Origin of the sequence: Oceanobacillus iheyensis HTE831, assembly GCF_000011245.1 — a bacterium.
Classification (GTDB): domain Bacteria; phylum Bacillota; class Bacilli; order Bacillales; family Amphibacillaceae; genus Oceanobacillus; species Oceanobacillus iheyensis.
Window position 1 is genome coordinate 736,886 of the sequence record NC_004193.1, and the last position, 57,671, is coordinate 794,556.

The following is a 57,671-nucleotide window of genomic DNA, read 5'->3' on the forward strand; positions in this document are numbered from 1 at the left end:
TTTATGTCACAATATGCTGCAACATTGAGTATTCCAGTGAATGCAACATTCGGGTTATTAGGTTTGGTCGCTGTATTTTCCATTGCTTATAGCTTGGCCCAGAGTTATAAAATGGATGGATTGTCTGCAGGTGTACTTGCTATATCGGCATTTTTTGTAGCTACACCATTAACGGAAGATGGGAATATACCATTGAATTTAATGGGCAGTGAAGGTCTATTTATTGCGATTGTTTTAGCTATTTTCACGGTAGAAGTATTTCGGTTTTTCGATCGAAGGAAATTAGTAATAAGAATGCCTGATACCGTCCCTCCATCTGTATGGAGAGCATTTACTGCATTAATACCTGGTGCAGTTATTATTTCTATTGTATTTGGCATAGATGTATTACTAGCGCATTGGTGGGAGCTATCTTTGCATGATATTGTTGCGACGGTTTTAAGGCAACCATTAGAAATGCTTGGTGCTAGTTTTTGGGGTGCAATGGTAGCCATTATATTAATTCATTTATTATGGGCATTTGGAATTCATGGTATATCGGTTGTTGCAAGTGTTATGGCCCCGATTTGGTATAGTCTAACTGAACAAAATGTAGCTGCTCATCAAGCAGGTGAAGAATTGCCTCATATTATTGGCCAACCTTTTATGGCTATTTGGTGGGCGGTCGGTGGATCTGGGATGGTTTTAGCCTTAACACTACTATTTTTGTTATTCTCAAAATCAAGACACTTGAAAAATGTAGGGAAAGGATCAATTGGTGCAAGCCTTTTTAATATTAGTGAACCGACGATATTTGGAGCTCCTGTGGTAATGAATCCGATATTAATGGTTCCTTTTATTCTCGCTCCTTTGACAGTTGGAATTATTACTTACGTTTCAATGGCTATAGGACTGGTAGGCAAACCATATGTAATCGTACCATGGACCACTCCAGCACCATTTTCTGGTCTACTTACGACAGGGGAATTCAGTGGACTTATTTTAATGATTGTAAATATAATCGTAGCAATGTTAATCTATTATCCTTTCTTTAAGATGTATGATCGACAGTTATTAAAAGAAGAAGTAAAAGGTGAATGAGTAGGAACATGTATTTTATGATTTATGATATTGACGATAATATATCGCACCGCTATAATTAACTTCATAATAGGAAGTGCGGAAGGAGAATTAATAAAGATGAATTCAATTAGATTACGTTCCCCAAAGAATTTGAACAAGTAACTGAATATGTTCAAGCTCTACCTGTGTTTTTTAGGAGAGTAAATGGGAGTAGTCTGTCTTTTACAAAATGTATTCATCTTATAATAGATTCTCAATTATTGAGGAGACAGCTGATTATTAAGCTGTCTTTTTATCTATCGTTATTTATTCTCCTATACACAAAAACACAGGTAGAGTACCTGTGTTTTTGTGTATAGGAGGATAAATATGTATATGTTATTATTCTTTTGATCATTACGAGCTTGTCTTAATTAACCATTTAATCAAGCTCGTATCGATGAACTAGCTATCGATACGAAGTAAATTTATTTCGGAGGTAGCTATCAATGGAAAGAATTAGTTTTGAATTAGAAAATATTGAATTAACTTATTTAGATAAAGAAATTTTAAAAATTGACCGTTTAGCCATCCATCAATTTGATCGTATTGGTATTGTCGGAAAGAATGGATCGGGAAAAAGCAGCTTATTAAAGTTACTTGCTGGAAAAATCAAACCAAATAAAGGCATTGTGCACCAACACGCAAGTTATGCCTATTTCGAACAAATGGAAGCCCCTGATTTACATTTAACCGGAAATGAAGATCCTGCTTTGCTAGGAAAATTGCATGTTCCCTCTCAATTAGATTCCATAAGTGGAGGGGAGCAAACTCGTTTGAAATTAACACAACTTTTATCAGAGTATCGTGAAGCTTTATTTATTGATGAGCCAACGACGCATCTAGATCAAGACGGAGTGGCATTTATACAATCTGAACTGGAATATTATTATGGTGCACTAGTATTAGTAAGTCATGATCGTACTTTACTAGATCAATTAGTATCGACCATTTGGGAAATTCATGATGGCAGTGTTTTTGTTTATGCAGGTAATTATACGGAATACGAAAAACAGAAACAGCTTGAGTTCGAGCAACAACAAGAAGCTCATTATCAATATGTAAAGGAAAAGTCTCGTTTAGAAAAAGCTGCTGATCAAAAGCGTTCAAAGGCAACTAAAATGATGAAAGGTGATAAAGCAAATGTTCGGGCAAAAGAAGGGGTTAATCGGATGTTTGCAACAAAGTCAAAAGATGCTACGCAAAAAGCGATGCAAAAAAGTGCTAAAGCTATTGAAAAACGAATAGATCAATTAGAGGAAGTTAGAGCTCCTGAATCAAGCAACCCAATAAACTTCTATAAGTCAAAAGCACTGGACTTGCACAATAAATTTCCGATTATAGGTGACCAATTAACGTTACAAGCAGGAGATAAAGTCTTATTGGAAGAAGCAAGATTTCAATTTCCGCTTGGTGAAAATATAGCAATTACCGGTGGGAATGGAGTAGGAAAAAGTTCATTACTTCAGCACATTGTACAACGCGGGCATGCTTTGGACATTTCGCCTAAAGTTACATTTGGCTATTTTCAACAGCTAGGTTATCAGAGAGAGATTAATGAGACTGTGCTGGAATTTTTGCAAAAACGAACAGAATATGAGGAAGGATTTTTAAGAAGTGTACTTCATTCTATGTATTTCTCTGGAAATGACTTAAGAAAAAAGTTGAATCAACTAAGTGGAGGAGAATCAATACGACTCCAATTAAGCTATTTATTTCTAGGGAAATTTCATATTTTAATACTGGATGAACCAACAAATTTCTTAGATATTCCTACCATCCAGGCTCTTGAGAATTTCTTTCATGCATACCCTGGGACGATTGTATTTGTTTCGCATGACCAAACATTTATTAATCAGGTTGCAACTAAGCAATTTGTGATTCAAAACAAGAAGTTATATGAAGTATAATAGAAACTAAAATGCGATAGGTTGAAATTTATGAAAATTATACTCCAAAATAATTTTTCAACCAAGACAGAGCTTTATATGATGAAAATAGTTAACCGATTGTTGTTCAACAAGTGTGAATCGCTTAAACGTATCATTTATGAAATTGAACAAGATATAGAAGCAACAAATAACCGAAAAGTTTAAACGTACCCCACAAAGAGGCTGCGACATAACAAAAAATTTGGTCAAAAGACGGATGAAAGCCAGAATATGGCGTAAGAAATATACGGAGATTCTTTTGAAATTGTATATTTCTAAAAGCGAGTTTCAAAAGCAAATCATCCAGATTTATCTTTTGCATGAATAATTATGTTCCGGTCTCTTTGTGCTTTTGGTAATGGCTAGATTTAAGCTTTAAGGAGATAAAGGAAAACTGTCCTTCTCTGGGGAGGGCTACTCCTATGAGCTGAAAATGCCGTATGGAAGAGGAACAATAGAATGGGAATGGGATACGACATAAAAGAGAAAGCATAAGCGAATTTTTTGGATAAGTTAGCGCTGGGGGGTCGATTTAGTAAAGCAGTTTAAAGTAGAAAAACATTCTATTTAGTATCCACTTTTTGGATAGCCATGAAATTGGAAAACACAACAAGAATTACACCATGAGGAGAGAAGCATATGAAAAAATGGATAATCGGAATTATGATAGTGTTAACTATAGGGATTGTAATGGTTAAAGTGAATACTCCTGAGGCAACGTTTGCACACGTTTTACCGGACGGATTGAATGATTCAACAGAAATAAATGAAATTACGATTTATGAGATTAAACCCTCTGGAGAGCCACGTGAAATTGTTCTATCTGATAAACAAAATATTAATAAATTACTCCAGGCATCAAAAAATATGAAATTGAAAAAGACAGATGAATTTACCCATAGCGGTTATCTACTTCTATTAAGTGATGAAGATCAAACTTATACGATTACAGTAAATGATGAAGGAATCTTGGATATGGATACACATGATAATCATTATGCAATTAAAGGGGAAAATGACTTATTAAAAATAATTAACTCCTTTGACGATAAATGGAAGCCAGTACAAGAAGAAAAATTATAAAGTAAGTCAAAACGTAAATACTAACATCAATAGAGAGATTCTCTTTCGTAATCTTATTTATAACTGTTAAACTGCAGTCTATGCTATAGTTAAAATGAAATTTGAGATGGAAGCAATAGGAGAAAAAAATGCTATTAATTATAGATAACTACGATTCTTTTACATATAACCTTGTACATTATTTGGAGAAACTTTCGATTGAGTTAATGGTAATTAAAAATGACCAAATTACTATTAAGGAAATCGCTGAGTTAGATCCTGATTATATATTATTATCACCGGGACCGCATAATCCGGATCAAGCAGGGATTACCTTAGACGTGATTACGTTTTTTCATGATAAAATACCAATTTTAGGAGTTTGTCTTGGACATCAGGCAATTGGACAAGCATTTGGTGCGAATATTATAAAAACCACCCCAATGCATGGAAAACGGTCAACTATATCTCATGATGTTAAAACGGTATTTAAGGACATACCCTCTCCTTATTTAGTAACACGGTATCACTCATTAGTGATTGAACGAACTTCATTACCCGAAGAGTTAGTGATTACATCTGTATCAGAAGACGGAGAGATAATGGGAGTTCGACATACCACATTCCCAATAGAGGGTGTGCAATTTCATCCAGAGTCTATTTGGACAGAATATGGTGAAATATTACTTCATAATTTCCTTACTCATTATGCTAATTACAAGGAGCGCAGAAACGATGCAACAAGAAGGAAAATTGATATTTGATTTTGCATTTGATGAACAGAAAAAGAAAAGATTAGTTTTTTCAGATCCCGTTGATATGATTGTCGCTAATGCGAAATCTGAAGTAATCTTTGCTATGGAAAAAATCGAAGCCTATATACATCAAGGATATTATGCAGGTGGGTATATCTCTTATGAAGCAGGAGAAGGTTTTGATGCTAATCTGAAAACATCGGATGACTTTGAGCTTCCGTTAATTATGATGGGGATCTATAAAGAACCTTTAAATATAGTAGATGAACTGGAGTACCCGCGATTATCCCAGCGATTCGATTGGGAGATGTCTACTTCTAAAGAAAAATATCTAAAACAAGTATCATCTATCAAAAACTCTATAGCACAAGGTGATACATATCAAGTTAACTATACCGTACGTTTACATTCAGGTGATGAGGTTAGTGATCATGATATATATGAAAAATTAAGTAAAGCTCAACAAGCAAATTATTGCGCTCACTTACAGCTAGGTAGATATAGTATTGTATCAGCATCTCCAGAGTTGTTTTTTCAATTAAAGAATGGAAAGTTACTAACGAAACCAATGAAAGGTACAATGAAACGTGGCAAAACTGCTGAAGAGGATATTCGGAATAAGCAATTACTAACGGAATCGGTAAAAGATCAAGCTGAAAATTTAATGATTGTAGATTTATTACGAAACGATATCTCTAAAATTGCTAAAAAAGGTACTGTAACTGTACCAAAACTATTTAATATTGAGAGTTATCCTACTGTATTTCAAATGACATCTACAGTTACTGCAGAAATTGAAGAAAACATCCGGATAATAGATATATTTAAAGCATTATTTCCATGTGGGTCGATAACAGGTGCGCCAAAGCAAAGTACAATGCAAATTATTCAAAAACTTGAAAACACCCCGAGAGAAGTTTATTGCGGAAGTATTGGATATATTACACCGAATCAAGAGGCGCTTTTTAATGTAGCGATACGTACTGCAGTGATTGATACGGAACAAAACACAATTTCTTACGGTGTTGGTGGAGGTATTACTTGGGACTCTGTTCCAGAGGCTGAATATGAAGAGGCTTGGGCGAAGGCAGAAATACTCAAATCTTTAAATGAGACAGATATTGAGTTGCTAGAGACAATGAAATATGAGAATGGGAACTTTTATTTAATAAGTAATCACTTAAATCGATTAAAAAAATCCGCTGAATATTTTAACTACTCCCTATCTATAAAAGAAATAAAACAAAAATTATATGAGTATGCGGAAGAAAACTTTAATCAACATCAAGTGTATAGAGTTCGATTATTAGTCAATAAACGCGGAGAAATTAAAATTAATTCCACACCTATTTCATTGATAAATGAAAAAACAAATTACCGATTTCAACTTGCTGTAAGTCCAATAGATAAGAATAACCCATATTACTATCATAAGACGACCTTTCGTAAGATGTATGAAAAATTTCGAGAAGAATTAGGAAATGCGTTTGATATTTTACTCTGGAATGATAAAGAAGAGTTAACGGAATTTACAATGGGAAATCTTGTTGTAAAAGTGGAAGAAGAATATTGGACTCCTCCCGTAAAGTCTGGATTACTTGCTGGCACTTTTCGTCAACAACTAATTGAACAGAAGAAAATAAAGGAAAGAATCATATCTAAGTCGGAATTAGAAAGTGTTGACGAAGTTTGGTTTATAAATAGTGTACGAGGTTGGGTGCAGATGTTTCAACAGTAAAAATTCGGGTACACTACTCATAGGTCTTGAAGGATTACCTTTAATAATGAAAGGATGAGTTAAACATGAGTAAACACATTGCAGTATTAGTTACAGATATGGTGGAAGAAATCGAATTAACTGATCCAGTTAAAGCTTATAAAGAAGCAGGCCATACGGTAGACATTATTAGTAATGAAGGAAATAAAACGATTAATGGTAAAAATGGAGATAAAATTGAAGCAGACAAAGGTATTAACGATGTAGACCCATCTGCTTATGACGCATTATTAGTACCAGGTGGATTCTCTCCAGACTTACTTCGCATTGATCCGAAAAATGGAGAATTTGCAAAAGCATTTATGAAAGACAATAAACCAGTGTTCGCGATTTGTCACGGTCCTCAATTCTTAGTGGAAACGGACTTGCTCAAAGGTAAAACATTAACTAGCTTTGTTTCTGTGAGAAAAGACCTTGAAAACGCAGGTGCCACAGTTAAAGATGAAGAAGTAGTCGTAGATGGTAATCTTGTAACAAGCAGAACACCGGATGATTTACCAGCATTCAACCGCGAATCACTAAAATTGCTTGAAAAATAAACTTCAATAACAGGAAAAGGGGCTGGTAACATCCACCCCTTTTTCTTTTTGGTCATTTATTGCCCGATTGTTACTTTATTTATTTTTTTCTTTACGATTCTGATCTCTGTCCACATCAACGATGATGGCAGAACTTGATTTAGATTGTTTTGTTTGGTTTAAATCATTTGTCGAAGCTCGCATGAACGACCAAGCTAACAGTATCATGATAAATATGACAGGAAAACCAGCAACAATACTGGCGGTTTGTAGTGTTTCAAGTCCGCCAATAAACATAAGTGTCATAGGTAAAATCATTAACGTGAATGCCCAGAACAAACGATGCCATCTTAATGGCTCACCTTTTGTTACTTGTTTTTGTGCTACAGCAGCAAGAATATAAGAGGCTGAGTCAAATGTTGTAGCTAAGAAAACAATTGCTAGAACAGTAAATATTGGGATTACTAACCAAGCTAGTGGCAATTGATCAAGGATAGCAATAATCGTTGCTGGTGCACTATATTCATTAATGTAACCAATAACGTCGAATGATCCGGAAAGCTGTAGGTATAAGCCATAATTACCAAGAATTCCAAAGAACAATACACAACCTAACGTTCCATAAATTAATGTCCCGAGAATCATCTCTTTAATGGTTCTACCACGAGAAATTCTCGCTACGAATAAACCGACAAATGGAGCGTAAACAAGCCACCAGGCCCAGTAAAAGACGGTCCAACTTTCAGGGAAATTAGTACCTTCAACTCCTGGGACATTTGCTTTTGGTTCTAGCCATGTAGCCATAGAGAAGAAGTTATTAACGATTACTCCTAAGCTTGTAAATGTCATTTCACTAAGGAAAAGCGTCGGTCCAAAAATAAACACAAAAGCGAGAATGAAAATAGCTAGCCACAAGTTTAAGTCACTTAGTCTTTTGATTCCTTTATTAATCCCTGAAAACGAACTAATTGCAAAAATAACGGTACATATAATCATGATAATTGCTTGTAAAGGAAGGGTTACAGGAATTCCCGTTAAATGATTAATTCCTTCTGCAATCATTGGCGTACCTAAGGCTAGCGTCGTTCCAGCACCGCCTAGAAGACCGAAGATAAATAAAATATCAATAATTACCCCTAGAGGGCCGTCAGCATATTTACCAATTACAGGTCTTGAAGCTTCACTAATTTTCAATACAGGTTTTTTACGAACATAATAGAAATATGCGATAGGTAAAGCGGGTAATGTGTATAATGCCCAGGCTATTGGTCCCCAGTGGAAAATACCATAGGATGCCGCCCAATTGATTGCTTCTTCTGATTCGGGAGTAATTCCAAATGGTGGGCCCTGATAATAGAATGCCCACTCAATCATTGCCCAGTAAAGAATACTAGAACCTATACCTGCAGAGAAAAGCATCGCTGCCCAGGAAAAGGTACCAAACTCTTTTTTTACGTCTCTTCCACCTAGTTTAATCCTGCCATTTCTACTGAAAGCAACGAATAAGATAAATATCAAAGCACTCAATCCTAAGATGAGATACAAGATACCAAAGTTACCTGTTACAAATCGGTTTGCAGAATTTATTACTTCTGAGCCAGCTTTCGGAAATAAAATTAACGGAATTACCACAGTGAGTAATATAAGTAATGCTCCTATAAATGTTGGCCAATCTATTAAACGTTTGTTCATCATTTACCTCGTTTCTATGGTTTCATTATTTTTCTTTTACTCGACACACATCATCCACTGATTTGTGCTTCACTAAATTACAAAACATTATTTACGATACCAAAAAGCAAATTTTTTAACAAATGGCAAAAATAAGGGTAATTACAGCTGAATCGAAAAATGTCATTATTTGTCGGAATATATATGGGTATTTCCTAATATTTCTTTTAAAAGCTTTAATTTGCTAATATTTTCAAGAAAAATTATTGATTAGGCTTACATTAGAGATTAAATAGAAGCGGATTTTTTATAGCCATTTTCTTTTTTTGTTAGTTTTGATACAAATTCCGATTTTTATGAGTCAAATTATTTTTATTTTGTATTAATATCAATGGAAGTGGAAGTATTTGGGTTCTCATAGTAAAAACGGGATACCTAGTTATAAATTAGAAAATTATCACATGTTAAAACGTTCCATATATTTTATTTTTCCGTTATGCTAGATACAGATGCTTATCTGAAGATCATAAAAATAGTAAATAGGAGGTTTGCATGATGAAAAAGGTGTTTGAATGTTTGATGGAAAAGCAAGAAATAAAACAAACATTAGAATTTATTCATCAAGATGAGAACCAAACATTAAAGGAGCAAATTCAATTAACGGAAATACCAGCACCTCCTTTTAAAGAACAAGAACGGGCTGTACAATTTCAAGAAATGTTAATTCAATATGGACTTGAACATGTACATATCGATGAAGAAGGAAATGTTTTTGGGATAAGAAAAGGGGCAGGTAATGGCCCAAAACTAGTGATTTCTGCACATTTAGATACAGTATTCCCTGAAGGTACAGATACGACTGTAAGTGAAAAAGAAGGTAAATACTTCGCTCCAGGAATCGGCGATGATACAAGAGGACTGGCTGAAGTACTTTCGCTTGTTAGAGCATTAACTCAAAGTAATGTAGATACAGTTGGAGATATTATAATTGGCGGGACAGTTGGTGAAGAAGGAGCAGGAGATTTAAGAGGAATAAAAGCATACTTTGATAAAAATAATGCAGATGGATATATTTCTATTGATGGACCGAATATGGATGTGATTACGTATCTTGGAACAGGTAGTTATCGCTACACGATTACGTATACAGGTCCCGGAGGTCATAGTTTTGCAGACTTTGGAAATCCAAGTGCGACACATGCTCTAGGTAGAGCGATTGCAGAAATATCAAATATCGAAACGACATCTGATCCGAAAACAACCTTTTCTGTAGGTCCAATCACTGGTGGTTCTTCTGTAAATGCAATATCGGAAACAGCTTCTATGCAAGTTGATTTACGTTCCAATTCTAAAATAGAACTTGATCGCTTAGACGAAAAGTTCCAAGAAGTTGTAAAAGAGGCTTGTGAAGCCGAAAATCGTCGTTGGGATAGCAATGCATTAACATTAGATATACATCGATTTGGCAATAGACCCCCTGCTAAACAAAGTGAAGATCTACCGATTGTTAGTGCCCTGCAAGAGGCAATTGCTGCTGTAGGAGAATCACCAGTCTTAGCTGGACCCAGTAGTACAGATGCTAATTATCCAATGAGTTTAGGAATTCCTTCGATTACTTCTGGTACTGGTGGACAAGCTGGTGGGGCACATACATTACAGGAATGGTATAACCCTAAAGATGGCTATTTAGCAGTACAGAAAAATTTCTTACTTATTCTTGGACTTGTAGGTATTAAAGATGAAATCCAACCCATTTTAACAATACGTTCATAAGTCAATTTAGTAACTAAGATAGTTGGTATAATATCCGAATAAATTCTTCAACTAGTTAAAATCCCCGTTTTAATCTTATTCAGATTAAAACGGGGATTTTATTATCTATTCAACTAACTTTAAGAGGGAAAAGAACTATATTTCTCTTTAAACGAATAGTACTAGATGAATTGAAGTAGGTTAAATACTAGCAAATCTAAGCGCTCTGCTCATAATAGTAGGAACGACAGAGGCATGATTTTCATCAGGTGCTATATAAAGTTTACAGTCATGATTATAATGCTGAAAGAGTTGTTGTAGATGCTTTGCATCCTCTACCATAAATCCTTCTTTTTCTCCGACATATAATTGTCTTCGTATTGTACACTCTTCTTGTTCATGTAATGCTTTTTCTATAGATTTATTCAGTTCATGGTCGTTCCACCAAATAGAAGGACTACAAGCTAAATACGTTTCAAATAGGCTTGGAGAATGAACACTTGTGTATAGCGTAAAGTATCCACCGAGCGAATGACCAAATAACGTTCGTTTTTCTGGATCTATAAAGAACTTTTTATTTATTTCGGTAAGTAATTCGTGTTCTATAAAATTCAAAAACTGGTCAGCACCGCCAAAGTGGTCTGGTATTTTTCCTTTCATTCTATCGGGAAAAACAACTTGGTCTGAAGATGCAGTGAAATCTCGAAAACGTTTATTCCTTCTATCTTCCTCTTGATGAGCGATTCCGATAACGATACTTGGTTGCACCTCTGTTTTGGTATGACGAATATGTTGTAGGCGAACAACGTCAGCCGCTAATTGAAAATGAGAGCTGCCATCCAATACAAAAATAGCGGGGAATCCATTCTCAGGAACAGGGCAGTCTGGTGTATATATTTTTATATTGTACGTATCATCTACAAATCTAGAGTATAAAGAGATTTTATTTTCCATAATGTTCGTTTCGCTCATTATTAATCTCCTTCTTAATTTGACATTCATAGCCAAAGCAAACAGGACTATTTGTTTGAGGATCTTTGAGAATCCTTGCTTCAATTTGAAAAACTTTTTGTAACACAGAAGGGTGTATGATTTCATCTGGGCTACCAATTTGAACAATTTCTCCATCCTTCATAGCGATAATATTGTCTGAAAATCTAGCTGCATGATTGATATCATGCAACACCATAACTACGGTGCACTGTTTTTCTAGGTTTAATTGTTTTACAATTTGTAGCACTTCTAGTTGGTGGGCCATATCCAAATACGTAGTTGGTTCATCAAGTAATAGTATATTTGTTTCTTGTGCTAGCGTCATTGCTAGCCATACTCGTTGGCGCTGCCCACCGGATAATTGTGCTATTTCATCATTTCGGTATTCGATCGTTTTTGTAACTTCCATGGCCCATTCGATCATTGATTGATCCTGTTTTGTTAATGTATTTTTGTTTTTACGATGTGGGTACCGTCCATAAGAAATTAATTCCTCTACCTTTATCGCTCCTGGAGCTGAAGGTGATTGAGATAGTATTGCCAACTTTTTGGCTATCTCTTTTGTAGAAAGGCTCTTCATATTTTGGTCATATAAAAGGATGTCGCCAAATTTTTGTTTTAAAACTCTACCAATTGTTTTCAAAAGTGTAGATTTCCCACAACCGTTAGGTCCAATTATCGTTGTTATCTTGCCTTCTTCGATTTCAAGTGAAAGGTCCGAAATAATCGTTTTCTTACTATACCCAGTAGTTACTTGATCAATTTGAATTGTGTTTTTTGACATAACATATCATCCTTCCTTATTCCGAATGAGAAGATAGAGGAAATAAGGTATCCCAATAATCGAAATAACAATTCCAACTGGTAATTCAGATGGAGAAAAAATTGTTTTTGCTATGAAATCAGAAAGTACGACTAGAGTAGCTCCAATCAAGGCACTTACCGGTATAACATAGCGGTGTTTAATTCCTATAAGTTGTCTGGCAATATGTGGGGCCATCAATCCAATAAATCCAATGCTTCCAGAGACCGAAACACATGCACTGATCAATCCCACACTCGAATAAAGGAGAAGTCTTTTTTCTTTTTCCGTTTGTATGCCAATACTTATCATTTGGTCTTCTTGTAACTGGAAATAATCGAGAATTGGAGCTTTTCGATAGATAACAAATCCTAATATTAATAACCAAGGAAGGGAAGACCAAATGTAAATCCAATTTGCATTATAGATACTACCTGTTGTCCATATTGCTGCCATCTCATAGTCTTCTGGTGACAGCTTTAAAGAGATATACATCGATAAAGCGCCTAAACCACTATTTAACGCAATACCAGTTAAGATTAATCGTTGCATGTCCATTTGTTGGTTTTTAGTAGCAAAGAACAGTATGAATATCGCGGTGATAATTCCTCCTACAAATCCGAATATCGGTAATAACATGATAGATACCCAGCCATTTAAAGAGAGGGAGGAAAACATTACTTGGAAAAAATACATAAATGAAATTACCCCTACACCAGCACCTGCATTTATACCAAGAATACCAGGGTCGGCTAATTCATTTTTAGTGATTCCTTGTAAAACTACACCCGCAATCCCGAGTCCTGCTCCTGTAATAATTGCTAGAACAATACGAGGCATTCGGAAATCAAAAATGACTAGTTCATGCATTTCATTTTCTCCGATACCGACAAGTACTCGAATTAAATCCATAATCTTCATATCGAATTCCCCATTTGTTAGATGAAGATAAGAAGATATTAAAATAAATAGTAATAATACAAGTTGAATAATAATAAATCTAGTTGTTTGTTTAGGCACTTTTCACACTCCCTTTACTCCAAATTAAGTAGAGGAAAAATGGTACTCCAATAATCGCGGTGACTACTCCAATTGGAGTTTCATATGGGAAGTTAATTAATCTGCTAATTACATCACATAAAGCTAAAAAGCATCCTCCAATAATCGCGGCACAAGGTATGATATAGCGATAGTCGACACCAACTAAAAAGCGGGTAATGTGAGGAATGATTAATCCTACAAAACCGATTCTACCTACCAGAGCAACGGATACACCAGTTAAGATGACAACGGTAAGCATTGAAGCAATTTTCATCAAAAGTGTCTTCTGTCCTAACCCTATGGCAACTTCTTCACCTAGAGAACTGATGGTAATTCCTTTCGCTAGTGAATAGGCTAGAATAATTCCTATAATGCCTATTGGTGCTGATAGTAGAAGTAATGTTGGATCAACTAAGTGAATTTTGGAGTTATACCATAATGTAATTGTTTGTGATACTTGAAAGTGCATTGCAATGGATGTTGCGACGCTACCTAAGAATGTTCCAATTATTGTTCCGATAATCGCTAGTCTTACAGGTGATAAACCATCACGAATAATCGATCCAAATCCAAAAACAAGCCCAGCACCAATGGCTGAACCAATCATCGATATTATAATTAACGAAGCATTAGATATATTTGGTAAGAAGATAATCGCTAATGTAACTAAAAATGCAGACCCGTCATTTACACCCATGATAGAAGGGGATGCCAAGTAATTTCTGGTTATACCTTGCATAATAGCACCAGCAACTGCTAGAAATGCTCCCACAAGTAATGCTGCGACAAACCGAGGGATACGAGAAGTCCAGATAATTTGATGGTCTACATTACTTTCATTGAAATGAAATATAGCCTGATAGATTTCTTCTATTGTAATATCTTTTGTTCCAATGATAACAGAACTAACCATAACTATTACGATAAAAAAAGGAGAGGATGCTAGTATGAATACCGGCATCCATGTGTTTTTTTTCCTCATCATTTATTACTCCGCATATAATTCGTTTAATGCTTCAAGAAAATGTACTTTAGACCAAGCAGTACCACCTTGAGCAAGTGGTTCAACTGTATTCACGTGAATGTTATCATCTTTTGCAGCCGTAGTGCTTTGGAAGATTGGATCTTCGATTAACTCATCTAATGCTTCAGGTGATTCTGCGTTTTCTGAAGTATCGAATTGTAAAAATACCGTGTCTGGATCGATCTCTGCTAAAGTCTCCATGGACAATTCAGCTTGAGCTTCTGTATTTTTAATCACCTCAGGAACTTCTATTCCTAAGTCTTTATATAGTACTGGGTTTAAATAAACATCTTCCGGGTAAACAAACATAGAGCCACTTCTTACACGGATAATAAGAACATCTTTATCAGCCATTTCACCAGAAATTTGAGAAGAAAGACCTTCTGCATCTTGTTTATAATTGTCAATAATTGTTTGTGCTTCCGCTTCTTTATTGGTTAATTGTCCCATTAATAATAGGTTATCTTCCCAATCTGAAGAAATATGAGAATATGGTAATGTAGTTTGAATCTTACTTAGTTTTTCTGCAACCGGTTCTTGAAATTTAGATGAACCTAAAATCACATCAGGTTCTAACGTAGCAATTACTTCATGATTCGGTTCTCTTTTATCTCCGATTAAAGTAGGATCTTCAAAATCTTCCGCTAAATAACTTGGTACTTCATTAGCTATCGCTAATACACCAGTTGGTTGTACACCTAGCATAGCAGCATCTTCCATGGACTCTAAGCTAGCGGTTACAATGGAATCTACTTCGGATGGTATTTCATACTCTTTATCTAAATATGTAACAGACTGACTATCAGAAGTTTCTTCTTCATTTGTATCAGTATTATCGGTTGCATCAGCATTTTCGTCTTGCCCGCATCCGTATAGTATTCCTATTAGTAAAGCGAGTAATAATAATGAATATAACTTTTTCAATTTGAATTCCCCTCTCTGTTAATTATTTACATTATAATTGATAATGATTCTCAATTTCAATATGTTTTATTAAAATTTTATATTTTTATTATTTTAGTAGAGGCTGACTAATTTATTTAATAATGGTAGAATTTGGTTAAAGTTGTAGGAGATGAAATAGTAGATGAATTTTAATGAATATATATCCCATGATGCTATCGGGTTAGCGAAATTAATCAAGAACAAACAAGTACATGCCAATGAGTTAATTAATTTGGCGTTTAATAGATTAAATGAAGTAAATGACGAATTGAATATTATTACGCATAGCCGTGAAGAACGAGTGAAAAAAGAAGCTCTAAATGAAATAACAATTCCGAATGGCATGTTTCAAGGGGTTCCGATTTTGATGAAGAATATTTCACAAGCTATTGAAGGGGAGCCAATGTCATCAGGGTCTAAACTTTTAAAAGATGTTACATATAAACACGATAACTATTTTGTTAAGAAATTTAGAGAAGCTGGTTTTTTATTTATGGGGCATACAAATACGCCAGAATTTGGTTTAAAAAATATAACAGAGCCACAGTTATATGGAGCAACACATAATCCTTGGAATACATTACATTCGCCTGGTGGTTCAAGTGGAGGTGCGGCTGCAGCTATTGCTTCTGGTGTAGTGCCTTTAGCAGGTGCAAGTGATGGTGGAGGATCCATCCGTATTCCTGCATCATTTACAGGACTTTTTGGAATAAAACCAACTCGTGGACGAACTCCAGTTGGCCCTGGGGTGGGTAGGCAGTGGCAGGGAGCTTCCATTAACTTTGTTTTAAGTCGTTCCGTTCGTGATAGTGCAGCTATGTTAGATCAATTGCAAGTGGTAGAGCCTCATGCTGCCTTTCAGACACCATTATTTGCAGGCGGATATTTAAACGATATTGAAAAGTCACCGGAAAAGTCGTTGAGAATAGCATATTCTACTGAATCACCGGTAGGTACTCCCGTATCTGAAGACGCAAAAGAAGCAGTAAATAACTTAGTACAGTTATTAAGTAATGAAGGACATGATCTTGAAGAAGTGCAAGCTCCTATTGATGGAAGGCAATTGATGAATGATTACTACATAATGAATAGTGGAGAGATGAATGCAACTATTTTAGGTATAGAAAATATGCTTAACCGAAAATTAACTGATGATGACATGGAAATAGAGTCTTGGTTATTACATCGAGCAGGAGAATCGGTAAGTGCAGCAGCTTATTCACAAAGTTTGTCTTCATGGGATTTAGCAGCCGAGAAAATGGCTTATTTTCACCAAACATATGATTTCTACATCACACCTTCAACTGCTTATTCAGCACCTAGAGTTGGGGAATTAACAATGACTAAAGAGAAGCAAGAGGATTATAAAGAATGCATAGAGAAGGCATCTGCTAGAGAAAAGCAATCCATTATTTATGATATGTTTTTACCGAGTTTAACGTACACGCCTTTTACACAACTTGCCAATTTAACTGGACAGCCTGCTATGTCATTACCACTTTATTTAACTGAACAAGGACTTCCTTTAGGAGTTCAGGTTATGGCAAATAAAGGAGAAGAACACCGATTACTACGATTTGCTCGTTATCTGGAACAATCTAATTTATGGGTAAAAGTGAACGAGAATCCTTATTTTAATATATCAAATTAACATAAAATAGTAGCATTTTTCGACAATCTTATGAAAAATGCTACTATTTTTACTTTTAGGTAATAGGTTTCATTATTATCTGTTCGAATGTATAATGAAAAACGTGTCTAAATTTAGACTGTATTGTCAGAATATTATCGATTTTACTAACAAGGAAGGGGCAACATTATGGCAAAAGAAAGAAAAGGGTTATTTCAACGCTTTCTCGATATGATTGAGTTTGTTGGGAATAAATTACCTCACCCTGTTACATTATTTGCAATATTAGCTTTACTAGTTCTTCTTCTATCTGCTGCATTGCAGCCACTAGACATAAGTGTGGAACATCCAGGGCAAGAAGGAGAAGTTGTTGAAATAAACAATTTACTTAATGCTGAAGGAATTAAATATATTTTTGAAAGCATGACAGATAATTTTATCGGGTTTGCTCCACTTGGAGTTGTTCTCGTTACAATGCTAGGTATCGGAGTAGCTGAACGAGCTGGTTTAATCAGTGCAATGCTTCGTGGATTCGTATTAGCTATACCAGGTCGATTTGTAACATTAGGTCTCGTTTTTGCGGGTATTATGTCCAGCGTAGCATCTGATGCAGGTTATGTTGTATTACCACCACTTGGTGCATTGATCTTCGCGGCACTTGGGCGACATCCATTAGCTGGTTTAGCAGCCGCCTTCGCTGGTGTGTCTGGTGGATTCAGTGCAAACTTTGCACTATCAGGAACCGATGCAATGTTAGGTGAATTAACAATTGCTGGTGCATCCATAATAGATCCTGCTTATGCAGAGCAAATGAACATTGCCATGAACTGGTGGTTTATTGCAGCTTCTGTTATTGTACTAACCTTTATAGGTGCTTGGGTAACGGAAAAAATCGTGGAACCTCGTCTTGGTTCATATAAAGGTGAGCAAAAAGAAGATTTAGAAGGTATTACTAGCGTAGAGAAGAAAGGTCTTATCTGGGCGGGAATCTCATTTGTAGTTTCTGGCATACTTGCACTATTATTAGTACTTCCAGAAAATGCTCCACTGCGCGGAGACGGACCTGGAATGGATGCAATCATTCAATCTCCATTCATGAGTTCATTAGTTCCAATTATCGCATTATTATTCTTAATTCCTGGTTTGACTTATGGAATTGTTACAAAGTCAATCCGTAACGATAAAGATGTCGCTAGTCAAATGACGGACACAATGTCATCTATGGGAATGTTTATTGTACTTGCCTTTACTGCAGGTCAGTTTGTAGCTTATTTCAATCAATCGAATATGGGATTAATTCTTGGTGTGTATGGTGCTGAATTCCTAGATAGTATTAATTTAGATGGATTCGCTCTAATCTTGATGTTTATCTTGATTACAGCATTTATCAACCTATTTGTCGGAAGTGCTTCTGCTAAGTGGGCTATGATGGCACCGGTATTTGTACCAATCATGATGCAATTGGGTTATTCTCCAGAATTAACTCAGATGGCTTATCGTATTGCTGATTCATCAACGAATATTATATCGCCATTAATGACGTATTTTGCAATAATCATTGCATTTGCTCAGAAGTATGATAAGAAGATGGGTATAGGTACATTGATTTCTACAATGCTACCATATTCCATATTCTTCCTTGTTGGTTGGTCAATCATGTTAATAATTTGGATGTTATTTGGTTTACCATTAGGTCCAAACGGTCCATTAACGTATTAAATAGTAAAAGCGTAATGCAGAATTCTGCATTACGCTTTTTTTAGTGAAATTATCGTTTATAGACTGCACACCTCTAGTACCTTTGACCAGAAACCAGCGCCACCGGATAACCGGAGTATATTTTTGAAGCAGCGTATAAAACCTATTCATTTGAGTTTGTCCCATCCCTTTTTAAAATTCAAGAGTACTATTGCTATTTTAACCAATTCCTAGTGAATTCGTTCTAGTAAAATAACGAGATAAGTTAGTATAGAAGAAAGGAATACTGTTAACACTAGATTTTAAATTATCTAACTATTGCGTTTGATTTCGTATACTTTTCTAGTATAGTTATAGTAGGATAATGGTAAGAGAGGCAAAGGGGGATATAAATGATTCAACAAACAAAGATTTATAATGAAAAAATAGAACGTGTTATTGAAAATATAAATAAAGTTATTATCGGAAAAGAAGAGGTAGCTAGTTTAAGTCTAGTAGCTCTTTTAACAGACGGACATGTATTGCTAGAGGATGTTCCCGGTGTTGGGAAAACAATGTTAGTACGGACTTTAGCAAAATCCGTTAACTGTGACTTTACGCGTATCCAATTTACTCCAGATTTATTACCTTCTGATGTGACTGGAGTATCGATATATAATCCAAAAGAATTACAATTTGAATTCAGAAGTGGTCCGATATTCGGGAATATCATCTTAGCAGATGAAATTAATCGAACATCACCGAAAACACAATCTGCTTTGTTAGAAGCTATGGAAGAAAAAAGTGTTACAGTGGACGGAACTACCAAGCAGCTACAGAATCCATTTTTCGTAATGGCAACACAAAACCCTATTGAATATGAAGGTACATATCCACTACCGGAAGCGCAGTTGGATCGTTTTCTATTAAAATTGAAGATGGGATATCCAACCTTTGGCGAAGAATTAGAAATGCTACATCGTACTTCTTCTACGCATCCAATCGATGCAATTGAATCCGTAATGTCCCAAGCAGAAGTATTACAGGCGCAAGAAGAAGTAAAGCAAGTTTATATCGATCATTCTGTGAAACAATATATTATTAATCTTGTAACAAGAACAAGAGAAAATAGTTCCATATATTTAGGAGTAAGTCCTCGTGGTTCGATTGCTTTGATGAAGGCTGCTATGGCTTATGCATATATTTCCGATCGTGACTATGTTATTCCTGATGATGTTAAGTATCTTGCTCCATTCGTATTATCTCATCGCATTATACTTACATCTGAGGCAAGGTACGAGGGGATTACTAGTGAAGATGCCATTGCATCTATTATCAAATCCACGCATGTCCCAATAAGGAAGGATACAGCAGAATGAAGGGGAAGATAAAAGCTACTTGGAATATCTTATGGCTAGTTTTATTAATGGTTATATTATTTAGCTATGCGATGTTTCAAGGTGGATTTGTAAGTTGGTTTTTATTCTATAGCTTTCTTCCACTTTTTCTCTACCAATTACTTTTATCGTTTTATCCATTTAAAAAATGGGAGATAACTCGAGAAATTCCTCGATCAGTGGTTCAAGCTGGTGATGAGATTTATGTCACGATTCATATGAAACGAAATTCAGTATTTCCTTTATTCTATTGTTCTATAAAAGAACAACTACCTGATTCTCTAATGATCAGAGATGTCAAAAAGGAAAAATATCGTTCTTTTTCCAATCCTGAACGATTACAAGGGAATCGGACCTTAAACCGAATTGTATTTCCGTTATTTAGAAAGAAGATATCATTTACTTATGCAATCCAGCAAGTTCCTAGAGGTGAGCATCAGTTACAAGCAGTTACGTTACGTACAGGTGATATTTTTGGTTTGATAAAAAAACAAGTAACGATACCTGTGGAGAATAAGCTCGTTGTATTCCCATATATCCATGACTTAAAAATAAAAGATCGAATAACGAGTTATGACCAAGGAGCAGTTGCCTCTACTGTAGTGAATCAATCCAACACAAATATTGCCACTGGTGTTCGAGAGTATGCTCCTGGAGATCGTGTGTCCTGGATTGATTGGAAACAGACTGCACGAAAACAAGAAGTAATGACAAAGGAATTTGAACAAGAAAAAAGTACGGAAATGCTAGTGGTACTTGATACGTGTAATAGAACTCAACTGAATCGTTTAGCGTATGAAGCATCTATTGAAATTAGCTCCTCCATATTAATGGAATTCCAAAAAAAGGATCATCAGGCCAATTTCCTTTCAATCGGAAAAGAGTCACACTTTTTTTCATCTCAATACGGAAGAAGTAATCATTCTCCTGTGAATCGCTATTTCATACATGCTCAACCTAGTGGTACACAACCATTTTCTATTCGCCTGAAGGAAGAATTAAAACGAAATAAAAAATCGGAAATTATTTTTATCATTGTCACCCATTTAGATGATTTTTTAATGCAAGTACTGTTAGAAGGAAAGCTTGGGAGAAAATATCTGGCGGTAATATTTATTCAGGCAGAGTCACTTATTACTGAAGAAGAACATCGGATTATTCAGCAAATGAAACTTGCGAATATTCATGTACAATTGCTATCTGACCAGCACCTGCTTGAAAGCCCCATCGAGGTGAACTTTAGATGAAGCTTAAAGGAGAACAATCAAACCAAATAACAACGATATTGCTGTATATCTGTGGATTCTTCTTATTTTTAGAGTGGCTATACCCGCTTGGGGATATTACGGATACAACAGTTGGTGTATTTGTAATGTTTGCGACATATTGTTTTTTCCTGTCACTATTTGAGATCAAATGGTGGTTAAGTCTCCTATTAAAAGGTTTTGCATTACTATTCATTTTAAATGGATTATATTTTGATGTTAGCCTGGTTGAATTACAGTGGATAACAAGTGCATTAGAGGAACTATTTTATAATATAAATGTACTCTTCTCTCAAGAATGGTATTTTTTAACACCGATGTTCCGTAGTTTACTATTTTTAATCTTAATATGGTTAATGAGTTACTTATTGCATTATTGGTTTGTACAAATGAAGCATATTTTTTTATTTGTCCTGTTAACATTTTTCTACGTAACCATTATTGATACATTTACTGTGTATGATGGTGCGTTCTCAGTGGTTCGTACATTTATTATTTCTTTTGTTGCTTTAGGAATTGCTAATCTAGGAAAGGAAATCGATAAAGGATCTGTTCGAATTACTATAAAAAACGGTGTAGTTTATTGGCTTACGCCATTAATTGGGCTCGTTTTATTTTCTGCGATGATTGGATATGCAGCACCTAAATTAGATCCACAATGGCCAGACCCCGTACCATTCATTCAAAGCGCTGCAGAAAATGCAGGATATGGAAGTGGCCCGGTTCAAAAGGTTGGTTATGGAGAAGATGATTCACGACTTGGTGGATCCTTTGTTCAGGATGATACACCAGTATTTGAGGCAACTGCGGAAGAAGATCATTATTGGCGTATAGAGACAAAGGATGTTTATACCGGAAAAGGTTGGGAAACTTCCGATGATCGTACAGAGATGGAACTACCTGAGGGTTTAATCCCAATTACTACTTTTTCAACTAATGTCGAGGCCGAAGAATTGGAAGCAGAAATCGAATTCGTTGATGGAGAATCCCTCCCGAAACTTGTATATCCTTATGGTGCAAATCAAGTATCTACAGAGAGTGATTATGATATTTTTCATGATATCAGTATGGAATCTGTATTCATGAAAGAAAATGGAGAAGATGTAGAACCTAATCAATATCAAATTCAATATAATCATCCTTCTTATGACTTAGATGTATTGAATGAGGATGACGGCGATGATAGTGATGCAATTCAAGAAAGGTACACACAACTTCCGGATCAACTACCTGAACGAGTGGGAGAGTTAGCTGAAGAAATTACAAATAATCAAGAAACACGCTATGACAAGGCAAAAGCGGTCGAGAGATATTTTAGCTCCAATGACTATCAATATCAAACAACTGATATACCCGTCCCAGGAGATGGAGAAGATTATGTAGATCAATTTTTGTTTGATACAAAGGTTGGCTACTGTGATAATTTTTCTACTTCTATGGTAGTCTTGTTGCGATCCGTTGATATCCCAGCTCGGTGGGTTAAAGGTTTTACTGGTGGGGAAGTCATTGACACGTTAGATGATGATCGGAGAATCTACGAAGTAAAGAATTCTAATGCCCATTCATGGGTGGAAGTATATTTTCCAGAAACAGGATGGGTTCCATTCGAACCTACACAAGGTTTTACAAATTTATCTGATTTTTATGTCGAGTCAGAAGAGAATAACGAAAATGAGGAAGATTATTTAGAAGCTCCAGAAAATGATCAACAGGAGCCACCAGAGGCAGAAGTAGAGGAACCTGAAGAGGAAGAGGAGACACAAGCTACTGGAGGTTCTACAAATGATGATGGATTTACCATTAATTCTTGGTATATTTGGATAAGTATAGCAGTATTCGCTCTTATCATTGCGATTGTTCTATTTAAAAAACGTCATCATGTAAAAGTGAAAATAATTCAATCTAAATTAGAAAAGCAACAGGATACGGCTTCCTTCCAAGATGCATATTTGTATTTAATTACATTACTTAAAAAGCAAGGGTGCCAAAGACATCCAGATCAAACACTAAGAGAATTTGCAAAGGAAGTAGACTTTAATTTATCTTCTCAAGATATGGGAGAACTTACCAGACATTATGAACGAACAATCTATAGTGGAAACAATTCGTTACGAATCCAAGAACTAACTCAATTATGGAAAAATTTAATCAACCGGATAATGGGTTGACCAGTACGAGCCTGCTTAGTAGAATAAGAACATGTGAAAATATAAGTGATAAAAGTCGATTTCTATTATAATTTGAATCAATTTTTATCCAATGCCTTTCGTATATCCTCGATAATATGGTTCGAAAGTATCTACCGGGTCACCGTAAATGATCTGACTATGAAGGCAGAAGCAGGTTCGGTTAAGGTACCTGGATTTCTGTCTTTTTAGATAGCTATGTCTATATAGCTAGTGAAGGGCAGTTTTCCAGGTTTTTTCATAGGTAAATGTTTTTCGTATTATACATTTATTTTCGAATGGATATAGTCATATACTTTCCAAGGTATACGGTATGCCTACGAAACACAAACTAATAATATCAAAGACAAGCCTATAGTAAGTATAGATAGGAGAGCGATTATGGAAAATAATGAGTTAGTACTTGTACTTGATTTTGGAAGTCAATACAATCAGTTAATTACACGTCGAATTAGAGAATTTGGCGTTTATAGTGAACTTCATTCTCATAAATTAACTGCTGAAGAAATCAAAGAAATGAATCCAAAAGGAATTATTCTTTCTGGTGGACCGCATAGTGTTTATGATGAAAATAGTTTTCGCTGTGATGAAGGTATTTTTGAATTAGGAATTCCTGTATTAGGAATTTGTTATGGAATGCAGTTAATGTCACTTCATTATGACGGTAAGGTTGAACGCTCTAAAAACCGTGAGTATGGTAAAGCATTGATCGAACTAGATGGAGAGCCTGTACTATTTAAAGACACTCCAAAAGGACAGACGGTTTGGATGAGTCATGGAGATAAAGTCACTGCAGCACCACCATCTTTCAACATTGATGCAACAAGCCCTTCTACACCAATTGCAGCAATTAGTAATGTAGAAAAGAACTTGTATGGTGTTCAATTCCATCCAGAAGTTCGCCACACGGAATACGGAAATGATTTATTAAATCGCTTTGTATTCGATGTATGCGGATGTACTGGAGATTGGTCAATTGAGAACTTCATTGATATGGAAGTGGAGAAAATTCAAGAAACCGTTGGCGATCGTAAAGTATTATGTGCGCTAAGTGGTGGAGTAGACTCCTCTGTAGTTGCTGCTTTGATTCATAAAGCGATTGGTGATCAACTAACTTGTATTTTCGTAGATCACGGTCTTCTTCGTAAAAATGAAGGAGATGATGTCATGAAAGTATTTGCAGAAGACTTTCAGATGAATATTATCAAAGTCGATGCAAAAGATCGTTTCCTATTTAAATTAGAGGGTGTATCTGACCCAGAATTAAAACGTAAAATTATTGGTAATGAATTTATCTATGTATTTGATGATGAAGCATCAAAACTGAAAGATATCGACTTCCTGGCACAAGGTACTCTATATACGGATGTTATTGAAAGTGGTACGGATACAGCGCAAACCATTAAATCTCATCACAACGTAGGTGGATTACCAGAAGATATGCAGTTTACGCTAATCGAGCCTTTAAATACGTTATTTAAAGATGAAGTTCGTGAACTAGGATCTCAATTAGGCGTACCTGACCGTATTGTCTGGCGCCAACCATTCCCAGGACCTGGATTAGCTATCCGTATCCTTGGTGAAGTAACCGAAGAACATTTAGAAATCGTTCGTGAATCGGATGCAATCCTACGTGAAGAAATTGCAAAAGCGGGTCTAGATCGTGATATTTGGCAATACTTCACCGTCCTACCGAACATTAAAAGTGTTGGAGTAATGGGGGATGCACGTACGTATGCTCATACAATCGGTATCCGTGCGGTAACTTCGATTGATGGAATGACTTCCGATTGGGCACGTATCCCATGGGACGTATTAGAAAGAATTTCTACACGTCTTGTGAATGATGTAGATAATATTAACCGCGTTGTGTATGACGTAACGAGTAAGCCGCCTGCTACGATTGAGTGGGAGTAGAAGAGTGGGAATAGAATTATATAGGAAAATAGGTAAATCATTGGATTGAAGGTTATCTGTGTAGATAGGATAACTGTTCACCTGCAACAGTTGTATTTCAAATTGAGGCTCTCTCTTCTTCACAATTATTTGTGAAAAATGGAGGGTCTTTTTTTGAGCTCTAAATCAAGTAAATCGAAAGAAAGAAACCTGTTTATATTGATATATGTTTTCGTGCCTTACTCAAAGGGTTATATGTAATCAGAATTGTCGATTGAGCATCTCTATATGCAAATCATATTAAAAAGATATTCAACATCACCAAAACGATCAAACACCGTTACAACACAGAAATAACTTAAATTACTTAATTTAAAGAAAGTTCGGTATTTTTTACAAACCCAACACAAAAATATATTTTATGTAATATTATTCCAAATTTGCTGAAGAAGGAGAATGGGACTTACCTAAAGTTGGTGCAAGAGCACATGATATGATAGGTAAAAAAATCGGCATCTTTAATATCATGACCCATATCGAAAAGAAGATGTGGAGAAAGAAATTGGAATTAATTATGTAGATTTCGATACATTAATTCAAACTTCCGATGTCATAATTGTTCAAACTCCACTAACGAAAGATACGAAGAATAAGTTTGATAAAAATGTAATCAGCCAAATGAAAGATGATGCAGTTCTAGTTAATTGTGCCAGAGGTGGCATCGTTGAAAAAGAAGCACTAGCGGAAGCTGTGAAAGACGGTAAAATTCGTTATGGTGGGGATGTATGGTATCCACAGCCTGCGCCAAAAGATCATCCATGGCGTGCAATAGAACAAACTGGACTTACGGTTCACTATTCTGGTATGACTGTAGAAGCGCAAGAAAGAATTCAAACAGGAGTACAGGAAATTCTCACTAGTTATATGAATAATAACCCAATTAACGATTCGTATTTAATCGTAGATAATCATAAAATTGCAAACCAAAGTTATCAAACACAAAGCTAATTGTTGTACTCACATTATGAACCAAAAAAAGCCTTTGCTTCAGTTTCTAGAAGCAAAGGCTTTAAAGTTATCTATTTTTAAAAAGACTCTCTTTAGCTAGATGTGTTCCCATGTCTACCTTGTCCCCATAATCCTGTGAATTTATAGATGACGATAATAGCTGCTGCACCAAGCAGGAGAACTACTGGAATAGCCCATGTAAATCCGAGTGCAAATAGAATTGGTGCAAACGTTACGATGATAATATCAATCGGTGCAACACCTACATAAGCCAAGGCATAGTCTTCTGGTGTTCGACTTTTAAGTTCAGGGTCAACAATTCGTAATAGTGCTAGGCCCATAGCGACGGTTCCTGTACTCCAGCCCCAACCAAAAATAGATTTCTCTAACCAGAATTCTTTGAATATGTTAGGACCGACGAAACGGAATAATAGATATGCCCACAATGTTCCAAAAGCAAACAATAGAATCAGTGGTAGAGCGTAATCCATAACCACTGTAATGTTTATAGAAGCAATACCAAAAGCAACAAGAAAATCGGTTGCAGTACCTCCAATTCGCTCCATCACACGACCATCAACATATTCATCTGATTTTATTCTGCGACTGATTGCTTGAAATAATAAACCTAATATAAATGCCACACTAAATAATGGAATAGATACTGCAGGGATTAAATCTGAAAGTATATTGGTTACCCAGTAAGATATACCAATTATAAAAGTAATAATTGCTAGATGTAATACCAGCGGATCAATGGAACTTGAGGATACGGTTTCTTGTCCCATATTGAACCGTTTTGACTTTGGCATTAATCCGGATTTTAATTCAGAAGGAAGATCTTTAAAACTAGTAATGAATTGTGTATGTCCGTTTTCAGTACTTTGTTTAATAAGAAATAATCCACCTAAAACAGCAATTAGTAATCCGACTGTTGCTGATGTCATTCCAAGATCCATCGCTTCTTCCCATCCAGCATGCATTAAACCTTCTCCAAGAGCGGCAGCTGTACCATGTCCACCTAAGAAACCTGCTCCTAAAATTAATCCAAACCCATTTGGCAAATCATTAAAGAGGGGATTAAGAATGAGCATCGCAAATAGAACTCCTATTCCCCACATGGATAATGTAAGAATCAATGAGTATGAAAACATATTACGTACTCGATGAAACACTTCAGATAAACGTACCTTTGCAGCCCCAATAGGTATTGCTGCAAAAATAACGGCAATTAGTAAGCTCGGGTAAACGCTGAATTGTTCAGAGAAAGGTAAAATCCCTACTCCACTGGGACCCAAAGCAAGTCCTAAAAATCCTGCGATCATACTAGCTGGTAAGAATAAGGACTGTATCCATCTCACTTTTGCACGTAAAATAGTTCCAACTAATAGTAATCCAGAAATAATACTAATATCTATCATTAATGACCAAATTGTAAAATTCTCCATTTCGATAAAATTCCTCCTTCATTTATTTTAAAACGATTCTTTAGAATTAAGGTGTGAGTGTGTGTAGAAAGTGATAGCTTTTCACTATAGGGGGTGTAGGGAAACATAGGCTATCTATTATACCATATCTTAAGAGTTTTGATAGTTTATTAACAAAGAAGCAACATAGAGCCATTATAAGAGCTCTATGTTGCTTCAATGATGTATATTTAAAACTTGTTTTAGGGAGACGGAGACTTCCATTATTACTTGTTTGGTGCAATTCCTTTAATCAGCATTTCTGTCCATTCTTCTGTATATGGAACAATTTTTTCATATACTTGTGGACTGGAAATTCCTTCTACAAGCGCCTGGAAATAAATTAATAGGAATTCATCGGAATATTTTAAGTCGATTTTTCCTTCCTTACGTCCACGGTGGAATAGATCTAATAACATACCAAAGCTTTCTTGGGTATATTGCTGCATCATGACTGATAATCCATCATCATCTTTTTTTGTAAGATATTCCATCATATATAAATAAAAATCCTGGTTGATCTCATTGAAAAAACGAATCTTATTTTGGCTCATTGCACTTAAAGTCTCTTCAAAAGTTTTATTTTCATCCATGATTTGCTTTGCGGATGTCGCAATTTGTTTTAAAAAGTGCTTGAAAACTTCATGCATAAGATTTTCTTTACTGCCAAAATATTTGAAAACAGTTGTTTTACCAACATTGGAGTATTTTGCAATGTCTTCCATGGTTACATTCTTTTTTGTATCACTATTCATCAATGTAAAAGCAGCTTCTAATATCTGTCTTTTCTTCTCTTCGGTTCGCTTTTCAAAACCATTCACTGTTTAAGCCTACTTTCTATATAACATTAATATTTACTTAACCGTTTATACTTTCTCTATATTATATAGAAAAATATATGAACTATCAAACTGTATATAGTATTTATTTCATTGACTATACCACCTAAAAGTAATAATATTGAACTTATAAATGAACTTTAGTTTAAAAAGAGGTTTTTTATTCGTATAAATTGAACTTTTTTATTTATTACAGTTTATAATTAGAACTTCTTCTTAAACCGGAAAGCACGTTATAACTTGATATTAATTTTTATGAAGGAGTGTCAGTGTTATGACCGAGATTGTGAAATTACAAGGAGTGCAAAAGAAATTTGGTAAGTTTCAAGCGTTAAAAGATGTGACATTTGCAGTGAATTCTGGAGAGGTAGTGGGTTTTATTGGACCTAATGGTGCAGGTAAATCAACAACAATACGCGCTTTATTAGGTATTATCAAACGAGATGCTGGAAAGGCTGAAATTTTTGGGAAAGATGTTTGGAAAGATAGCCTAGAAATTCATAAGCGTATTTCCTACGTTCCTGGTGATGTTGCACTTTGGGGAAGTTTAACAGGTGGAGAAATCATTGATTTATTTATTAAATTACATGGTGGAGGAGATAAACAAAAAAGGGACAATTTAATTGAGCGTTTTGAATTGGATCCAAAGAAAAAAGCAAAAGGATATTCGAAAGGAAACCGCCAAAAAGTAGGTTTGATTGCAGCGCTTTCAGTTGAGTCAGATTTATATATATTTGATGAACCGACTTCAGGTTTGGACCCCTTGATGGAATCAGTCTTTCAAGAAGAAGTGGAAAAAATCAAACGTGCAGGTAAGTCGATTTTACTTTCATCACATATCTTAAGTGAAGTAGAACGGTTGGCAGATAGGGTAGTTATTATTCGTCAAGGTGAAATTGTCGAGACAGGTACATTAGAGGAATTGCGTCACTTAACCCGTTCAACGGTAACTATAGCAACAGAAGGGGATGTGGGAGCAATGGCTTCTATCACAGGAGTACATGACTTCATGCAGAAAGACAATCAAGCTACTTTCTCTGCTGACCATCAATATTTGAATGATATTTTAACCCAAGCAACAAAATTAGGAGTTAATAAGTTTGAAGCTGTTCCACCAACGCTGGAAGATCTGTTTATGCGTCACTACGAGGGCTAAGAGTTTAGACGGAGGTGATAAACGATGAAGGAAAAATTTGCACGGTGGGATACATTGTTTATTCAATATTTGAAGCGTGATTGGAAAAAGATATTTTTTTGGATATTAGGAATTGGTTTATTTTCTTCAGCCTTTGTTCCCGCATTTAAAGAAATTGCCAAAGGTGAAGGATTAATAGGCATGTTTGAAACTATGCAAAATCCAGCGATGATTTCTATGGTTGGCCCTACCCCAATTGAATCAGCGAATGATTACACAATCGGAGCGATGTATGCGCATGAAATGTTATTGTTCTGTGGTTTGTTCGCAATGATAATGGCCGTTTTGCATGTGGTAAGTCATACTCGTAAAGAGGAAGACCTTGGATTAACAGAATTAGTTCGTTCTTTTCAAATAGGGCGCCAAGCTAATTCTCTTGCTGCAGTGACAGAAACTGTTTTTATAAATATCATATTGGCATTATTTATTAGTGGAGTACTTGCGAGCTTTGGTGTTGATTCTATCAATGTTGAAGGCGCCTTGTTATTCGGAGCCTCCATTGGAACTGCCGGAATAATAGGTGCGGGGATAGCATTAGTAATGGCACAGATTATGCCAACTTCATCGAGTGCAACAGGTTCCTCACTAGGAATGGTCGGATTGCTATATATTATTCGCGCAGGGACAGATGCTTCCAATGTAGACTTATCTATGCTTAATCCAATGGGATGGGTGTATTTGACGTATCCTTTTACGGAAGATAACTGGACGCCACTTGTTTTTGCTTTGATTTTTAGTATTGTCTTGATCATTATTGCTTTCGTTCTTGAAGGTGGTCGCGATATGGGAGCAGGTTATCTGCCTGAAATGGAAGGACGAAAAAACGCAAAAAAATCCTTGTTATCTGTTCGAGGACTATTTTTCAAACTTAACAGAGGGGTTATGATTAGTTGGTTAATTGCTTTTGCTATTATGGGAGCAGCCTACGGTTCGATTTACGGAGACATGCAGACGTTTCTTGAAAGTAATGAGATAATGAAGCAAATGTTTTCTCATTCAGGTGTTTCAATCGAAGAATCGTTTACTGGCACAATCATGATGGTGATGATTGTCTTAGTTTCTATATTACCAATTGTCATTGTCAATAAAACGTTTAATGAAGAGAGTCGTTTACATTTGAGTCAGATATTGGCTACAAAAGTAACACGTAGTCAAATCTATTGGACTACTATCGGTATGGCGATGATTGCGAGTTTAGTAGGGATATTATTAGCAGCAGGTAGTATTGGGGCTATAGCAGTATCTGTCATGGAAGGTAGTTCCACAATGGAGATAAGTGATTTTCTTGCATCTGGATATAATTTTCTTCCTTCTGTACTATTTATTACGGGTATCGCAGCTTTAACGCTTGGTTGGGCACCAAAGTTAGGTAAACTGGTTTATATTTACCTTGGCTATTCGTTTGTACTAAACTATTTTGACGGCATCTTGAACTTACCTGAAGGCTTACTAAAAACAGCTATTCAGAGTTGGATACCGCATATGCCGATGGAGGAATTTGATGGATTTGTCTTCATTACCATTACAGTAATTAGTATTGCAATGTTTGTACTTGGATATATAGGTTATAAGAGGAGAGACATGATTGAAGGAGCATAAACGTAGAGATATTAGAATCAATTTAACAGTATGATCATTTGTAAAGGTAAGCTGACTTGCCCCCCTTTTTTATCGTTTTAGAATACGATTTTTGTAGTAATCGATATAATTTATATAAGAAATGTCGAGTATGATGAACGTTGCTCTGATACGATAAAAAAGAAAGGTGGGGTGATAATGTTACACGAGTTAAATCATGTTATTGATTATATTGAGGAGCATTTAACGGAGGATTTATCTTTAGAGAGCATTTCTGAATTTGCTGGAGTATCAGACTACCATTTTAGAAAGATATTCTTTTATATTGCAGGCATAACACTTAGTGAATACATTAAAAATCGGAGATTATCTGAAGCTAATAAAGATTTATTGAATGGTGAGAAAGTGACTGATGTTGCTTTCAAGTACAGGTATGAATCATTAGATGGATTCACTAGAGCCTTTAAAAATTGGAGCGGTATATTGCCCTCAAATGTATTCAAGACTGGTTTAAGTAAATATTTCCCTAAACTTTCATTCGTAATAAATGTAAAGGGAGGTTTAGCTATGGATGTTCGAATCGTAGAAAAACCAGCTTTTAATTTAGTTGGTGTAACGAAGCGTGTTCCAATGCAATTTGAAGGTGTGAATAATGAAATTGTTAAGCTTGCACAAAGTATTACAGATGCTCAACAAGAGGAAATGCATTCCCTGCAAAATATCGAGCCCTATGAAGTGGTAAACGCTTCTTATGATGCGGATGCGAACTTTTTAAAAGAAGAAGGAGATTTAACGCATTTAATAGGAGTTCTTACAACTTTAGATCAAGTTAGTGATCGGTTAGAAAAAGTGTCTATACCCGCTTGTACTTGGGCTGTTTTTCCGAATGAAGGACCATTTCCTGATACGTTACAACAAACCATGGCAAGAACTTATTCTGAATGGTTCCCTACTTCAGATTATGAAGTAATCGAAGCTCCATCTTTTTCGTTTACTAAGATGAATGAGTATAAAGAAAATTATGCTTATAGTGAAATATGGATTCCAGTGCGAAAAAAGTGAAAGTGAGACTTTAAAAAGCGTTTTATTTCAGCGTGTTACAAAACATGTTGAGATAAAACGTTTTCTGTTTTACATTCATATTTATTAATTTTAAAATGAGAATTAGCTATAAATAGTACTGGAAATTATTCAAAAAATTCATAAAAATATTAAAACACGAATGTTATTTTTTGTGATGAGTTTTTTGTTCGTGTTTTATTGACAGTGGTCGACAATGATAGTAATATAATGATGTAATTGAATAGAAATGCGTATAATTAAGGGGATATGGCCCACAGTTTCTACCAGACCACCGTAAATGGTTTGACTACGCAGTAATTATATTTGTATCTAGATTTTAAGATATGCAGATATATTTCCTGTAGTTATTGTAGAAGCGCATGGCAATCCCAAGTGCTTCTATTATTTTTGGGGGGAATTAGATAAATGAACAAGTATTTTCAGTTAGATAAGTTAGGTACAAACATTCGAAGAGAGTTTGTTGCAGGCTTGACTACTTTCTTAGCAATGGCATATATATTATTTGTTAATCCTAGTATGCTAAGTGAAACAGGCATGGATGCTGATGCTGTTTTTGCTGCAACAGCAATTGCTGCAGCGATAGGTACATTAGTAATGGGGTTAGTTGCGAAATATCCAGTAGCGTTAGCTCCGGGTATGGGACTTAATGCATTCTTTACGTATACGGTTGTAATTGGATTTGGTATACCTTGGGAGACTGCACTTGCAGGTGTGTTAGCTTCAGGTCTTATATTTATCATTTTAACGTTATCTGGTATTCGTGAAAAAGTCATTAATGCCATTCCTTCAAGTTTAAAATTAGCAGTTGGTTCAGGTATTGGTCTATTTATCGCTTTTATTGGTCTGCAAAATGCCAATCTTGTGCAAGCCGATCCATCTACACTTCTAGCGTTAGGTGATCTTACTTCACCTACTGTTATGCTTGCGATATTCGGCCTTGTAGTTTCTGTTATTCTATTAGCTTATGGTGTGAAGGCAGGAATATTTTATGGAATGATTATTACTGCGATCGCTGGTATGCTATTTGGATTAATTCAACCACCTACTGGAATCAATGATATTGTCAGTGGAGTTCCAAGTTTAGCTCCTACTTTTGGACAAGCTATTCTGCATTTTGGTGAGATTTTTACTTTAGAAATGTTAGTTGTTATTTTAACTTTCTTATTTGTAGACTTTTTTGATACAGCAGGTACGCTTGTAGCAGTTGCATCAAAAGCAGGGATTATGAAAGATAATAAGTTACCTCGAGCTGGTAAAGCATTATTCTCTGATGCTTCAGCTACAGTTGTTGGGGCAGTTGTTGGTACATCGACAACTACTGCGTATGTAGAGTCTACAACTGGGGTAAGTGTTGGAGGACGTTCTGGACTAACTTCTGTGTTTACTGCACTGTTTTTCTTACTAGCATTATTCTTCTCTCCTTTATTAGGAGTTGTTACAAGTGAGGTTACTGCACCAGCTTTAATTATTGTCGGTGTACTCATGGTAAGTGCTTTAAAAGATATCCCTTGGGATGAGTTTGAGATTGCTGTTCCTGCATTCTTTACCGTATTAATGATGCCACTAACGTACAGTATTGCTACAGGTATTGCAATTGGCTTTATCTTCTACCCAATTACGATGTTAGTAAAAGGACGAGGAAAAGAAATTCATCCGATTATGTATGGCTTATTCGTCATATTTATTCTATACTTCATATTTTTAAATTAGTTGTAAATATAAAAAGGGTTAACCAATTTTGGTTAACCCTTTTTGCATGCTGTATGATAAAATGATTTACAATGATCTATTCCGAACCAGGTGCTGTTAAATCTTTACGGTAATATGCTATATGATACGTGATTAACAGGACTGTACCTATTGCAGAAAGAATACCCATTAATGTATACATCGAACTTCCTCCGAAAACATCAACCAGAGAACCTCCAGCTAATGAACCGATAATACCTGAAAGTCCAAAGTATACCGAGAAGAACACCAGATGACCAGTCGATTGTAAGAAACTTGGAATTAGTCGAGTGACATAATCAAACGCAGCAGTATAAAAGACACCAAATGTTAATCCGTGTAAGAATTGTAAACCAATGATCATCATTGGATCCGTTGCTGTCGCGTATAAGAACCATCTTAATGTATATATAATAGCAGCGATAATAATAAAAATTAATGAATGAAATTTTCTAAACCAAAAAGCAGCTAATGCAAAGACGGCAGCTTCTGAGATGACTCCTGCAAACCAAGCCAATCCAACAAGATCTTCGCTCCCACCAAGTTCACTAATATAAAGCGCCATATAATAATCATTCATTCGGTGAGTAATTGTAATAAATAAGATAACTCCAAGAAAAAGGAGGAAAGGTTTACTTTTTATAATTTTACTGATGTCATTTAATTTCACTGGTTTGGTATCTGCTTTTACATCTTTTAAAGGGATGAGGGTAAGTAGCGCGATAGTTCCAAAGGCTAAGTATACCCATACCATATATCCAATTCCGAATCGAGCTAATACTTCTCCAACTAGTAAAGATGATAGTGCAAATCCAACAGATCCCCACATTCGTATAGAGCCAAAAGAGATACCTAACTGTCCAGCGCGTCGTTGCGCAAAACTATCATTTAAACCACCGATAGGAGCTGCAAAAAAGTAAAACACTGCTCCAAAAATAAGAATAGTATGTAAGGAGGACATTTGGAAAAAGGTAAAACCGAAAATCAATAGGCCGATAAGGCAAATGAATAATATTCGTTTTATTGTTTTGAACTTATCACTTAGAAACCCCCAAAATGGTTGTGCCAGTATAGCGGCCAAAGATTCTACTGCTAGCACCCAGCCGATTTGTGTACCTGACAATCCTCGAGATTGTAGGTATAGTGGTAAGAAACTTATTAAAATCGTATTGGAAGCATGGTAACTTACAAATAAAGTTTTTAAGGGGATTAATGATTTTGTTTTACTCATATATCAGACTCCTTTTAGACGATAAAGTAGAACTTCATTTAGTGGGGATAACATATTACGCTTTACGGATATCGAATAAACACAACTTACATTACTATATCACTTTTTATAAAAGAGCAGTAGAGAATTGTATTTAATTTTTGAATGGGAGGAATTTTTATGAAGCCAGTTATTGGTATTACTTCATCTATGGAGACGGATTGTTCTCAATACACCATTAATAATCGGAATATACGTGCCATTGAAAATGCAGGGGGTATTCCCGTTATGCTTCCATATTTAAAGAATGATGAAGATATAGATTACATGATGAACAAGCTGGATGGACTGTATTTAACCGGTGGATATGATATCGATCCGACTTTATTTGGCGAAGAGCCTTTACCGGGGCTTGGCATCATTATTCCTGAGCGAGATCGTTCGGAAATTGCGTATGTAGAAAAAATGATTGAAAGAGATAAACCAATTCTAGGAGTATGCCGTGGAAGTCAAATTTTAAATATTGCATTAGGTGGTTTAATGTATCAAGATATATATTCACAATTAGACACTGTTAAATTGTTACAACATCGACAGAAAGCCCCAATTGATCATCGATCACATTTTGTGCACGTGAAGGAAGGTTCATTATTATATCAATTAACGGGTTTGGATAAATTTAAAGTAAATAGTTATCATCATCAGACAAATAATCGAGTTCCTGAAGATTATCAAATTTGTGCAACAGCGAGTGATGGAATTATAGAAGCCTTTGAGAGTGAAAAACATCGCTTTGTACTTGGTCTGCAATGGCATCCAGAAGGACTTATCGATTGTAAAGATGACCCTTCGTTTGCGATTTATCAAGGATTTATCAAAGCATGTATGAATCAGTAGAATAGGAAGGAAGGTGATCGCCTTGGTTAGGAGAATTAGATGGATATTTAGTATTCTATTAATCTGTATGATTGTCGTGCCTATTGTTTTATATGGATATGATAAGTATCAGATTAAGTCTGTTGAAAAAGATACGAAAATACACCTCATTAACCAAGGCTATCAAGAAGAACGATAGATGGAAGTCTGCAGAAATTGTCTCTGTATACAGCTAATGTAGTGTTTCATGATGTATATCAAAAGAAAGAAGCATTGTTCAAATCGGAACAGTAGATGGTATAGAAGAGGAGGAAGAATATAAACATTTGGAAATAATCACCGATTAAATAATATTTAAAGGAGATGTAGTTATGGATAAGAAGCGGAAGGTGAAATTATTTATCGCTACTAGCCTGGATGGGTATATTGCAACGAAGGATGAATCTCTTCAATGGCTTGAGGATATTGAAGGTGAAGGGGACAATGGTTATTTAAGATTTTATGAGGAAATAGATACGGTGATTATGGGGAATAAAACGTATCAATGGCTCGAATCACAAAACGTAAATGAATTCCCCTACAAAGGAAAAGACTGTTATGTGTTTTCACGTAAAGAATCAGGGAGAAATGAAAATGTGATTTTTGTAAATGATGATGTGAAGCGTTTTATTCAGATGTTACAAAAGAAAGAAGGACGAGATATATGGATAGTCGGTGGTGGGGAGTTGCTAACATCTTTCATAGAACAAGACTTAATTGATGAATACATTATTACTATTGCACCAATCATTCTTGGAGAGGGAATACCTTTGTTTAAAGAATGTAGCAGTACTATAAACTTATCGCTAATAGGTACGCAGAAATTTAACCAGTTTATAGAACTGCATTATGAGAGAACTTTAACTAATTAATTTAGAAAAATACGTAGAAGTCTTACATGAATTTTTATCATAAAAGAAAGCATTTCTATCAAAGGCGAAATGCTTTTTTATTTTGGTGGAAATCTCTAACTAGTCAAATCCAGCTCAAATGCAAGAAACGAAGCTACTTCACCAAATGAGTATTATCCATCATCGATAACTCAACTTACCGTGATTTATTTAAAAGAAAAAAGGAAGTTCGACCATTGTCGAACCAATTCTAAAAAGGGCGTCGTACTGGCTACGTTTCTAGTCGGGTGCTTGCGCTTTTGTTATAAAATGCTGTCTTGTCTATTATCCGAAGTCTATTGACCAAAATTAAGAAAAATAGAAGAAGAATTGGTGAATAGAGGGGTTCTATTGCCCAAAATTAAGGAAAATAGAAGAAGAATTGGTGAATAGAGAGGTTCTATTGCCCAAAATCAAGGGAAACAGAAGAAGAATTGGTGAATAGAGAGGTTCTATTGCCCAAAATTAAGGAAAATAGAAGAAAATTTGGTGAATAGAGCGTTTCTATTATTACTTAACTGTTATTCATAGATAAATATGGACATGTTAGAATAAAAAGACGAGCTAAAATAAAAGAAATTTCCGTTAGTGAGGGCATGCATATGAAAAGAAAGAAACCAATTTATGTGGAAACTTTCATTCGTAGTGATTTGGATAAAGTTTGGAAGTATTCACAAGATCCTAAACTTCATGAACAATGGGATTTGAGGTTTTCAGAGATCACATACTTATCTAAAGAGCGTGAAGATGATCCACAACATTTTCTGTATAAAACAAATATTGGATTTGGCATGAGTATATCGGGGACAGGAGAGAGTGTGGGCAAACGTGAGAATCAAACTGAAAAAGTATCTTCATTGAAGTTTTGGACAAAGCATCCATTGTCACTTATAAAGGAGGGCAGCGGCTATTGGAAATACATTGATACTAATGAAGGTACTAAATTCCTGACATTATATAATTACAATCCAGCACTCGGTATATTTGGAAAGATACTTGATTTGTTATTTCGACCGTTATTAGGTTGGGCTACAGCGTGGAGCTTTGATACTTTCAGGCTTTGGCTAGAAAAAGGAATACCACCACATTTGTCCTTTTGTAGAAGTTTTATTTTTTATATCGCCTGTTTCATTCTTTCGTTTATATGGATTTATCAAGGACTTGTTCCAAAAATTCTTTTTCAACATACGGGGGAATTAGATTTAGTTCAATCTATTGGATGGTTTCAAGGTTATGAAAGTGTACTATTGTACTTATTGGGATTGTTTCAGATTTTATTTGGTTTGACCTTTTTATTATTTGGTAGATGGAAATCACTACATATATTAAATATAATAGCACTGCTTTTATTAGGCATAGCAGCTACTATAAGTGATGTTACGACGCTCTTAACTCCTTTTAATACGACTACATTAACGATAGCGATGCTAGGGTTATCTTTTATTTCCCTCCTAAGTCTGAAAGATTTACCTAATGCCACTGCATGTATTCGTAAAGTACCAAGCAGACGGGAGTGAGTGGATGAAGTCAATCTATGAGAAAGCGTTAGGTAAAGATTACGATAACTTACATCCTGCTTTACAAAAAAAGTTCGGATTAACAAGTGGTAGTAAAAAGATTGCTATCGGAACTGGAATTATGAAACGCATATGGGGAGGAAATATATTGATGAAACCCATATTACGTATAGGGGTGACGAAGCACCTTACTTTTCCAGAAAGAGGAGAACATATCCCTTTTACACTAGAGAATGTAGCATATGAAAATGATCGCGGGGAAGAGTGTTTTGCTTGGATACGTCAATTTAACTTCAATAAACCACGGAATTTTGATGCGATTATGACATTTAACATGAAGAAAAATAATATTACGGATTATTTAGGACTGCACCATGACTTTATCTCTGATATTTCTTTACAAGTTTTAGATAATGGTGGAATTAAAATCACTTCTAGTCCGATACGATACAAACGAGTGACATTACCAAAAGCTATTAATGGTCAAGCGGAAGTAATAGAATGGTATGATGATTCCACAGAGCAATTTCATATATTTGTAGAAGTCAAAAATCATTACTTTGGAACAATATTTGGTTATGAAGGAACTTTTTCAATTCAATATAAAACCATTAAATGAATTTAATAGTTTCCTATTTTTATTATATACAAATGATTAATAAACTGTTCGGATTACAGAAAATTGGAAGACGGCGACTCCTGTGGAAAGCGCCGTCTGTAATGAAAATCAAATAACACAACATTCGGATCTTATACTAAATATATTAATTATAAAATTGATTCCAATTAATGAAATTCAAAATTATATGGTGCAAAGGAGGATCGCTCAATAAAAACAATACATAAAAGGTGAGATGAATGAGAAACAGAATAATTTTTCAAACATGCATAGGTTTCCTATTTTGGCTAAGTTCTTTTCTTTTTATGGAAGTTACCACCATAGAGCGCTTGCTGATCTTTGGGATTGCAGTAACAGTCCCACTGACATTTTTATTAACAGAAACTACGGATAGATACGGAAAACATTTTAAGGTTTATTCATTAGCAGTTAAGTTTTATCCAATTGCTGCTATATTTGCAATTATTTCTTTTTTCTTTCCGTTAGGATTCATTTCAGGTTTATGGACGGTACCATGGCTGATTTGGGTGACGATGGTCTTTTTATATGGGGTTCAAAGATTGATGGCGAGAGGGCTTCACTATATTGAGGAAGTAAGCATCGATATAGGTTTAATCTATTTACTTCTTGGGGGAGTATGGTTAAGTATATTCCGATTTGGGATCAATGTGTTGGATTTTGGTACAGTCATTATTAGCTTAACAGCAATACATTTTCATTTTTCCTCCTTTGTTACTCCCATATTTGCAGGATTACTTGGTAGATTCTATAGACGCTACATAGGAATATCAAAACAATTTAAACTAATGTTGGTTGGAATTATGGTTAGTTCGCTTGGGATAGCAATCGGAATTACGATTTCAAGAGTCGTAGAATTTTTCTTTGTAGGAGTGTATGCGATTAGCTTATGGGGATATACATATTATTTAGTGTTTCGTTTATATAACGTAGTAAAAAACAAGCTGGCTTATATATTACTTTCTATCTCTTCATTGACCTTAATAATGACAATGTTATTTGCGTCGATTTATGGGTTTGGGCGAATGATAAGTATAGACTTTGTTACAATTCCACAAATGGTTGATTATCATGGTATAGCCAATGCCTTTATCTTTGTATTTCTTGGAGTGGTTGGTTGGCTCATCGCTCAACCAAAAATGTATTTCATATCTTACGGAATACCTTTCAGTAATTTAAATGGAGAGAGAAAAATAGGGTCAGATTTTTTTCAACGCCATGATTATACTTCGACACAGGTTTATTCTGGTTTAGTTAATCGTTTAGAAGACTTCGATCAAACAGATTTCAATTCTAACAAGGTAAGTCCACGTATTAAACATTTTTATGAGCAGACGATCGATTATGATTTATTATCATTAACTTATTGGCAAAAAGGATTCCATAAGCTATCAAATGTGTATAAAGCAATTAGTTCAAAAGTACAACAAATTAATCTTCCTTCTCATGAAGATAAAGACGAGCTAACAGTAAAAAGTGAAATCATTGGTATTGATGATGTTAAAGATGGAAGAAAAGATGCTCGTGCATGGGTTCGAACTTCAAAAGTGACAGAAAAAGCGGTTTTTGTTGCTGCATATTCACACCATTCATTTGCTGAAAACAAATATGTAAACATAGCTTTGCCATTACCGTTTGGGCATATGACAGGGATTCTTCGTTTCGCAAACGGAATTGACGATGGATTAGAATTAACAAGTAAAGCCCGTTCGAAGAATAAAGGAGATGAAGGTATATATTACGTAACTAAATGGTTTTCTGTTAAGCTTCCAATTAGTGAGCATTTTACAGTTTGGGAAGAGGAAGATTATTTGAAGGCGAGCCATGAAATGTGGATACTTGGAAAGAAATTTTTGGCTATAGATTATATGATTCATCTTAAAATTCACCGTTAGTTATGACTAACAGTTTAAGTAGTTCTGTTAATAGAAGACAAAAATAGAGCTTGTAGGATTCTCGAAATCCTACAAACTCTATTTCATATATTAGGAAATGTCTAACATTTCTTTTACGTCATCCAAGGTTTTACCATTATGTTTTCGTGTCTTTTTAGGCACTTCTTTTACACCTGGATCAATTTTCAAAAAGTTAGCTGCAAGCAGTTCGAAATCTTTTTTGTCTCCTGTGCCATCAAAATTAAAATCGGCTGCTTGTTTATCACTGCCCCAATATTTTACCATTAAGAGGGCATCGATAATATCAATAACACTGTCTTGATTAATATCCCCAGCATCTTGTGTACGAAGAGGGAGTGATCTCCACGTACCCACAATCGAGTCTTCTCGCTGTTCATAGACATCAAAAGTTGTACGGACTGGGAAATGACCCTGGGATTTTTACTTCTAAATCAAATGTTTCGTCTGTGACTGGTACTTGAATTGTAAAATCATTATCGTTTTCAATTGTCGCATCATATTTATTACCTTCGGCGTCAGTTGCCTGCATTTGGATCGATGCATTAGGAAATTCTTGACTACTATCATACTGACCATCTAAACCGAAGAAGCCTTGTGCTAAGATATTTCCTCTTACTTCGGAATAGTTGCGCAGCAATTCAGTGTTTTGGCCTTCATAATAACCTCTTAAGTTTGTTGTTTCTTCTTGTGTATTGGTATACGTTGTTGAAAGAGTAGGATTCTTTACGTAATTATTTCGGCCAAAATCCGCTTCTTTTCCTGTGAACGTAGCCACAGCTATCGGTATATCTCCGGTCACTTCTTGCTCGATATCATTAATTGCTGTGGAAATGCTAATGTTATTTCTAGTATTGCTAATGGATTCCTCACTATATGTGATTGTTGGATCTCCATATGACTCGACATCTTCATGGAGCTTCACATCTACTAATTGTAGTTGTTGTTTATCATAATTTAGCTGGAAGTTAGCCTCTTGTAACATTTCAACATTATGAGCAGTTAAGGTGAATTCTACTTCTTCATCTACTGTTATTTCTTTTTTGTTTGACGATACAGTGGAATACGGTGTCCCTTCTTTGACAAAATTATGCATATAAGGGCCGCCTTGATTAAAGTTTCCTACCGAATCATAGCTGAAGAAACCAACCGGAGCTCTCTCTAATATTGGAGCCATAGCAATTTCATCCGTTATATTCCCTGTATTATCCGGAGTTAGTACGCCGCCTGGGAAGGCAGATCCCCAATAATACACGACATTATTACTTGATTGGTCAATATCAAAACCGGCATCTTGCATCTTGCTAATGGTTGGATCTATTATATTCATCGAGAATAGTAAATACTATTAAAACCAGCATTAATTGTAACCTGTTGTCCTTCTGGGATTCCTGTAGGATCAAATGTTCCAACTAACCCTAACTCTTTATCTGTCGCTCCATCGACAAGGATAATACTCATTTTTTCCATTGGAGACCGTAAGACAAAGTTAATTGGAGTATAAAGGTAAACCGATTCGAACTGATTATTTTCTTTTGTTGAGAAGTTATATGCCTCGATAGATTCTATTCCTCTCTCGGATACACGAATCGCAAATGGTATTTGGTAGGTTTCCGATGAATCTTCGACATTTTCATAATGAATATATCCTTCATAGTAGCCTTTTTCACTTGATGCAGGAACACTTAAGGATGCTTTTATTTTTTTCGTTTACCCTGATTTGATTTTCACATTATTCTTTATCGAGAAGTTCACTTTGTTTTCTTCTGGATCTAATGATTGATTGGTAAACTCGACATTCCCCTTCAATACTTTATCTTGATCACCTGCGTTCGTAATCTCTAACTCTTTCTTCAATTTCAAATCTTTCTTGTCGACATACTTTAAGCCGAAACTCATTCCACCTGTTATTTCTTCAATCTCTACTTCATTGCCATTCTCTAAATTGGTTGTTTCATCGATCACTTGGAAATTCAAATCTGAATGAACAGCTTCATACGGATCTACTCTTCCAGCACCCACTTCATAAACACTATAATCACCGTTTAATGGATCAGCAGTATTCATTAATAGCGAGCGAACATCTTCTGGTTCGTATTGATCATTTGATTGTAGGAGAAGAGCGGCAATTCCAGCAATATGTGGAGAAGCCATCGATGTTCCAGACAATCGCTGATAAGCAAATGTATACGTTCCATTTTCCTGATCATTAATATAGGATGGAACAGTTGATTGTATATTGACACCGGGAGCTACAATTTCCGGCTTTATATCATAATTCACTTTCGAAGGACCACGTGAACTAAATTCTGCTAATCTATCTCCTTCAGTTGTAATAGCGTCTAAATTACTAAATGTAAAGGTCTCATCTGTCTCAAGAATTCCTTTTAGCGCTTCACCATCATCTTTTGTTAAAGAAAAGGTAGGAATATAATCTACACCTTCAGCAAGATAGCTAGGAATATGTCCTTCATCGACATTATTATAAAGAAGGATCGCTTCTGCACCTTGTTCTTTTGTCGTCGTAATCTTGTCCACAAAAGGAATTTCTCCTCTGCTTATCAATGCAATTTTTCCTTCGACACTCGGACTGTCATTATAATCAGACGCTCTACCAAAACCTACATCCACAATTGGTAGATTCGTATCTACTAATGATGATAGATCATCATCAAAATGCTTCGCCATCAGTTGTAAATCAACTGTCTCTGAACCGTATGCACCGTCGAATGTTGCAATATCAACCGGAACATCACTAGCTCCTACGGTTAACGCTAGAGAAGCTGTTCCTGGTGATCCTAAGGTGAAATCCTGATTACCTGCATTTCCAGCCGATACAACGGCAGTGACACCACTTAACACAGCATTATTAACTGCTACACTCGTAGGGAATAGAGGATCATTTACCATTGCTCCTAATGACAGATTAATGACATCCATCCCTTCCGCTATTGCACGATCAATACCAGCAATAACATTTTCACTTGTACCACTTCCGTACGGGCCGAGAACTCTATAACCATATAAATCTACCTCAGGCGCAACACCTTTAATACGATGTTCACTGGAATTATCTCCTTCGCCAGCAATGGTTCCTGCAACATGTGTACCATGCTCTGTATAATAAGAATTGCTTCCGTTGTACTCTGGTTGTTCCGAATCTATCCAATCTTGATAGGTTGTTTCCATCGGGTCATTGTCGTCATCTACCATATCGTATCCACCTGCATAGACTCCCTCTAAATCTGGATGATTGTAGTCAATACCAGTATCCAATACCCCGACCTTTATACCTTCACCTGTATATCCTTCTGTATGTAACTTATCAATTTGTAAATATGGAATACTTTCCATCATATAAGGCTCAATTTGTTCTTTATCTAATTTTTCTTCCTTAATTGGAGGGTCTATCTTCACCTCTACGTCGCTCCAAATGGCTCGCACGACGTCAAAATTCAATACTTCTTTAATTTTATTGGCAGGAAGTTCGACTGCGATACCATTCATCGCATTTTTATAAGACTTGCCAAGTGTATATTGGTTGCTGCTCTTACCTTTAAACATCGATGCAATGTTGTCCTTAAATTGTTGTTGATCTTCTTCTACATCGGATTTTGCTTTTTTAGAAGAAATCCGTTGACCTTTTAGTTCTGACTCCATTACTGCAATTTTCTCTGGGTGATGATCAAGTTGAATAATCACTTTCACTTGTTCCTCACTTTTAAGGTCTATGTCACGTGATAGAAAAAGACCTTCTTGTTCTACTGATTGCAACTGCTTATAATTTTCTTTTTGTTCTGGTGTTAGATCTGATAGTACAGATTCTAGCGATTGTTGATTGTTTGCTAGAGTTTTCGTACCTGGTAGATTCACTAACGAAAACACTAGGGCTGCAATCATTATTATTGATACTATTTTTCTATGAGCTTTCACTTCGAATCCCTCCTATAATGTTGTTGTAAACGCTTTAAGTGTATCACAGCAATTTGCTATTGCGTATTGGGAAAACACGATAGGTACAAAGATAGATTAAACCTTCTATACCTTGCATGATAGTCTACTATTTTACTAGAGGGGAATGTGCAATATAAGGGAAAAAACGGGCTTTTAAGCATTAATTACCGATAATTATTATTATTGTCATGATGAATAAATATTGGGAAAATTTTAATGAAAAATGATAGGAATGTATTTAAGAAGAAGGGGGCATCGGAAGGCGAACGATGTAATGAGGATACTTGGAAGTAATTTTTTAACGTTAGATTACAGCATTCGTCGTATTAACTGGGAGTTAATTAGATTATAAATAATAGGCTTTGATGGTAATCGGAGACGACGACTCCTGCAGGTTCAGCTAACTTTTAAACGTGTGCTTCTTTTAAAGTTAGCTGAAGTCATCCTGCTAAAAAGCGTCGTCTGTAATGAAAAACAAACAAAGCAACAATCACATTCTTACACAAGATCTTATAATGATAGTTAACTTTATGAATTACTCCCAGTTATCTTCAATAAACTCATCTCTACCAGATTTGGCTCGATCTTCTTCATATTCTTCTTTATTCTTTTTATAAAAATCTTGATGATATTCTTCAGCCGGATAAAAAGGAGTGGCTGGTTTAATCTCTGTTACAATTGGTTTCGAAAAACGTCCGCTAGTTGCAAGTTCTTCTTTCGAGGCTTCAGCTAATCCCCATTGTTCTTTCGTATGATAAAAAATCGCAGCTCGATATTGTTCTCCTCGATCCTGGAATTGACCACCATCATCAGTTGGGTCTATTTGCTTCCAATATAAATCGAGTATCGTATTATAATCGATGATTGCATCATCATATGTAATTTCAACAGCTTCATAATGTCCAGTATTACCTTTTTTTACTTGTTCATAAGTAGGGTTTATAACTTTTCCACCAGTATATCCAGATATAACCTGATGAACGCCGTCCCATTGATCAAAAGGCTTAACCATGCACCAGAAACATCCTCCTGCAAATGTTGCTTTTTGTAATGTCATCATATACCTCCTTAATTATTTTCAAACCGTTACTATTTTAGTAGAATAAACTTAATATAACACAATCAAAGATTGGGTGACAGTATGGAAGAACCGTTTGTTCATAAGATTATTAATCAAGGTCAATTCATTGAAAATGAGATGTATCTATCAAAAAAAGGGTTCATTGAGAACAACAGAGAACCATTAAAAAAATCAGACTTAGACAAAGCGATTTCTGCTTTTCCTATTAAGCATTATTCCAATCCAGACAATGAAGCTCTGTTCAGCGAGAGAGTTGGAGAAAAGAAGGAGAATTTCTCCATACTAGAGATGGACGAGTTTTCTGTATTTATCGGAGATATTTATCAATTAGGAGAAGCGATAATCCAAGTCTCTCAACCCGGAATTGTAAAGAGGGAAGAAGTGGAGAATGGATTTCGTACGGGCTGGTATTTTCGAGTGATTAAAGAAGGAACGGTCCGACCTGAAACGGATCTTGTACTACAGGAACGTCCATATCCGCAATTTTCTATTGCAGCTTGTTCGGAAATTATGTATATGAACCGAGATGATTTATGGGCTGCAGATGATTTGTTTCAATGTGAAGCTTTAGGCCATACGTGGAGAAAAGCTTTGAGGAAGCGTTTAAGAGGCTATTGAATAGGAGGGAACGTGTCATGAACAACGTGCTATATTATTCAAAAATTACGTTTGATAATGGAAGTATATGGGTTTTAGGAACGGATAAAGATATCTATTATATAGGAGGATATAATTCAGGATTTAATGATTTGTCATTATGGGCTAAGAAAAAATATCCTGCTTATGAACTGATTGGTGACGATCAAATTTTAGAAACCGCAGTAGAGGAAATGAAGAGTTATTTTGATGGAAAACTTACAGACTTTTCTTTTGAAGTCGATTATTCTTATGGCACCCCTTTTCAACAGAAGGTTTGGCATGCTTTACAAGAAGTTCCTTATGGTGAAACGGTTACGTATACTGACATTGCTAATCAAATAGGAAGACCCGATGCAGTGAGAGCAGTAGCTGGTGCAATTGGTGCAAATCAACTATTGATAGCCATTCCCTGCCATCGTGTTATTGGGAAGAACGGAAAGTTAGTCGGTTATCGAGGCGGCATCGAAATGAAAGAATCATTATTAAAATTAGAGTCATAGGCGGTGGTCTATGACTCTATTCTTTTGATAAGAAAGTAAAAAGATTTGGTACTACAACTAACCGTAAACAGAACGGCTACGGACAACTTCAACTCACCCACATAAACAGACGACTTCACAAAAACGCACATCATTCTTTATAAAATTGTTCGATCATTCGATGCGCCTTGCCTCTATGTTTGAATGATAATAAGAGGGGAATCAGGTATAGAAGTATTTTATCATTCATACGTTTGAAGAAGATAAGTATTACGTATCTAGGAAGAGGAAGGTGTAGCTATGGAAGATCCGAATCTAGAAGCAAATAGACAGGATAAGAAGTCGTTTATTCAAAAAGTGAAATCTGTTGGACCAGGTGCAATTATTGCTGCTTCATTTATAGGGCCTGGAACGGTAACTACTTCTACACAGGCTGGAGCAAGTTTCGGTTATGCATTAATTTGGGCGGTTCTATTCTCCATTTTGGCAACCATTGTTTTACAAGAAATGTCTGCACGTTTAGGTATTATTTCAAAGAAAGGATTAGCTGAAGCTGCTAGAGATCAATTTAACCATCCTGCAATAAAATATCCGATTATTGGATTCATCATTATGGCAATATACGTGGGCTGTACTGCATATATGAGTGGTGATTTAAGAGGAACATCGTTAGGATTAGAGGCCTTAACAGGGGTTTCCATCAATATTATAGGACCAATTGTCGGAATTTTAATACTTTTACTTGGGTTAAGTGGCAGCTATAAATTGATTGAAAAATTAATGGTGTTCTTTGTTGTTTTAATGAGCATTATTTTTATCACTACCATGTTTATAGCTCAGCCTGATATAGGTGGAGTGTTGTCCGGAATGTTTGTACCATCTATTCCCGTTGGTTCAATTATTACAATTATAGCATTAATAGGAACGACTGTTGTACCATATAACTTATTTATCCACTCTTCATCCGTACAAGAAAGATGGTCGCGACCTGAACAATTGAAGGATTCACGAAGAGACATTTATTTTTCCATTGGTGTTGGTGGTTTGATTACGATTGCAATCGTAATTACATCAGGAACACTGATGCGAGGAGTGGAAGTTGGCAGTGTGATAGATTTAGCAATACAATTAGAACCTTTACTTGGTGGATTTGCGGAATCATTTTTAGCTATCGGGATTTTTTCTGCCGGATTTTCTTCAGCTACAGCATCTGCATTAGGTGCTGCCATTACGGTAAGTAGTATGTTGAAATGGGAAAATGGAATGAAAAATTGGAAATTTAAAGCTGTATTCTCTTCCGTAATTATCATTGGTATCCTGTCCTTTGTATTTCGATTTGAGCCATTAGACGTTTTATTATTCGCTCAAGCGTTAAATGGTATATTACTACCTAGTATTGCGATTTTATTAATAGTTATAATGAATAATAAAAAATTACTAGGAAGCTATGCAAACTCCACGATCATTAATATAATTGGAATAGTAGTTGTTGTTATTTGTACTGGGCTAGGGATTTACAGTCTAGTTACAGCAATACAGGGATTCATTGGATAAAGATTGATATGAGCATGTCACCTGGTAGGATGGCATGTTGTCGTCCATGTATGCTAGATTAGAAAGATTACATGAATGAGTAGAGGAGGATTTCCCGTGTTAGAGAATGCTTTTATTATGCTTGCGATAATTTTCTCGGTTAATGTTATTTATGTATCTCTAATGACAGTGAGAATGATTTTAACATTAAAAGGAAGAACGTATATTGCAGCATTTGTGAGTATGTTCGAGATTGTTATATATGTTGTTGGATTAGGACTTGTATTAGATAATCTGGACCAGATTCAAAATCTAGTTGCTTACGCTATTGGTTTTGGAACAGGTTTAGTTATTGGTGCAAAAATTGAAGAAAAGCTAGCTTTGGGATATATAACCGTGAACGTTGTGTCTGCAAACCCGGATTTAAAATTTACACAGCGACTTCGTGAAAAGGGGTATGGTGTAACAAGCTGGTCTTCATATGGAAGAGAAGGCGATCGTTTATCTGTTCAGATTTTAACCCCTCGTAAGTATGAATTACGTCTATATGAAACGATTCAAGAAATTGATCCGAAAGCGTTTATTATTTCATATGAGCCAAAGCGAATACATGGCGGTTTCTGGGTAAAACAAGTTCGTAAAGGGAAATTAATGAATCCGAAGAAAAAGAAAAATACGAATACAGTGGAATCAGAAAACGAACAAAAATAGCAAAACCCGAACGTTATAAGAAAACTTTACAAAATCATACGAGTTTATATTGATTTTTCGTATTTGATTTGTTATGCTTAAGCCGACAATTGAAAATGAACCTCATATAAATTTGAGAATATGGCTCAGAAGTTTCTACCCAGCACCGTAAATGGCTGGACTATGAGGGAAGATGGATCATTTCTATTATAATTTTATGATCTAAGGCTTAGGTTAAGCGACCTGGTCTATGGAACATGAACGGTAATGGAATGATTAAATGATGTTCGTAAATTACAAGTCTATTCATCTTCTCTCTATTCATAATAGATGGAAGATAATAGACTTTTTCGTTTGTAAAAAGATATAGAAAGAGGGATTGGATGGCTCAAGTAGGGGTTATTATGGGAAGTATTTCCGACTGGGAAACGATGCAGTATACTTGTAATGTGCTTGATGAATTACAGATCTCTTATGAGAAAGAAGTGATATCCGCACATCGTACTCCGGATGACATGTTTGCTTACTCGAAACAAGCTCGTAGTAAAGGGCTAAAGGTTATTATTGCTGGGGCAGGGGGAGCAGCACACTTACCAGGAATGGTAGCTTCACAAACAACGTTACCCGTTATAGGTGTACCAGTTGAAAGTAAATCATTACAAGGCTTAGATTCCCTGTTATCTATTGTGCAAATGCCTGGTGGAGTACCAACCGCTACAGTTGCAATTGGGAAAGCCGGAGCCAAAAATGCTGGTATTCTTGCGGCACAGATTATTAGCACTTTTGATGAAGGTGCAGAGAAATCTCTAGAGAAATATCGGGAAGAAATGCGAGAATCTGTAAAAGAAATGAGGGAAAATCTTGCAGACTACTAATACTATCTTACCTTCACAAACAATTGGAATTATTGGTGGTGGACAATTAGGAAGAATGATGGCAATCGCTGCACGGTATATGGGATATAAGATTGTTGTTTTAGACCCGACTCCAGATTGCCCTACTGCACATGTGGCAGACCAACAAATTGTTGCTGCTTATGATGATTTACATGCAATTGATCAGTTAATAGATGGTTGTGACGTGATTACATATGAATTTGAAAATGTGGATTTACAAGCTGCTGCAATCATTCATCAGTCTGGTAAGTTACCGCAAGGAACACGTGCTCTAGAAGTAACTCAAAACCGTGAAAAAGAAAAACAAGTCGTATCTGATTTACGATTGCCAGTCCCAGACTATTATATTGTTACAAGTACAGAAGAATGTGAACATGCGCTTGATTCCATTGCTTTTCCAGCAGTGATCAAAACGTGTCGTGGTGGTTATGATGGTAAAGGACAATTAAAAATTCATAACGAATCTGAAAAAGAACAAGCGATCCAATTTTTTAAGCTACATGGATATTGCATTATTGAGCAATGGATTACATTTGATAAAGAAGTATCGGTAGTGTTTACAAGGTCTATAAATGGGGATATTGAGTTCTTTCCTTTAGCAGAGAACGAACATCGTGATCACATTCTATACAAAACAACTGTTCCAGCTAATGTAGACCAATCTATTCATGACTCTGCCTGTCAGATAGCTAAAAAAATTGCGGATTATATGGATATTGTCGGTACTTTTGCTATTGAAATGTTTGTAAAAGGAAAAGAAGTCTATGTCAATGAAATGGCTCCTCGTCCTCACAATTCAGGGCATTATACAATCGAAGGCTGCAATATTTCGCAATTCGCCCAGCATATCCGAGCAATTTGCGGTTTGCCATTAATCGAAGTGGAGTTACATGGTCCAACGGCTATGATTAATGTTTTAGGAAATGATATAAAATATGCAAAAACGTTTCTTTCCAGATCGAATGTTGGCTTTCTTCATTTGTATGGAAAAGAAGAGCCGAAAGAAAAACGAAAAATGGGACATATTACATTCACTGCGAAGACAACAGAAGAACTAGAGAAACAAGTGAATTACTTCAAGGAGGAAATACATTCATGATTGAACGTTATACAAGAGAAGAAATGGGTAGTATTTGGACGGAAGAGAATAAATTCAAAGCGTGGTTAGAGGTTGAAATACTAGCTTGCGAAGCATGGAGCGAGTTAGGTGTTATCCCGAAAGAAGATGTAAAGAAATTAAGAGAAAATGCTTCTTTTGATATGAACCGCATTTATGAAATTGAAGAAGAAACACGACATGATGTAGTGGCATTTACACGTGCTGTATCCGAGACATTAGGGGAAGAGCGTAAATGGGTACATTATGGTTTAACATCGACTGACGTTGTAGATACAGCATTATCTTATATTTTAAAACAAGCAAACGATATTCTACGTAAAGACTTAAATCAATTTGTTGAAATTCTGAAAGAAAAAGCAATAGAGCATAAACATACGGTAATGATGGGACGCACACATGGTGTTCATGCAGAACCAACAACATTCGGATTGAAAATGGCATTATGGTATGAAGAAATGAAACGAAATGTAGAGCGTTTTGAACTGGCTGCGAAGAACATCGAATTTGGTAAGATTTCTGGTGCAGTGGGTACTTATGCAAATATCGATCCATTTGTGGAACAGTATGTGTGTGAAAAATTAGGTACTTCTCCAGCTCCTGTGTCCACACAAACATTACAACGTGATCGTCATGCTGCATATTTATCGGCTCTTGCATTAATTGCAACGTCGATCGAAAAGTTCGCAACAGAAATTCGTGGATTGCAGAAAACAGAAACACGTGAAGTAGAAGAGCGATTTGCGAAAGGTCAGAAAGGCTCGTCTGCAATGCCGCATAAACGTAATCCAATCGGATCAGAAAATATGACTGGTATGGCTCGTGTGATTCGAGGATATATGGTAACAGCCTATGAAAATGTGGCTTTATGGCATGAACGTGATATTTCTCATTCATCAGCAGAGAGAGTAATCTTACCAGACGCGACTATTGCTTTAAATTATATGTTAAATCGTTTTGGTAATATCGTAAAAAACTTAACGGTGTTCCCAGAGAATATGAAGCGTAATATTGATCGCACACATGGGGTTATTTTCTCCCAAAGAGTGTTGCTTTCATTAATTGATAAAGGCATGGCTCGTGAGGAAGCATATGACATTGTACAACCAAAAGCAATGGATGCTTGGGAAACAGAGACACATTTCAAACAGTTGGTAGAAAGTGATGACCGAATTACTGGAAAGCTAACGCAAGCAGAGATTGATGATTGTTTTGATTATACGTATCACTTGAAGAATGTCGATCAAATCTTTACAAAAATCGGTATTTCCTAGGAGGCTCATATAGTTATGAAAGCAGCACTTTTATATGAAGGTAAAGCGAAGAAAGTATATCAATCTTCTGAAGATGAACATCAATTAGTGCTCTCCTATAAAAATGACGCAACAGCTTTTAATGGCGAGAAGAAAAGTCAATTTGAAGGGAAAGGGAGACTCAATAATGAGATCTCCTCCCTTATCTTTCAACGTTTACATGAAGCAGGAATTAGCACACATTTTATAAAACGGTTAGATTCGACTCAACAAATTGTTCAGAAAACTAGTATTATTCCTTTAGAAGTGGTAATTCGCAATCTTGCGACAGGTAGTATTACCAAGAGGTTAGGAATTAAAGAAAAGGTATCTTTTACCCCACCATTACTCGAATTGTTTTATAAAGATGATGCTTTAGGTGATCCGTTAATCAATGATGAGCATGCATTGCTATTAACGGATATAACGGAAACCGAATTAGCTGAAATAAAAGATAAAGCTAGAGAAGTAAATGCCGCCCTACAAGAAATCTTTCAATCTATTGGAATTAAACTAGTAGATTTCAAACTGGAATTTGGAAGAAATAAAGATGGAGAAATACTTCTTTCCGATGAAGTTTCTCCGGATACGTGCAGGTTATGGGATATTGAAACGAATGAAAAACTCGATAAAGATGTATTTCGCCAAGGTACAGGAGACTTAATTACTGTATATCAAGAAATTTTAAATCGGTTGGAGGTTCATGTATGAAAAAAGTAACGGTATATATCACATTAAAACCAGGAGTTTTGGATCCACAAGGAAAGGCAATTCAAGAATCACTTCAGTCCTTAGGATATCAAGAGGTTGAAGATGCTCGAGTAGGAAAGTTTATTGAATTGCAAGTTGAGGAAGGGCCTAACATTGAAGAACGCATCACGGAGATGTGTGACCGTCTTTTAGCGAACCCAGTTATTGAGAATTATCAATTTGATTTAGAGGGGGTTAAGTAAACCGTGAAATTTGCTGTCATCGTGTTTCCAGGTTCAAATTGTGATCGAGATATGTACCACGCAGTAAAGGAAGTAGCAGGTGCTGAAGCAGAACTTGTTTGGTATACAGAAACAGATAAATTAGAAGGTGTAGACGGAATTTTACTCCCAGGTGGCTTTTCCTATGGTGATTACTTACGTTCAGGATCAATGGCTTCGACTTCAGATGTTATGCATAAAATTCGTGAGCATGCAGCGAAAGGAAAGCCGGTTTTAGGAGTGTGTAATGGATTCCAAATCTTAACGGAATCTGGACTTCTACCTGGAGCATTGATGAGAAATAAACATCTGTCATTCATGTGTCATCAAGAAGAACTAGTGGTGGAGGATAATCAAACGTTTTTCACTTCTTTATATGAAAAGAAGGAAGTGGTTCGTTTTCCGATTGCACACGGTGAAGGAAGTTATTTCTGTGATGAGGCAACGTTGAAAGAGTTACAAGCAAATAATCAAATCGTATTTACATATAAAAACAATCCAAATGGATCGATTGAAAATATCGCAGGCATTCGAAATAAACAAGGAAATGTACTTGGGATGATGCCTCACCCAGAACGAGCTGTAGAAGAACTACTTGGCAGTGACGATGGATTGAAACTGTTTAAATCAATGATCGCAAATTGGAGGGACAGCTATGCAATTAACGCATGATATACAACCAGAGAAAATTGAGAAGGACCGTCTTTACCTAGATATGGGATTAAGTGATGAAGAGTTTCAACGAATTAAACAAATACTCGGACGTCATCCGAATTTTACAGAGACAGGTATTTTTTCCGTAATGTGGTCAGAGCATTGTAGCTATAAAACGTCAAAACCACTGTTGAAAAAGTTTCCTACAGATGGACCACATGTCTTACAAGGACCTGGTGAAGGTGCTGGCGTAATTGATATTGGTGACGAGCAAGCAGTCGTATTTAAAATCGAAAGTCATAATCATCCATCAGCAGTTGAACCCTACCAAGGAGCTGCTACTGGAGTAGGTGGAATCATTCGTGATGTATTTTCAATGGGGGCACGACCAATTGCTTCGCTTAATTCATTACGATTTGGACCATTAACGAATAATCGTACGAAGTATCTCTTTTCTGAAGTAGTCGCTGGAATAGCTGGATATGGTAACTGTGTCGGTGTTCCGACAGTTGGCGGAGAAGTACAATTCGATGAAAGTTATGAAGATAATCCTCTTGTGAATGCGATGTGTGTCGGATTAATTAATCATAAAGATGTGCAAAAAGGGATAGCAGCGGGGATTGGAAATACCATTCTTTATGCAGGACCACCAACTGGTCGTGATGGAATCCATGGCGCTACGTTTGCCTCTGATGATCTAGCGGAAGATTCGAATAAAGACAGACCTGCTGTCCAGGTCGGAGATCCATTTATGGAAAAATTATTAATCGAAGCTTGTTTAGAGGTAATACAATCGGATGCATTAGTCGGCATTCAAGATATGGGTGCGGCAGGACTGACATCCTCTGCCAGTGAAATGGCAAGTAAAGCTGGAACTGGTTTAGAGATGAATCTTGATCTTGTTCCCCAACGTGAACAAGGAATGACAGCATATGAAATGATGCTTTCTGAGTCTCAAGAGCGTATGTTGCTTTGTGTGCAAGCAGGCCGTGAACAAGAAATTATCGATATATTCGAAAAATACGGACTTAAATCTGTACCAGTAGGAAAAGTAATTGAAGAAAAAGTATTCCGTATTAAGCACCTTGATGAAGTGGTCGCTGACATCCCTGTTGATTCATTAGCAGACGATGCTCCTGTCTATAATATGCCATCCAAGGAGGCGGCTTACTACAGAGCTTTTCAACAAATGGATATAGCAACACCGGCTATTGAAGATTATGCAAATACGTTAAAACAACTATTACAACAACCGACAATCGCGAACAAAGAGTGGGTTTATGATCAATATGATTCCATGGTGCAAACCAATACCGTCGTTACCCCTGGTTCAGATGCTGCAGTTGTTCGGATTAAAGGAACGGAAAAAGCACTTGCAATGACAACAGATTGTAATTCGAGATACATCTATCTAGATCCAGAAACAGGTGGAAAAATCGCAGTAGCAGAAGCAGCGAGAAACATCGTGTGCTCAGGAGCAAAACCACTAGGATTAACAGATGGATTAAACTTTGGTAATCCGACGAATCCAGAGATCTTTTGGCAAATGGAGAAGAGTGTAGAAGGAATGAGTGCTGCATGTGATGCACTGCATACGCCGGTAATTAGTGGAAATGTTTCTTTATACAATCAATCAAAAGGAAAATCTATTTATCCAACACCAATTGTAGGAATGGTTGGTTTGCATGAATCGACGCAACATATTACACCTAGTTATTTTCAAGAGAAAGAGGATGTAATTTATTGTATTGGTGAAGCAAAAGCAGAATTCGGAGGTTCAGAATTACAACATTTATACTCTGGAAAATATGAAGGAAAAGCACCACATATTGATTTAGATGTGGAGGCAGAACGTCAAGAAAAACTACTTTCAGCTATTAAAGAAGGAATTATTTCGTCTGCACATGACATATCTGAAGGTGGTCTAGCGATTGCCTTAGCTGAGTCTTTATTCAATGGTCAAGGCCTTGGAGCGGAAATTAATGTAGTAGGAGATGCAACCGTAGAACTATTTAGTGAATCTCAATCACGGTTCCTTGTTTCCGTCAACAAGAAACATGCGAATGCATTTGAGTCTCATTTTCCAGAAGCAGCTAAGTTAGGCAAGGTTACTGATCAAGGGCAACTAACTATTTCTATTAGCGATAAAACAATTATTCACGAACGTGTCGAAGAATTAGAGAATCTTTGGAAGGGAGCTATTCCATGCTTGCTGAAATCAAAGGCATAAATGAAGAATGTGGTGTTTTTGGCATCTGGGGTCACGAAAAAGCAGCTGAATTAACTTATTATGGCTTACATTCCATGCAACATCGAGGACAAGAAGGTGCTGGGGTTGTTGTTAATACGGGTAGCGAACTAAAAGGACATAAAGGTTTGGGTCTTGTAAATGATGTGTTCAAACGAGTTAAATTTGATGACTTGGAAGGAAGTGTAGCAGTAGGGCACGTCCGGTATGCGACACAAGGTGGGAGAGGCATTGAAAATGTCCAACCTTTATTATTTCAGTCACAAACTGGCGGAATGGCGCTAGCACATAATGGTAATCTGATGAACGCACATGAACTGCGTGGCGAATTAGAAGGAGAAGGAAGCATATTACAAACCTCTTCGGATACGGAAGTCTTAGCTCATTTAATTAAACGTAGTGGAGAAGTAACAGAGGACTCTATAGCTCGTGCACTGAATCGTGTAGTCGGTGCATACGCATATATCATACTGCAAGAAGATAAAATGTTTGCAGCACTTGATCCTTCAGGTATTCGTCCACTTTCTATTGGTAGATTGGGAGATGCTTATGTGATAGCTTCCGAGACGTGTGCTTTTGACCAAATTGGTGCAACATTTGAACGAGAAGTGCTTCCAGGGGAATTGATCACAATTAGTGATGAAGGGATGACCTCTACTCGATTTGCACCAAGAGACAAGCGACGAATGTGTGCAATGGAATATGTCTACCTTTC

General features: G+C 36.0%; 51 protein-coding genes and 3 riboswitches (2 of these 54 running past the window's edge). Of the genes, 37 read left to right on the top strand and 14 right to left on the bottom strand.

Annotation, left to right across the window (positions count from 1 at the left end):
• From celB to OB_RS03825, 7 genes are all read left to right on the top strand, one after another.
• Nucleotides 1–1,080, top strand: partial view of a PTS cellobiose transporter subunit IIC gene (celB, locus tag OB_RS03800; protein WP_041544456.1) — the 3' portion only. 153 nt of this gene lie to the left of the window's left edge; 1,080 of the gene's 1,233 nt are visible here — the last part of the coding sequence; its start codon lies beyond the left edge, outside the window; the stop codon is at nt 1,078–1,080.
• 470 nt (nt 1,081–1,550) lie between these two features.
• On the top strand, nt 1,551–3,011 hold the full coding sequence (locus OB_RS03805; RefSeq protein WP_011065107.1) for an Msr family ABC-F type ribosomal protection protein: 1,461 nt from the start codon (nt 1,551–1,553) through the stop codon (nt 3,009–3,011).
• 30 nt (nt 3,012–3,041) lie between these two features.
• Nucleotides 3,042–3,197 (top strand): hypothetical protein, encoded by a 156-nt coding sequence (locus OB_RS18360; protein WP_160162343.1) that lies wholly within the window; start codon nt 3,042–3,044, stop codon nt 3,195–3,197.
• Nucleotides 3,198–3,671: 474 nt separating this feature from the next.
• Entirely contained in the window at nt 3,672–4,115 is a 444-nt protein-coding gene (locus OB_RS03810) for a hypothetical protein (protein WP_011065108.1), read from the top strand.
• A gap of 128 nt (nt 4,116–4,243) precedes the next feature.
• Nucleotides 4,244–4,858: an anthranilate synthase component II gene (locus OB_RS03815; protein ID WP_011065109.1), complete on the top strand. Its 615-nt coding sequence runs from the start codon at nt 4,244–4,246 to the stop codon at nt 4,856–4,858.
• On the top strand, nt 4,830–6,587 hold the full coding sequence (gene pabB / locus OB_RS03820; RefSeq protein ID WP_011065110.1) for an aminodeoxychorismate synthase component I: 1,758 nt from the start codon (nt 4,830–4,832) through the stop codon (nt 6,585–6,587). Before OB_RS03815 ends, pabB begins: the two co-directional genes overlap by 29 nt.
• A 65-nt stretch (nt 6,588–6,652) precedes the next feature.
• Nucleotides 6,653–7,165 (top strand): type 1 glutamine amidotransferase domain-containing protein, encoded by a 513-nt coding sequence (locus OB_RS03825; protein WP_011065111.1) that lies wholly within the window; start codon nt 6,653–6,655, stop codon nt 7,163–7,165.
• Nucleotides 7,166–7,240: 75 nt separating this feature from the next.
• On the opposite strand, the gene OB_RS03830 is transcribed toward OB_RS03825, so the two are convergent.
• Nucleotides 7,241–8,836, bottom strand: coding sequence for a BCCT family transporter (locus OB_RS03830; RefSeq protein WP_041544085.1), 1,596 nt, complete (start codon nt 8,834–8,836; stop codon nt 7,241–7,243).
• 531 nt (nt 8,837–9,367) lie between these two features.
• Between OB_RS03830 and OB_RS03835 the strand changes: the two genes are divergently transcribed.
• Complete coding sequence (locus OB_RS03835; protein ID WP_011065113.1) at nt 9,368–10,588, top strand: M20/M25/M40 family metallo-hydrolase; 1,221 nt, start codon at nt 9,368–9,370, stop codon at nt 10,586–10,588.
• A 180-nt stretch (nt 10,589–10,768) separates the two neighbouring features.
• Here OB_RS03835 and OB_RS03840 read toward each other — a convergent pair whose 3' ends face one another.
• From OB_RS03840 to OB_RS03860, 5 genes are read right to left on the bottom strand one after another with little or no spacing between them, the layout of a single operon-like run.
• Nucleotides 10,769–11,539: an alpha/beta hydrolase gene (locus OB_RS03840; RefSeq protein WP_041544087.1), complete on the bottom strand. Its 771-nt coding sequence runs from the start codon at nt 11,537–11,539 to the stop codon at nt 10,769–10,771.
• Complete coding sequence (locus tag OB_RS03845) at nt 11,511–12,344, bottom strand: ABC transporter ATP-binding protein (RefSeq protein WP_011065115.1); 834 nt, start codon at nt 12,342–12,344, stop codon at nt 11,511–11,513. Before OB_RS03845 ends, OB_RS03840 begins: the two co-directional genes overlap by 29 nt.
• 6 nt (nt 12,345–12,350) lie before the next feature.
• Nucleotides 12,351–13,382 carry a FecCD family ABC transporter permease gene (locus tag OB_RS03850; protein ID WP_011065116.1) on the bottom strand — a complete coding sequence of 344 codons (1,032 nt, stop codon included), beginning with the start codon at nt 13,380–13,382 and terminating at the stop codon, nt 12,351–12,353.
• On the bottom strand, nt 13,375–14,385 hold the full coding sequence (locus tag OB_RS03855; RefSeq protein WP_041544088.1) for a FecCD family ABC transporter permease: 1,011 nt from the start codon (nt 14,383–14,385) through the stop codon (nt 13,375–13,377). The genes OB_RS03850 and OB_RS03855 overlap by 8 nt, the downstream gene beginning before the upstream one ends.
• 6 nt (nt 14,386–14,391) lie before the next feature.
• Complete coding sequence (locus OB_RS03860; RefSeq protein ID WP_011065118.1) at nt 14,392–15,351, bottom strand: iron-hydroxamate ABC transporter substrate-binding protein; 960 nt, start codon at nt 15,349–15,351, stop codon at nt 14,392–14,394.
• Between the two features lie 163 nt (nt 15,352–15,514).
• On the opposite strand from OB_RS03860, the gene OB_RS03865 reads away from it, so the two are divergent.
• From OB_RS03865 to OB_RS03895, 7 genes are all read left to right on the top strand, one after another.
• A complete protein-coding gene (locus tag OB_RS03865; RefSeq protein ID WP_011065119.1) occupies nt 15,515–17,023 on the top strand; it encodes an amidase family protein in 1,509 nt (502 codons plus the stop codon).
• Between the two features lie 168 nt (nt 17,024–17,191).
• Nucleotides 17,192–18,721, top strand: coding sequence for an AbgT family transporter (locus OB_RS03870; RefSeq protein ID WP_011065120.1), 1,530 nt, complete (start codon nt 17,192–17,194; stop codon nt 18,719–18,721).
• A 371-nt stretch (nt 18,722–19,092) separates the two neighbouring features.
• A complete protein-coding gene (locus OB_RS03875) occupies nt 19,093–20,058 on the top strand; it encodes an AAA family ATPase (protein ID WP_011065121.1) in 966 nt (321 codons plus the stop codon).
• Nucleotides 20,055–21,323 (top strand): DUF58 domain-containing protein, encoded by a 1,269-nt coding sequence (locus tag OB_RS03880; RefSeq protein ID WP_011065122.1) that lies wholly within the window; start codon nt 20,055–20,057, stop codon nt 21,321–21,323. Before OB_RS03875 ends, OB_RS03880 begins: the two co-directional genes overlap by 4 nt.
• Nucleotides 21,320–23,509: a transglutaminase TgpA family protein gene (locus OB_RS03885; protein WP_011065123.1), complete on the top strand. Its 2,190-nt coding sequence runs from the start codon at nt 21,320–21,322 to the stop codon at nt 23,507–23,509. The genes OB_RS03880 and OB_RS03885 overlap by 4 nt, the downstream gene beginning before the upstream one ends.
• Before the next feature lie 78 nt (nt 23,510–23,587).
• A riboswitch (purine riboswitch) is annotated at nt 23,588–23,689 on the top strand.
• Between the two features lie 219 nt (nt 23,690–23,908).
• A complete protein-coding gene (gene guaA, locus OB_RS03890) occupies nt 23,909–25,444 on the top strand; it encodes a glutamine-hydrolyzing GMP synthase (RefSeq protein WP_011065124.1) in 1,536 nt (511 codons plus the stop codon).
• 528 nt (nt 25,445–25,972) lie between these two features.
• The gene (locus OB_RS03895) at nt 25,973–26,431 is read left to right on the top strand and encodes an NAD(P)-dependent oxidoreductase (protein WP_011065125.1); all 459 of its coding nucleotides are present in this window, start codon (nt 25,973–25,975) and stop codon (nt 26,429–26,431) included.
• Between the two features lie 92 nt (nt 26,432–26,523).
• Here the strand turns inward: OB_RS03895 and OB_RS03900 are convergent, their stop codons facing one another.
• Nucleotides 26,524–27,879 carry a sodium/glutamate symporter gene (locus tag OB_RS03900; RefSeq protein ID WP_011065126.1) on the bottom strand — a complete coding sequence of 452 codons (1,356 nt, stop codon included), beginning with the start codon at nt 27,877–27,879 and terminating at the stop codon, nt 26,524–26,526.
• A 245-nt stretch (nt 27,880–28,124) separates the two neighbouring features.
• Complete coding sequence (locus tag OB_RS03905; protein WP_011065127.1) at nt 28,125–28,718, bottom strand: TetR/AcrR family transcriptional regulator; 594 nt, start codon at nt 28,716–28,718, stop codon at nt 28,125–28,127.
• A 292-nt stretch (nt 28,719–29,010) separates the two neighbouring features.
• Between OB_RS03905 and OB_RS03910 the strand changes: the two genes are divergently transcribed.
• The 4 genes from OB_RS03910 (at nt 29,011) to OB_RS03925 (ending at nt 34,302) form a co-directional block, all read left to right on the top strand.
• Nucleotides 29,011–29,892, top strand: coding sequence for an ABC transporter ATP-binding protein (locus tag OB_RS03910; RefSeq protein WP_011065128.1), 882 nt, complete (start codon nt 29,011–29,013; stop codon nt 29,890–29,892).
• Between the two features lie 24 nt (nt 29,893–29,916).
• A complete protein-coding gene (locus tag OB_RS03915) occupies nt 29,917–31,530 on the top strand; it encodes an ABC transporter permease (protein WP_011065129.1) in 1,614 nt (537 codons plus the stop codon).
• Nucleotides 31,531–31,707: 177 nt separating this feature from the next.
• Nucleotides 31,708–32,571, top strand: coding sequence for an AraC family transcriptional regulator (locus tag OB_RS03920; RefSeq protein ID WP_011065130.1), 864 nt, complete (start codon nt 31,708–31,710; stop codon nt 32,569–32,571).
• Between the two features lie 229 nt (nt 32,572–32,800).
• A riboswitch (purine riboswitch) is annotated at nt 32,801–32,901 on the top strand.
• A gap of 96 nt (nt 32,902–32,997) precedes the next feature.
• Nucleotides 32,998–34,302: an NCS2 family permease gene (locus OB_RS03925; RefSeq protein ID WP_011065131.1), complete on the top strand. Its 1,305-nt coding sequence runs from the start codon at nt 32,998–33,000 to the stop codon at nt 34,300–34,302.
• 76 nt (nt 34,303–34,378) lie between these two features.
• On the opposite strand, the gene OB_RS03930 is transcribed toward OB_RS03925, so the two are convergent.
• The gene (locus tag OB_RS03930; protein WP_011065132.1) at nt 34,379–35,551 is read right to left on the bottom strand and encodes an MFS transporter; all 1,173 of its coding nucleotides are present in this window, start codon (nt 35,549–35,551) and stop codon (nt 34,379–34,381) included.
• Nucleotides 35,552–35,710: 159 nt separating this feature from the next.
• On the opposite strand from OB_RS03930, the gene OB_RS03935 reads away from it, so the two are divergent.
• From OB_RS03935 to OB_RS03955, 6 genes are all read left to right on the top strand, one after another.
• The gene (locus OB_RS03935) at nt 35,711–36,427 is read left to right on the top strand and encodes a gamma-glutamyl-gamma-aminobutyrate hydrolase family protein (RefSeq protein ID WP_041544089.1); all 717 of its coding nucleotides are present in this window, start codon (nt 35,711–35,713) and stop codon (nt 36,425–36,427) included.
• 22 nt (nt 36,428–36,449) lie between these two features.
• Entirely contained in the window at nt 36,450–36,605 is a 156-nt protein-coding gene (locus OB_RS18365; protein ID WP_011065134.1) for a hypothetical protein, read from the top strand.
• Between the two features lie 172 nt (nt 36,606–36,777).
• On the top strand, nt 36,778–37,317 hold the full coding sequence (locus OB_RS03940; RefSeq protein ID WP_011065135.1) for a dihydrofolate reductase family protein: 540 nt from the start codon (nt 36,778–36,780) through the stop codon (nt 37,315–37,317).
• 620 nt (nt 37,318–37,937) lie between these two features.
• On the top strand, nt 37,938–38,852 hold the full coding sequence (locus OB_RS03945; protein WP_011065136.1) for a DoxX-like family protein: 915 nt from the start codon (nt 37,938–37,940) through the stop codon (nt 38,850–38,852).
• Nucleotides 38,853–38,856: 4 nt separating this feature from the next.
• On the top strand, nt 38,857–39,471 hold the full coding sequence (locus OB_RS03950) for a DUF4166 domain-containing protein (protein WP_011065137.1): 615 nt from the start codon (nt 38,857–38,859) through the stop codon (nt 39,469–39,471).
• A gap of 239 nt (nt 39,472–39,710) precedes the next feature.
• Complete coding sequence (locus OB_RS03955) at nt 39,711–41,384, top strand: YndJ family protein (protein ID WP_011065138.1); 1,674 nt, start codon at nt 39,711–39,713, stop codon at nt 41,382–41,384.
• 90 nt (nt 41,385–41,474) lie between these two features.
• On the opposite strand, the gene OB_RS03960 is transcribed toward OB_RS03955, so the two are convergent.
• The 5 genes from OB_RS03960 to msrA all read right to left on the bottom strand — a co-directional run bounded on the left by OB_RS03960 (nt 41,475) and on the right by msrA (nt 46,416).
• Complete coding sequence (locus OB_RS03960) at nt 41,475–41,759, bottom strand: dockerin type I domain-containing protein (protein WP_011065139.1); 285 nt, start codon at nt 41,757–41,759, stop codon at nt 41,475–41,477.
• 28 nt (nt 41,760–41,787) lie between these two features.
• Nucleotides 41,788–42,732, bottom strand: a complete 945-nt coding sequence (locus OB_RS17825; RefSeq protein ID WP_050750204.1) for a cohesin domain-containing protein — start codon at nt 42,730–42,732, stop codon at nt 41,788–41,790.
• Nucleotides 42,729–42,872 (bottom strand): hypothetical protein, encoded by a 144-nt coding sequence (locus OB_RS18370; RefSeq protein WP_160162344.1) that lies wholly within the window; start codon nt 42,870–42,872, stop codon nt 42,729–42,731. Before OB_RS18370 ends, OB_RS17825 begins: the two co-directional genes overlap by 4 nt.
• Nucleotides 42,873–43,112: 240 nt before the next feature.
• Nucleotides 43,113–45,335, bottom strand: a complete 2,223-nt coding sequence (locus tag OB_RS03965) for a S8 family serine peptidase (RefSeq protein ID WP_011065141.1) — start codon at nt 45,333–45,335, stop codon at nt 43,113–43,115.
• Nucleotides 45,336–45,891: 556 nt separating this feature from the next.
• Nucleotides 45,892–46,416, bottom strand: coding sequence for a peptide-methionine (S)-S-oxide reductase MsrA (gene msrA / locus OB_RS03970; protein ID WP_041544090.1), 525 nt, complete (start codon nt 46,414–46,416; stop codon nt 45,892–45,894).
• Nucleotides 46,417–46,485: 69 nt separating this feature from the next.
• On the opposite strand from msrA, the gene OB_RS03975 reads away from it, so the two are divergent.
• The 12 genes from OB_RS03975 to purF all read left to right on the top strand — a co-directional run.
• A complete protein-coding gene (locus OB_RS03975; RefSeq protein ID WP_231846987.1) occupies nt 46,486–47,055 on the top strand; it encodes an MOSC domain-containing protein in 570 nt (189 codons plus the stop codon).
• Nucleotides 47,056–47,072: 17 nt separating this feature from the next.
• Nucleotides 47,073–47,576, top strand: coding sequence for a methylated-DNA--[protein]-cysteine S-methyltransferase (locus tag OB_RS03980; protein WP_011065144.1), 504 nt, complete (start codon nt 47,073–47,075; stop codon nt 47,574–47,576).
• 279 nt (nt 47,577–47,855) lie between these two features.
• The gene (locus tag OB_RS03985) at nt 47,856–49,109 is read left to right on the top strand and encodes an Nramp family divalent metal transporter (protein WP_011065145.1); all 1,254 of its coding nucleotides are present in this window, start codon (nt 47,856–47,858) and stop codon (nt 49,107–49,109) included.
• Between the two features lie 96 nt (nt 49,110–49,205).
• Nucleotides 49,206–49,799 carry a DUF2179 domain-containing protein gene (locus tag OB_RS03990; RefSeq protein WP_011065146.1) on the top strand — a complete coding sequence of 198 codons (594 nt, stop codon included), beginning with the start codon at nt 49,206–49,208 and terminating at the stop codon, nt 49,797–49,799.
• Nucleotides 49,800–49,881: 82 nt separating this feature from the next.
• A riboswitch (purine riboswitch) is annotated at nt 49,882–49,982 on the top strand.
• A 179-nt stretch (nt 49,983–50,161) separates the two neighbouring features.
• On the top strand, nt 50,162–50,653 hold the full coding sequence (purE, locus tag OB_RS03995) for a 5-(carboxyamino)imidazole ribonucleotide mutase (protein WP_011065147.1): 492 nt from the start codon (nt 50,162–50,164) through the stop codon (nt 50,651–50,653).
• On the top strand, nt 50,640–51,773 hold the full coding sequence (gene purK / locus OB_RS04000) for a 5-(carboxyamino)imidazole ribonucleotide synthase (protein ID WP_011065148.1): 1,134 nt from the start codon (nt 50,640–50,642) through the stop codon (nt 51,771–51,773). Before purE ends, purK begins: the two co-directional genes overlap by 14 nt.
• Nucleotides 51,770–53,065: an adenylosuccinate lyase gene (purB, locus tag OB_RS04005; RefSeq protein ID WP_011065149.1), complete on the top strand. Its 1,296-nt coding sequence runs from the start codon at nt 51,770–51,772 to the stop codon at nt 53,063–53,065. Before purK ends, purB begins: the two co-directional genes overlap by 4 nt.
• A gap of 15 nt (nt 53,066–53,080) precedes the next feature.
• The gene (gene purC / locus OB_RS04010) at nt 53,081–53,794 is read left to right on the top strand and encodes a phosphoribosylaminoimidazolesuccinocarboxamide synthase (protein ID WP_011065150.1); all 714 of its coding nucleotides are present in this window, start codon (nt 53,081–53,083) and stop codon (nt 53,792–53,794) included.
• Complete coding sequence (gene purS, locus OB_RS04015) at nt 53,791–54,036, top strand: phosphoribosylformylglycinamidine synthase subunit PurS (protein WP_011065151.1); 246 nt, start codon at nt 53,791–53,793, stop codon at nt 54,034–54,036. The genes purC and purS overlap by 4 nt, the downstream gene beginning before the upstream one ends.
• Nucleotides 54,037–54,039: 3 nt before the next feature.
• The gene (gene purQ, locus OB_RS04020; RefSeq protein WP_011065152.1) at nt 54,040–54,726 is read left to right on the top strand and encodes a phosphoribosylformylglycinamidine synthase subunit PurQ; all 687 of its coding nucleotides are present in this window, start codon (nt 54,040–54,042) and stop codon (nt 54,724–54,726) included.
• On the top strand, nt 54,710–56,938 hold the full coding sequence (gene purL, locus OB_RS04025; RefSeq protein ID WP_011065153.1) for a phosphoribosylformylglycinamidine synthase subunit PurL: 2,229 nt from the start codon (nt 54,710–54,712) through the stop codon (nt 56,936–56,938). Before purQ ends, purL begins: the two co-directional genes overlap by 17 nt.
• Nucleotides 56,914–57,671 carry the 5' portion of an amidophosphoribosyltransferase gene (purF, locus tag OB_RS04030; RefSeq protein WP_011065154.1) on the top strand. The gene runs 649 nt beyond the window's last position, so only the first 758 of its 1,407 coding nucleotides appear in the window; the start codon lies at nt 56,914–56,916; its stop codon lies off the right edge, out of view. The genes purL and purF overlap by 25 nt, the downstream gene beginning before the upstream one ends.

Bases quoted from the DNA above. Each gene is read 5' to 3' on its own strand.
- OB_RS03865 (WP_011065119.1), top strand. From the start codon at position 15,515: ATGAATTTTAATGAATATATATCCCATGATGCTATCGGGTTAGCGAAA.
- purS (WP_011065151.1), top strand. From the start codon at position 53,791: ATGAAAAAAGTAACGGTATATATCACATTAAAACCAGGAGTTTTGGAT.
- OB_RS18360 (WP_160162343.1), top strand. From the start codon at position 3,042: ATGAAAATTATACTCCAAAATAATTTTTCAACCAAGACAGAGCTTTAT.
- OB_RS03830 (WP_041544085.1), bottom strand. From the start codon at position 8,836: ATGAACAAACGTTTAATAGATTGGCCAACATTTATAGGAGCATTACTT.
- OB_RS03920 (WP_011065130.1), top strand. From the start codon at position 31,708: ATGTTACACGAGTTAAATCATGTTATTGATTATATTGAGGAGCATTTA.
- OB_RS03835 (WP_011065113.1), top strand. From the start codon at position 9,368: ATGATGAAAAAGGTGTTTGAATGTTTGATGGAAAAGCAAGAAATAAAA.
- OB_RS03815 (WP_011065109.1), top strand. From the start codon at position 4,244: ATGCTATTAATTATAGATAACTACGATTCTTTTACATATAACCTTGTA.
- OB_RS03855 (WP_041544088.1), bottom strand. From the start codon at position 14,385: ATGAGGAAAAAAAACACATGGATGCCGGTATTCATACTAGCATCCTCT.
- OB_RS03955 (WP_011065138.1), top strand. From the start codon at position 39,711: ATGAGAAACAGAATAATTTTTCAAACATGCATAGGTTTCCTATTTTGG.
- OB_RS03925 (WP_011065131.1), top strand. From the start codon at position 32,998: ATGAACAAGTATTTTCAGTTAGATAAGTTAGGTACAAACATTCGAAGA.
- OB_RS03880 (WP_011065122.1), top strand. From the start codon at position 20,055: ATGAAGGGGAAGATAAAAGCTACTTGGAATATCTTATGGCTAGTTTTA.
- purB (WP_011065149.1), top strand. From the start codon at position 51,770: ATGATTGAACGTTATACAAGAGAAGAAATGGGTAGTATTTGGACGGAA.
- purE (WP_011065147.1), top strand. From the start codon at position 50,162: ATGGCTCAAGTAGGGGTTATTATGGGAAGTATTTCCGACTGGGAAACG.
- OB_RS03945 (WP_011065136.1), top strand. From the start codon at position 37,938: ATGAAAAGAAAGAAACCAATTTATGTGGAAACTTTCATTCGTAGTGAT.
- msrA (WP_041544090.1), bottom strand. From the start codon at position 46,416: ATGATGACATTACAAAAAGCAACATTTGCAGGAGGATGTTTCTGGTGC.
- purL (WP_011065153.1), top strand. From the start codon at position 54,710: ATGCAATTAACGCATGATATACAACCAGAGAAAATTGAGAAGGACCGT.
- OB_RS03915 (WP_011065129.1), top strand. From the start codon at position 29,917: ATGAAGGAAAAATTTGCACGGTGGGATACATTGTTTATTCAATATTTG.
- purC (WP_011065150.1), top strand. From the start codon at position 53,081: ATGAAAGCAGCACTTTTATATGAAGGTAAAGCGAAGAAAGTATATCAA.
- OB_RS03845 (WP_011065115.1), bottom strand. From the start codon at position 12,344: ATGTCAAAAAACACAATTCAAATTGATCAAGTAACTACTGGGTATAGT.
- OB_RS18370 (WP_160162344.1), bottom strand. From the start codon at position 42,872: ATGGAAAAAATGAGTATTATCCTTGTCGATGGAGCGACAGATAAAGAG.
- pabB (WP_011065110.1), top strand. From the start codon at position 4,830: ATGCAACAAGAAGGAAAATTGATATTTGATTTTGCATTTGATGAACAG.
- OB_RS17825 (WP_050750204.1), bottom strand. From the start codon at position 42,732: ATGAATATAATAGATCCAACCATTAGCAAGATGCAAGATGCCGGTTTT.
- OB_RS03900 (WP_011065126.1), bottom strand. From the start codon at position 27,879: ATGGAGAATTTTACAATTTGGTCATTAATGATAGATATTAGTATTATT.
- guaA (WP_011065124.1), top strand. From the start codon at position 23,909: ATGGAAAATAATGAGTTAGTACTTGTACTTGATTTTGGAAGTCAATAC.
- OB_RS03840 (WP_041544087.1), bottom strand. From the start codon at position 11,539: ATGAGCGAAACGAACATTATGGAAAATAAAATCTCTTTATACTCTAGA.
- OB_RS03810 (WP_011065108.1), top strand. From the start codon at position 3,672: ATGAAAAAATGGATAATCGGAATTATGATAGTGTTAACTATAGGGATT.
- OB_RS03930 (WP_011065132.1), bottom strand. From the start codon at position 35,551: ATGAGTAAAACAAAATCATTAATCCCCTTAAAAACTTTATTTGTAAGT.
- OB_RS03805 (WP_011065107.1), top strand. From the start codon at position 1,551: ATGGAAAGAATTAGTTTTGAATTAGAAAATATTGAATTAACTTATTTA.
- OB_RS03985 (WP_011065145.1), top strand. From the start codon at position 47,856: ATGGAAGATCCGAATCTAGAAGCAAATAGACAGGATAAGAAGTCGTTT.
- OB_RS03870 (WP_011065120.1), top strand. From the start codon at position 17,192: ATGGCAAAAGAAAGAAAAGGGTTATTTCAACGCTTTCTCGATATGATT.
- OB_RS03935 (WP_041544089.1), top strand. From the start codon at position 35,711: ATGAAGCCAGTTATTGGTATTACTTCATCTATGGAGACGGATTGTTCT.
- OB_RS03885 (WP_011065123.1), top strand. From the start codon at position 21,320: ATGAAGCTTAAAGGAGAACAATCAAACCAAATAACAACGATATTGCTG.
- OB_RS03825 (WP_011065111.1), top strand. From the start codon at position 6,653: ATGAGTAAACACATTGCAGTATTAGTTACAGATATGGTGGAAGAAATC.
- OB_RS03910 (WP_011065128.1), top strand. From the start codon at position 29,011: ATGACCGAGATTGTGAAATTACAAGGAGTGCAAAAGAAATTTGGTAAG.
- OB_RS03940 (WP_011065135.1), top strand. From the start codon at position 36,778: ATGGATAAGAAGCGGAAGGTGAAATTATTTATCGCTACTAGCCTGGAT.
- OB_RS03875 (WP_011065121.1), top strand. From the start codon at position 19,093: ATGATTCAACAAACAAAGATTTATAATGAAAAAATAGAACGTGTTATT.
- OB_RS03950 (WP_011065137.1), top strand. From the start codon at position 38,857: ATGAAGTCAATCTATGAGAAAGCGTTAGGTAAAGATTACGATAACTTA.
- OB_RS03980 (WP_011065144.1), top strand. From the start codon at position 47,073: ATGAACAACGTGCTATATTATTCAAAAATTACGTTTGATAATGGAAGT.